The 57503-nt window shown below is 63.3% G+C and carries 62 protein-coding genes and 1 tRNA gene (1 of these 63 running past the window's edge); 31 read left to right on the top strand and 32 right to left on the bottom strand.

The features are described from left to right. Positions 1–313: the final stretch of a transcription-repair coupling factor gene (gene mfd, locus LCM4576_RS23635; RefSeq protein WP_071034902.1), read on the top strand. It extends 3185 nt beyond the left edge of the window; 313 of the gene's 3498 nt are visible here — the last part of the coding sequence; its start codon lies beyond the left edge, outside the window; its stop codon occupies positions 311–313. 212 nt (positions 314–525) lie between these two features. Next, positions 526–1899 (top strand): class II 3-deoxy-7-phosphoheptulonate synthase, encoded by a 1374-nt coding sequence (locus LCM4576_RS23630; protein WP_071034901.1) that lies wholly within the window; start codon positions 526–528, stop codon positions 1897–1899. Between the two features lie 90 nt (positions 1900–1989). Here the strand turns inward: LCM4576_RS23630 and LCM4576_RS23625 are convergent, their stop codons facing one another. After that, positions 1990–3504 carry a glycosyltransferase family 39 protein gene (locus LCM4576_RS23625; RefSeq protein WP_244510898.1) on the bottom strand — a complete coding sequence of 505 codons (1515 nt, stop codon included), beginning with the start codon at positions 3502–3504 and terminating at the stop codon, positions 1990–1992. A 316-nt stretch (positions 3505–3820) separates the two neighbouring features. On the opposite strand from LCM4576_RS23625, the gene LCM4576_RS23620 reads away from it, so the two are divergent. After that, on the top strand, positions 3821–4525 hold the full coding sequence (locus tag LCM4576_RS23620) for a hypothetical protein (RefSeq protein ID WP_041007173.1): 705 nt from the start codon (positions 3821–3823) through the stop codon (positions 4523–4525). Positions 4526–4676: 151 nt separating this feature from the next. On the opposite strand, the gene LCM4576_RS23615 is transcribed toward LCM4576_RS23620, so the two are convergent. The 3 genes from LCM4576_RS23615 to LCM4576_RS23605 all read right to left on the bottom strand — a co-directional run bounded on the left by LCM4576_RS23615 (position 4677) and on the right by LCM4576_RS23605 (position 6915). After that, positions 4677–5444 carry an RES family NAD+ phosphorylase gene (locus tag LCM4576_RS23615; RefSeq protein WP_071034899.1) on the bottom strand — a complete coding sequence of 256 codons (768 nt, stop codon included), beginning with the start codon at positions 5442–5444 and terminating at the stop codon, positions 4677–4679. Beyond that, positions 5404–5781, bottom strand: a complete 378-nt coding sequence (locus LCM4576_RS23610) for an antitoxin Xre/MbcA/ParS toxin-binding domain-containing protein (protein ID WP_040981443.1) — start codon at positions 5779–5781, stop codon at positions 5404–5406. Before LCM4576_RS23610 ends, LCM4576_RS23615 begins: the two co-directional genes overlap by 41 nt. 63 nt (positions 5782–5844) lie before the next feature. Then, a complete protein-coding gene (locus LCM4576_RS23605; RefSeq protein WP_071034898.1) occupies positions 5845–6915 on the bottom strand; it encodes a GGDEF domain-containing protein in 1071 nt (356 codons plus the stop codon). 319 nt (positions 6916–7234) lie between these two features. Between LCM4576_RS23605 and LCM4576_RS23600 the strand changes: the two genes are divergently transcribed. After that, positions 7235–7654 carry a GFA family protein gene (locus LCM4576_RS23600; protein ID WP_071034897.1) on the top strand — a complete coding sequence of 140 codons (420 nt, stop codon included), beginning with the start codon at positions 7235–7237 and terminating at the stop codon, positions 7652–7654. A gap of 78 nt (positions 7655–7732) precedes the next feature. After that, positions 7733–8092 (top strand): diacylglycerol kinase, encoded by a 360-nt coding sequence (locus LCM4576_RS23595; protein WP_040981437.1) that lies wholly within the window; start codon positions 7733–7735, stop codon positions 8090–8092. Between the two features lie 9 nt (positions 8093–8101). Here the strand turns inward: LCM4576_RS23595 and LCM4576_RS23590 are convergent, their stop codons facing one another. Both LCM4576_RS23590 and LCM4576_RS23585 read right to left on the bottom strand, forming a co-directional pair. Then, entirely contained in the window at positions 8102–8701 is a 600-nt protein-coding gene (locus LCM4576_RS23590) for a DedA family protein (RefSeq protein WP_071034896.1), read from the bottom strand. Further along, the gene (locus tag LCM4576_RS23585; protein ID WP_071034895.1) at positions 8698–9261 is read right to left on the bottom strand and encodes a DUF1003 domain-containing protein; all 564 of its coding nucleotides are present in this window, start codon (positions 9259–9261) and stop codon (positions 8698–8700) included. The genes LCM4576_RS23590 and LCM4576_RS23585 overlap by 4 nt, the downstream gene beginning before the upstream one ends. A 92-nt stretch (positions 9262–9353) precedes the next feature. On the opposite strand from LCM4576_RS23585, the gene LCM4576_RS23580 reads away from it, so the two are divergent. From LCM4576_RS23580 to LCM4576_RS23560, 5 genes are all read left to right on the top strand, one after another. Then, positions 9354–10067 (top strand): DNA-3-methyladenine glycosylase I, encoded by a 714-nt coding sequence (locus LCM4576_RS23580; RefSeq protein WP_071034894.1) that lies wholly within the window; start codon positions 9354–9356, stop codon positions 10065–10067. 113 nt (positions 10068–10180) lie between these two features. After that, entirely contained in the window at positions 10181–11860 is a 1680-nt protein-coding gene (locus LCM4576_RS23575; protein WP_071034893.1) for an NAD+ synthase, read from the top strand. A 7-nt stretch (positions 11861–11867) separates the two neighbouring features. After that, the gene (locus LCM4576_RS23570; RefSeq protein ID WP_071034892.1) at positions 11868–12269 is read left to right on the top strand and encodes a GNAT family N-acetyltransferase; all 402 of its coding nucleotides are present in this window, start codon (positions 11868–11870) and stop codon (positions 12267–12269) included. Positions 12270–12642: 373 nt separating this feature from the next. Further along, positions 12643–14448, top strand: coding sequence for an ABC transporter ATP-binding protein (locus LCM4576_RS23565; RefSeq protein WP_071034922.1), 1806 nt, complete (start codon positions 12643–12645; stop codon positions 14446–14448). A gap of 419 nt (positions 14449–14867) precedes the next feature. Next, on the top strand, positions 14868–16034 hold the full coding sequence (locus LCM4576_RS23560; RefSeq protein WP_071034891.1) for a hypothetical protein: 1167 nt from the start codon (positions 14868–14870) through the stop codon (positions 16032–16034). An 89-nt stretch (positions 16035–16123) separates the two neighbouring features. Here the strand turns inward: LCM4576_RS23560 and LCM4576_RS23555 are convergent, their stop codons facing one another. The 4 genes from LCM4576_RS23555 to LCM4576_RS23540 all read right to left on the bottom strand — a co-directional run bounded on the left by LCM4576_RS23555 (position 16124) and on the right by LCM4576_RS23540 (position 19165). Continuing rightward, the gene (locus tag LCM4576_RS23555) at positions 16124–16612 is read right to left on the bottom strand and encodes an NUDIX hydrolase (RefSeq protein WP_071034890.1); all 489 of its coding nucleotides are present in this window, start codon (positions 16610–16612) and stop codon (positions 16124–16126) included. Positions 16613–16869: 257 nt separating this feature from the next. Further along, on the bottom strand, positions 16870–17370 hold the full coding sequence (gpt, locus tag LCM4576_RS23550; protein ID WP_071034921.1) for a xanthine phosphoribosyltransferase: 501 nt from the start codon (positions 17368–17370) through the stop codon (positions 16870–16872). A gap of 136 nt (positions 17371–17506) precedes the next feature. Further along, positions 17507–18340: a universal stress protein gene (locus LCM4576_RS23545; protein ID WP_040981419.1), complete on the bottom strand. Its 834-nt coding sequence runs from the start codon at positions 18338–18340 to the stop codon at positions 17507–17509. 84 nt (positions 18341–18424) lie between these two features. Beyond that, a complete protein-coding gene (locus LCM4576_RS23540; RefSeq protein WP_071034920.1) occupies positions 18425–19165 on the bottom strand; it encodes a competence/damage-inducible protein A in 741 nt (246 codons plus the stop codon). A gap of 139 nt (positions 19166–19304) precedes the next feature. On the opposite strand from LCM4576_RS23540, the gene LCM4576_RS23535 reads away from it, so the two are divergent. Continuing rightward, positions 19305–20279: an alpha/beta fold hydrolase gene (locus LCM4576_RS23535; RefSeq protein WP_071034889.1), complete on the top strand. Its 975-nt coding sequence runs from the start codon at positions 19305–19307 to the stop codon at positions 20277–20279. 180 nt (positions 20280–20459) lie between these two features. Continuing rightward, a complete protein-coding gene (locus tag LCM4576_RS23530) occupies positions 20460–20732 on the top strand; it encodes a hypothetical protein (protein WP_071034888.1) in 273 nt (90 codons plus the stop codon). A 148-nt stretch (positions 20733–20880) separates the two neighbouring features. On the opposite strand, the gene LCM4576_RS23525 is transcribed toward LCM4576_RS23530, so the two are convergent. The 3 genes from LCM4576_RS23525 to LCM4576_RS23515 all read right to left on the bottom strand — a co-directional run bounded on the left by LCM4576_RS23525 (position 20881) and on the right by LCM4576_RS23515 (position 22767). Further along, entirely contained in the window at positions 20881–21120 is a 240-nt protein-coding gene (locus tag LCM4576_RS23525; protein WP_040981411.1) for a DUF2188 domain-containing protein, read from the bottom strand. Positions 21121–21243: 123 nt separating this feature from the next. Next, on the bottom strand, positions 21244–21522 hold the full coding sequence (locus tag LCM4576_RS23520; protein ID WP_040981408.1) for a DUF982 domain-containing protein: 279 nt from the start codon (positions 21520–21522) through the stop codon (positions 21244–21246). 141 nt (positions 21523–21663) lie between these two features. Then, the gene (locus LCM4576_RS23515) at positions 21664–22767 is read right to left on the bottom strand and encodes an NADH:flavin oxidoreductase/NADH oxidase (RefSeq protein ID WP_071034887.1); all 1104 of its coding nucleotides are present in this window, start codon (positions 22765–22767) and stop codon (positions 21664–21666) included. Positions 22768–22920: 153 nt separating this feature from the next. Between LCM4576_RS23515 and LCM4576_RS23510 the strand changes: the two genes are divergently transcribed. Then, the gene (locus LCM4576_RS23510; RefSeq protein ID WP_071034919.1) at positions 22921–23499 is read left to right on the top strand and encodes an NUDIX domain-containing protein; all 579 of its coding nucleotides are present in this window, start codon (positions 22921–22923) and stop codon (positions 23497–23499) included. A 94-nt stretch (positions 23500–23593) separates the two neighbouring features. On the opposite strand, the gene LCM4576_RS23505 is transcribed toward LCM4576_RS23510, so the two are convergent. After that, positions 23594–23679 (bottom strand) — tRNA-Leu (locus LCM4576_RS23505). A 179-nt stretch (positions 23680–23858) separates the two neighbouring features. Between LCM4576_RS23505 and LCM4576_RS23500 the strand changes: the two genes are divergently transcribed. Continuing rightward, on the top strand, positions 23859–24086 hold the full coding sequence (locus LCM4576_RS23500; protein WP_071034886.1) for a hypothetical protein: 228 nt from the start codon (positions 23859–23861) through the stop codon (positions 24084–24086). Positions 24087–24334: 248 nt separating this feature from the next. On the opposite strand, the gene LCM4576_RS23495 is transcribed toward LCM4576_RS23500, so the two are convergent. Then, positions 24335–24988, bottom strand: coding sequence for an outer membrane protein (locus LCM4576_RS23495; RefSeq protein ID WP_071034885.1), 654 nt, complete (start codon positions 24986–24988; stop codon positions 24335–24337). A 159-nt stretch (positions 24989–25147) separates the two neighbouring features. Here LCM4576_RS23495 and ade point away from each other — a divergent pair, with 159 nt between their 5' ends. Beyond that, complete coding sequence (ade, locus tag LCM4576_RS23490) at positions 25148–26965, top strand: adenine deaminase (protein ID WP_071034884.1); 1818 nt, start codon at positions 25148–25150, stop codon at positions 26963–26965. A gap of 6 nt (positions 26966–26971) precedes the next feature. Here the strand turns inward: ade and LCM4576_RS23485 are convergent, their stop codons facing one another. Both LCM4576_RS23485 and LCM4576_RS23480 read right to left on the bottom strand, forming a co-directional pair. Further along, positions 26972–28135, bottom strand: coding sequence for an alpha/beta hydrolase (locus tag LCM4576_RS23485; protein ID WP_071034883.1), 1164 nt, complete (start codon positions 28133–28135; stop codon positions 26972–26974). Positions 28136–28240: 105 nt separating this feature from the next. Next, complete coding sequence (locus tag LCM4576_RS23480) at positions 28241–29317, bottom strand: alpha/beta hydrolase (protein ID WP_071034882.1); 1077 nt, start codon at positions 29315–29317, stop codon at positions 28241–28243. A gap of 233 nt (positions 29318–29550) precedes the next feature. On the opposite strand from LCM4576_RS23480, the gene ilvA reads away from it, so the two are divergent. After that, complete coding sequence (ilvA, locus tag LCM4576_RS23475; protein WP_071034881.1) at positions 29551–30807, top strand: threonine ammonia-lyase IlvA; 1257 nt, start codon at positions 29551–29553, stop codon at positions 30805–30807. Further along, positions 30804–31367: a DUF1697 domain-containing protein gene (locus LCM4576_RS23470; RefSeq protein WP_071034880.1), complete on the top strand. Its 564-nt coding sequence runs from the start codon at positions 30804–30806 to the stop codon at positions 31365–31367. The genes ilvA and LCM4576_RS23470 overlap by 4 nt, the downstream gene beginning before the upstream one ends. A gap of 10 nt (positions 31368–31377) precedes the next feature. Here the strand turns inward: LCM4576_RS23470 and LCM4576_RS23465 are convergent, their stop codons facing one another. Both LCM4576_RS23465 and gloA read right to left on the bottom strand, forming a co-directional pair. After that, positions 31378–31665, bottom strand: coding sequence for a DUF2218 domain-containing protein (locus LCM4576_RS23465; protein WP_071034918.1), 288 nt, complete (start codon positions 31663–31665; stop codon positions 31378–31380). A 121-nt stretch (positions 31666–31786) separates the two neighbouring features. Beyond that, positions 31787–32227, bottom strand: coding sequence for a lactoylglutathione lyase (gene gloA, locus LCM4576_RS23460; RefSeq protein ID WP_040982345.1), 441 nt, complete (start codon positions 32225–32227; stop codon positions 31787–31789). 261 nt (positions 32228–32488) lie between these two features. Between gloA and LCM4576_RS23455 the strand changes: the two genes are divergently transcribed. From LCM4576_RS23455 to LCM4576_RS23440, 4 genes are all read left to right on the top strand, one after another. Further along, complete coding sequence (locus tag LCM4576_RS23455; RefSeq protein WP_071034879.1) at positions 32489–33082, top strand: cold-shock protein; 594 nt, start codon at positions 32489–32491, stop codon at positions 33080–33082. Positions 33083–33195: 113 nt separating this feature from the next. Continuing rightward, a complete protein-coding gene (locus LCM4576_RS23450; protein ID WP_071034878.1) occupies positions 33196–33690 on the top strand; it encodes a DUF192 domain-containing protein in 495 nt (164 codons plus the stop codon). A gap of 10 nt (positions 33691–33700) precedes the next feature. After that, positions 33701–34468: an alpha/beta fold hydrolase gene (locus LCM4576_RS23445; protein WP_071034877.1), complete on the top strand. Its 768-nt coding sequence runs from the start codon at positions 33701–33703 to the stop codon at positions 34466–34468. Positions 34469–34491: 23 nt separating this feature from the next. Beyond that, entirely contained in the window at positions 34492–34992 is a 501-nt protein-coding gene (locus tag LCM4576_RS23440) for a GNAT family N-acetyltransferase (protein WP_071034876.1), read from the top strand. Positions 34993–35023: 31 nt separating this feature from the next. On the opposite strand, the gene speB is transcribed toward LCM4576_RS23440, so the two are convergent. Genes speB through LCM4576_RS23405 form a run of 7 tightly spaced genes read right to left on the bottom strand, consistent with a single transcriptional unit; the run spans position 35024 to position 40846 of the window. Beyond that, complete coding sequence (speB, locus tag LCM4576_RS23435) at positions 35024–35989, bottom strand: agmatinase (RefSeq protein ID WP_071034917.1); 966 nt, start codon at positions 35987–35989, stop codon at positions 35024–35026. 13 nt (positions 35990–36002) lie between these two features. Further along, positions 36003–36770, bottom strand: a complete 768-nt coding sequence (locus tag LCM4576_RS23430) for a creatininase (RefSeq protein ID WP_244510897.1) — start codon at positions 36768–36770, stop codon at positions 36003–36005. Between the two features lie 16 nt (positions 36771–36786). Continuing rightward, on the bottom strand, positions 36787–37494 hold the full coding sequence (locus LCM4576_RS23425; RefSeq protein WP_071034874.1) for an SDR family NAD(P)-dependent oxidoreductase: 708 nt from the start codon (positions 37492–37494) through the stop codon (positions 36787–36789). Further along, entirely contained in the window at positions 37488–38213 is a 726-nt protein-coding gene (locus LCM4576_RS23420; protein WP_244510896.1) for an SDR family NAD(P)-dependent oxidoreductase, read from the bottom strand. Before LCM4576_RS23420 ends, LCM4576_RS23425 begins: the two co-directional genes overlap by 7 nt. A 26-nt stretch (positions 38214–38239) precedes the next feature. Next, a complete protein-coding gene (locus tag LCM4576_RS23415) occupies positions 38240–39010 on the bottom strand; it encodes an ABC transporter ATP-binding protein (protein ID WP_071034872.1) in 771 nt (256 codons plus the stop codon). 10 nt (positions 39011–39020) lie between these two features. Continuing rightward, positions 39021–39803 carry an ABC transporter permease gene (locus tag LCM4576_RS23410; protein ID WP_244510895.1) on the bottom strand — a complete coding sequence of 261 codons (783 nt, stop codon included), beginning with the start codon at positions 39801–39803 and terminating at the stop codon, positions 39021–39023. Between the two features lie 50 nt (positions 39804–39853). After that, a complete protein-coding gene (locus LCM4576_RS23405) occupies positions 39854–40846 on the bottom strand; it encodes an ABC transporter substrate-binding protein (protein ID WP_071034870.1) in 993 nt (330 codons plus the stop codon). 117 nt (positions 40847–40963) lie between these two features. On the opposite strand from LCM4576_RS23405, the gene LCM4576_RS23400 reads away from it, so the two are divergent. Further along, positions 40964–41902: a LysR family transcriptional regulator gene (locus LCM4576_RS23400; protein ID WP_071034869.1), complete on the top strand. Its 939-nt coding sequence runs from the start codon at positions 40964–40966 to the stop codon at positions 41900–41902. Between the two features lie 4 nt (positions 41903–41906). Here the strand turns inward: LCM4576_RS23400 and LCM4576_RS23395 are convergent, their stop codons facing one another. Continuing rightward, the gene (locus LCM4576_RS23395) at positions 41907–42512 is read right to left on the bottom strand and encodes a hypothetical protein (protein ID WP_071034868.1); all 606 of its coding nucleotides are present in this window, start codon (positions 42510–42512) and stop codon (positions 41907–41909) included. Between the two features lie 121 nt (positions 42513–42633). Here LCM4576_RS23395 and cysE point away from each other — a divergent pair, with 121 nt between their 5' ends. Then, positions 42634–43482, top strand: coding sequence for a serine O-acetyltransferase (gene cysE, locus LCM4576_RS23390; RefSeq protein WP_041007130.1), 849 nt, complete (start codon positions 42634–42636; stop codon positions 43480–43482). A 150-nt stretch (positions 43483–43632) separates the two neighbouring features. Beyond that, positions 43633–43836: a DUF3126 family protein gene (locus tag LCM4576_RS23385; RefSeq protein WP_027166457.1), complete on the top strand. Its 204-nt coding sequence runs from the start codon at positions 43633–43635 to the stop codon at positions 43834–43836. A 125-nt stretch (positions 43837–43961) separates the two neighbouring features. On the opposite strand, the gene LCM4576_RS23380 is transcribed toward LCM4576_RS23385, so the two are convergent. After that, positions 43962–44549, bottom strand: coding sequence for a hypothetical protein (locus LCM4576_RS23380; protein WP_071034867.1), 588 nt, complete (start codon positions 44547–44549; stop codon positions 43962–43964). Positions 44550–44896: 347 nt separating this feature from the next. Between LCM4576_RS23380 and LCM4576_RS23375 the strand changes: the two genes are divergently transcribed. The 4 genes from LCM4576_RS23375 to hupB all read left to right on the top strand — a co-directional run bounded on the left by LCM4576_RS23375 (position 44897) and on the right by hupB (position 50253). Next, positions 44897–45532: an ATP-dependent Clp protease proteolytic subunit gene (locus LCM4576_RS23375; protein WP_071034866.1), complete on the top strand. Its 636-nt coding sequence runs from the start codon at positions 44897–44899 to the stop codon at positions 45530–45532. Between the two features lie 290 nt (positions 45533–45822). Beyond that, complete coding sequence (gene clpX, locus LCM4576_RS23370) at positions 45823–47097, top strand: ATP-dependent Clp protease ATP-binding subunit ClpX (RefSeq protein WP_071034865.1); 1275 nt, start codon at positions 45823–45825, stop codon at positions 47095–47097. Between the two features lie 275 nt (positions 47098–47372). Then, positions 47373–49784, top strand: coding sequence for an endopeptidase La (gene lon / locus LCM4576_RS23365; protein WP_071034864.1), 2412 nt, complete (start codon positions 47373–47375; stop codon positions 49782–49784). A gap of 196 nt (positions 49785–49980) precedes the next feature. Then, the gene (hupB, locus tag LCM4576_RS23360) at positions 49981–50253 is read left to right on the top strand and encodes a DNA-binding protein HupB (RefSeq protein WP_040969493.1); all 273 of its coding nucleotides are present in this window, start codon (positions 49981–49983) and stop codon (positions 50251–50253) included. An 85-nt stretch (positions 50254–50338) separates the two neighbouring features. Here the strand turns inward: hupB and LCM4576_RS23355 are convergent, their stop codons facing one another. Further along, positions 50339–51361, bottom strand: coding sequence for an aldo/keto reductase (locus LCM4576_RS23355; protein WP_071034863.1), 1023 nt, complete (start codon positions 51359–51361; stop codon positions 50339–50341). Positions 51362–51548: 187 nt separating this feature from the next. Here LCM4576_RS23355 and LCM4576_RS23350 point away from each other — a divergent pair, with 187 nt between their 5' ends. Together LCM4576_RS23350 and LCM4576_RS23345 are read left to right on the top strand one after the other, a co-directional pair. After that, positions 51549–52115, top strand: coding sequence for an SIS domain-containing protein (locus LCM4576_RS23350; protein ID WP_071034862.1), 567 nt, complete (start codon positions 51549–51551; stop codon positions 52113–52115). 3 nt (positions 52116–52118) lie between these two features. Next, positions 52119–52862, top strand: a complete 744-nt coding sequence (locus LCM4576_RS23345) for a creatininase family protein (protein WP_071034861.1) — start codon at positions 52119–52121, stop codon at positions 52860–52862. Positions 52863–52973: 111 nt separating this feature from the next. Here the strand turns inward: LCM4576_RS23345 and LCM4576_RS23340 are convergent, their stop codons facing one another. The 3 genes from LCM4576_RS23340 to LCM4576_RS23330 form a co-directional block, all read right to left on the bottom strand. Beyond that, positions 52974–53891 (bottom strand): carbohydrate ABC transporter permease, encoded by a 918-nt coding sequence (locus tag LCM4576_RS23340; protein WP_071034860.1) that lies wholly within the window; start codon positions 53889–53891, stop codon positions 52974–52976. An 8-nt stretch (positions 53892–53899) separates the two neighbouring features. Next, entirely contained in the window at positions 53900–55015 is a 1116-nt protein-coding gene (locus tag LCM4576_RS23335; protein ID WP_071034859.1) for a carbohydrate ABC transporter permease, read from the bottom strand. Positions 55016–55106: 91 nt separating this feature from the next. Beyond that, entirely contained in the window at positions 55107–56783 is a 1677-nt protein-coding gene (locus tag LCM4576_RS23330; protein ID WP_071034858.1) for an ABC transporter substrate-binding protein, read from the bottom strand. A gap of 282 nt (positions 56784–57065) precedes the next feature. On the opposite strand from LCM4576_RS23330, the gene LCM4576_RS23325 reads away from it, so the two are divergent. Next, positions 57066–57503: ABC transporter ATP-binding protein (locus tag LCM4576_RS23325; protein WP_116397994.1), on the top strand; the 438-nt coding region annotated here is incomplete at its 3' end.

The following is a 57503-nucleotide window of genomic DNA, read 5'->3' as shown; positions in this document are numbered from 1 at the left end:
CGACCGGTTCGRGCCGCTGCCGGAAGAGGTGACGCATCTGTTGAAGATCGTCTTCATCAAGGCGCTCTGCCGCAAGGCCAATGTCGAGAAGCTCGATGCCGGTCCCAAGGGCGTCGTCATCCATTTCCGCAAGCGCGAGTTCCCCAATCCGGTCGGGCTGGTGAAATTCATCGGCGAGCAGGGCTCGCTGGCCAAGATCAGGGCCGACCACAGCGTCGTCTTCATCCGCGACTGGCCGAATGCGGAGAAGCGGCTTGCCGGCTCGGCTGTCGTCATGACCCAATTGGCAAGATTGGTCGACAAAGCCGCCTAACGACGCCCACCTCGGCAAGCCGGATAGCCCAACGCATTCGCCACCACTGAAAAACCCGGCTAGAATAGGCAGTCGGCTTCGTGTAAGGAGCCGCGACCTCGTATCGAGGCTGGAATGGCGGGCAAGGACGCTCRCCGGTTTGTTTGATGCAATTCCGGACGGAAATTTCGCATTTTCCCGGAGTTGCTCCGAAAGGGCGTTTGGGTGCAGYGATGACGAAATGGTCGCCGAATTCGTGGAGGGCAAAGCCGATCAAGCAGGTCCCGGCCTATCCGGACCTTGGGGCTTTGCAAGCCACGGAGGCGCGGCTTGCAACCTATCCGCCGCTGGTTTTTGCCGGCGAGGCGCGCAAGCTGAAGAAGCAACTGGCAGCGGTCGCCGCCGGCGAAGCCTTCCTGCTGCAGGGCGGCGACTGCGCCGAAAGCTTTGCGGAGCACGGCGCCGACAACATCCGCGACTTTTTCCGCGTCTTTCTGCAGATGTCGGTGGTGCTCACCTTCGCCGGCGCGCAGCCGGTGGTGAAGGTCGGCCGCGTCGCGGGCCAGTTCGCCAAGCCGCGCTCGTCCGACAACGAGACCAAGGCCGGCTTGACGCTGCCGAGCTATCGTGGCGACATCATCAACGGCATCGAGTTCGACGCCAAGTCGCGCGTCCCCGATCCCGCGCGCCAGGAAATGGCGTATCGCCAGTCGGCCGCGACGCTCAACCTTCTGCGCGCCTTCGCGCAGGGCGGCTATGCCAGCCTGGAGAATGTACATCGCTGGATGCTGGGTTTCGTCGCCGACAGCCCGCAGGGCGAGAAATACGGTGCGCTCGCCAACCGCATCACCGAGACGATGGATTTCATGCGCGCGGTGGGCATCACGTCGGAGACCAATTTCGCGCTGCGCGAGACCGATTTCTACACCAGCCACGAGGCGCTGCTGCTCGGCTACGAAGAGGCGCTGACGCGCGTCGATTCGACCTCCGGCGACTGGTACGCGACCTCGGGCCACATGATCTGGATCGGCGACCGCACCCGCCAGCCCRACCATGCGCATATCGAATATTGCCGCGGCATCAAGAATCCGCTCGGCCTGAAATGCGGCCCGTCGCTGACGCCGGATGGCTTGCTGGAACTCATCGACCTGCTCAATCCCGAGAACGAGCCGGGCCGGCTGACGCTGATCGCCCGCTTCGGCTCCGACAAGGTCGCCGAGCATCTTCCGAAGCTGGTCCGCGCGGTGAAGAAGGAAGGCCGCAACGTGGTGTGGTCATCCGACCCGATGCACGGCAACACGATCGAGGCGGCCGGCTACAAGACGCGGCCGTTCGACCGCATCCTGAAGGAAGTGCAGACCTTCTTCGAGGTGCACCGGGCCGAGGGCACGCATCCGGGCGGCATCCATGTCGAGATGACCGGCAAGAACGTCACCGAATGCACGGGCGGCGCCCGCGCTATCACGGCGGAAGACCTGCAGGACCGCTATCACACCCATTGCGATCCGCGCCTCAACGCCGACCAGGCGATCGAGCTCGCCTTCCTGGTGTCGGACCTCTTGAAGAAGAGCCATCCGGTCCAGCACAAGCAGGCCGCCAACGCCTGAGCGAGGCTCGGACGCCGATCATTGGAGGCGCTGGCGGCGACGCCGGCGCCTTTTGACGTCGGGCTGATAAACTTCAATTCGGATCGCGGRTCATTCCGGATCGGGCGGTCCGGGCGGGTCGCCCGGGAAGTTGGCTCTGCCGGGCGGAATGACGGCAAAGCTGATCTCCAAGGGCGGTGCTTTGAGCGACCAGTCGAATGGCACCGTCTTGACCGGCAGGCCGGCAATCCAGGCCTGCTGTTGCGGGGAGAGATTCCAGCCGTGCGGCCATACAAGCAGCATGCCCTGGTCCCGCAGGCGCTGGTCCGTGATCCAGGGGGCAAGGCGCCGGTCGAGGGTCGTGAAGATGGAAGGTTGGTCCGTGGCTTCCAGTCCGGCAAGCTGGGCCACGCCGTCATCGCCGCCGACAATGCCCAATGGTCCGGGCACCGTCTCATGCCAGATCGCCTCGGCCGTCTGCGAGATCGATCGCGCCGGCCAGCACATCGGCTGCAGGCGGCCAAGGACGTTGCAACCTGTCCAGCGGGTAACCGCGTAGGCRCTCGATACGCCAACCACGCAGAGCAGCGCCAGCACCGCCAACCGGCGCAATTCAGCAGGTCCCAGCCGCTGGCCCAGAAGTGCGATTGCCAGGGCCCCGACGAGATTGTACATCGTCGCGCCCCAGGACTCGCCGGTGCCGGTAAACAGCGAGGCGACCATGATCAGGAGCGCCGGCCCCAGACCCATCCATGCCAGGTAGACAACCGCACGCCGCTCGGGGGCGGCCGGTAAKGGGGCTTGCGCGGAGTCGGCCTGCCGTCGCAGCAGGCCGGAAAGAGCGAGCACGACGGGAAGCRCGGCGAGCCCGGCAAGCTGAACGCCGATATAGTAAAGCCGGGCGCGGTTGGCGAGCACCCAGGCGTTGCGATGCGCGGCATAGGTCAACGGCAAGAAGTCGAGGCGGGCAAGCTGAATCGCCAGGGGTGTTACGACGCCAAGAAAAACCGCGAGGCCGAGCCATGGCCATGGCGTGGCAAGCCGGCTTCGGGCACGGGCGTCGTATAGTATCCAGATGCCGCCAAAGGCGAGCAGCAAAGCCGTCGAGAATTTGGCGTAGAGCCCCAGGCCGGAAACRAGGCCGAGAGCGAGCCACCAGCCCGGCCGTCCATCGCACGCCGAACGCCACAGCAGCCACGATATGCCGGCCCAGAAAGGCATCTGCGCGTAGTCATGGTTGAATTGCGGGGTCGGCCAGCCGAAGAAGTAGATCGAGGGCATCAACAGCACGGCGGCGAGCGCGCGGGTCGAGCCCATGATGTCGCGCGCAAGCAGATAGACCAGGACGAACGTCGTCGAGATCATCAATTGCGACAGCATGTATTGCGGCCAGCGGAACGAGCCGGTCAGGAGATGGCTGATCTCGAGCAGCCAGCACGGCAGCTGCGGGTGCTTGTAGGTCAACAGCACCCACTCGCGGCCCCACATGAACCCCTCGACGACGTCGCGGGGCGGCCCGACATTGACGATCGCCGGCATGACGGTCCAGCAAGCGATCTGCGCCAGGCATAAAAGCGCCAGCAATCGCCATGGGTGCCGGACCAATCCGTTCCAGATCGAAGGCAAATTGCCCTCCGCGGCGATTGCCGACGGCCAAAGATGAACGGATTCAGTGGTTCTCGACATGCGGGCCTAAAATCACACCGGTGGACTGCTGAACAGTCCGATAGCAAAAGCTTACGAAAATGTATTCTTCCGCAACATTGTAAAACCAAGATTGCGATGGAACCCATCGCCGGCGCTTCGGGCATGGCCCCCCCGGCTGATCGTTGCTTGAGCCGGCCCCCTATTCGGAGCGCCGCGGTTCCAGCGGCAGGGCATGATGCGTCCGAAAACCGCTCCACACTTTTCGGCATCATGCTCCAGTCATCCAGGTGCCTCCATGCGTCACCAGCACGCCGTCATCCATCACCGTGGGCTCGACTTCTGGTCGGCGCGCGCGGCGGTTCTCGTCATCATCTGCCTGCAGCTTTTGGTCATCAACAACCTGTCCTTCGGCCCACGCTGGCTGGCTCCGACGGTCGAGGCCGCGCTCCTCGTGCCGTTGTCGATAGCAACGGCCTGGACACAGATGCAGACGCGCAACGCCGTCGACCATGAGCATTGGTACGCTATCGGCCGATTGCGCCTCTACATCCGCCGCACGGCATTGGTGATGACGGGCGTCATCAGCATCATGAATTGCGGGTCGCTGGTCTTCCTGGTGCGGGCGCTGCTGGAAGGACATGCCGGCGCCGGCACGACACTGCTCGTCGACGCGCTCAACATCTGGGTCACCAATGTGATCGTCTTCGCGCTGTGGTTCTGGAGCACCGACCGCGGCGGTCCGCCGACCTGCGGCCTGGTCAAGCGCGCGCATGCCGATTTCCTGTTCCCGCAAATGACGTTGCCCGATCGCGAGATACAGGGCTGGCTGCCGGGCTTCGTCGACTATGTCTTCCTGGCCTTCACCAACGCCACGGCGTTCTCGCCGACCGACACCTTGCCGCTCACGCAGCGCGCCAAGCTCCTGATGATGGCCGAGGCGATGATCTCGCTGTTGACGATCGCACTGGTGGCCGCGCGTGCGGTCAACATCCTGGCCTAGCTGTGCCGATATTCAGGTGAGGCCGGCCTGCAAACGGCGCCCTCCTGCGCTTCCGGTGCTCACGTACTTTAGTACGCTCCGCTCCGGTTCTCGGAGGCCACCGTTTTCGACTCGGCCTGACCTGAATCTCGACACAGCCTTACCGCTGATGTCAGTGGCCGCGCTCCCAGCGCATTCCGGCCAGTCGTGGATCGGAAAAGGCGGCGCGTGAGAATTCCAGCCTCTTCTCCGGGAATTCACTGATCGCCTGCAGGCCGAAGGAGYCGATCCGGATGCGCCAGGTCTGCGGCTCCAGCGGCCTTGCCTTGGCAAAGCCCTTGCAGGTCAGCAGCGCGATGTTGGCGCCCTTCGGATCGCGCACCGAGCGATATCGGATCGCCTRCAGTTCGGCTTCGCGCGCGACATCGGCGATCGCCTGGCAGGCGGTGTAATCGGTGGGCTGGGTCCAGGCCTTCTCGTCGCGATCGAGCGGCGGCCGTGTCAGGTCGATCGCGCGGTCGCATTTTATCGCAGCAGCGAAGGCAGTGTATTCCGCGGCGTCGTTCGGCCATAGCGTCGCCGGCGACTCCGCGAAGAACAGCAAGCGGTAGAAGGCCATTTCCGCCACCGCCGTCAGCACCGTCTCGGCGGCATAGTAAACGCCTTTGGTCTTGCCGGCGCGGCGGAAGCGCGAGCCGTATGGATAGACGGAGCCATAGCGAAAAGGCGTCGACAACACGTAATGGAGGTGGCGGCATTCCAGTGGGATATGCGGTTTGGTGTCCTCGATGAGGTCTTCCAGCAGCGACTGCTCGTCGAGCGTGTCGACGAGCTTGAGGGTCGAGACGCGATGCTGCGCCTCGACCATGCGCCAGTACTTGCCTTCGAGCCTGACGGCCTCAGACGAGAGCGCGCCGGGAGTCCAGGTAGGCAATGACATCGACAAGTCCGGCAATCGTCAGGATCTTTTCGAGCGGCGTGCCGTCGAGCGTGGTGTTKGGGTTCTTCAGCCATGCCCGGGCAACGGTCTCGTCGCCGCCGACGATCGCGTCGAGCGAGCGGAACAGGCGGACGAACAGCACCGCCAGCTCGAACGGCTTGGTACCGCGTTCAAGCAGGAATTCCTGCTTGCGCATGCGCGAGACCGTCGCTTCCGACACGCCGATGACCAGAGCGAGCGTCCTGGCGGTGATGTCGAGCAGATCTGCCGCGCGCAGCGTGGCCTTGGTGATGACAGCGTTTTCGGCCGCCGCCGCGGCCGCGACTGGACGTTGCATGAGCGCACCCTTTCATTTCTATGGAAAATATAATCCACAAAAATTCATCTGGAAAGGGCGACGTCAATCTTTCTTGTAAAGCAGCCAGCCTTTACCGGCCCGGCCGGCCGTGGCCGAGTGCTTCGTCACACGGTTGCGGCCGCCGACCTTGGAACGATAAAGCGCGCGGTCCGCCTTGGCGTAGAGATCTTCGGGGTTTTCGGCCTCCGAGGCCATGCAGATGCCCAGCGACACGGTAACGGTGCCGTAATTGATGCCGGTCTGGCTGCTGGTGAACGGGGTATGCTCGATCAGCACGCGGATGCGCTCAGCGATCTCGTATGTGGCGCCCTCGCTGGCTCCCTCGACGATAAACGCAAACTCCTCGCCCCCGGTGCGCGCGACGAACATGTCGGAACGGACGCTGGACTGGAAGATCTCGGCGATGATCTGCAGGATCCTGTCGCCGACCGGATGGCCGTAGCGATCGTTTATGTCCTTGAAATGATCGATATCGGCAAGGATCAAGGCGTTGAACAGGATGCCGCGGTTGCTGTTGTAGATCCGGGTGATCTCCTTGTCGAAGGCGCGTCGGTTCCACAGCTGCGTGAGCGGATCGGTGTCGGCAAGCCGCTTGTATTCCTCGAGCTTCGACTTGACGCTTTCAAGCTCGGCCGTCTTTTCGCTGAGCGTGCTGGCGATCTGGCGGCMATGGTCGATCGTCGAGCTGGTGGCTGCAGACATCGCRCCGGCGATCTTCTGGAGGATTTCCTGGGAAAGCAGGCTGCGGTTGCTCAGGCCGATCGAGGTCTCATCGAGGATGCGGCCATATTTTTCGATATGCGAACGTTCGCTGCGCAACAGCGCGGCGATTTCCTCGAGCTCGTTCGCAACCATCTCGCGGGCGTGCTCGACGATGGYCGGACCGTGATGCTGGGGGAAGAAGGTGCGCCCGATGCCGTCGAGGTCCTCCTGGGTCGGGCGGTTGCTCAACGAGACGACGGCAAGGCTGAGCTCATGATTGCTGCCGCTCAGCGCCTCGTAGAAGATCTCATAGTTGCGCGGCAATCCGAGCACGCCGAGCTGACGCATCGTCGCCACGACGGTGCTGGCGATGTCGGTATTCCTGTCGGTCGGAACGGCTGCCGGCTGCATGTTCTGTTCACTACCCTTCAGTGCGACCGGAGACCTGCCACCGCCGGGTGTCGCGCATGCGGGGATTTGAATCGGAACCATAAATGCGACGGCGCGTCCCCAACACGACTTTCGCTTGCAGGAATCATAGATGCAGTTGCGCTAAAGTTTCCTTAATGGCCTGCATTTCCTCGATGTCCCTGCTACCGCAGGGTGCAAAGCCGTGTGAGGCGCAGCTTTTGAAACGCGCCGCTTCGGTGTCGCATTTGCCTGCGCCCAGCCATTTCAAACCTGAAATTCTGTCCGGCAATGGATCAGCGGAAGGTCGAAGGAGGCCCGGATGGACGACAATCACAGCGGATCGTGCCTGTGCGGGGCAGTGCGTTTCAGGACGAGCGGCCCGTTGCGCGGCGTCGTCTACTGCCACTGCTCGCAATGCCGCCGRCAAACCGGCCATCTCGTCGCGGCAACTGCCTCCAAGGATGCCGATATCGTCATAGAGGGCGCCGATTCGCTCAACTGGTAYGGCGCGTCCGACGTGGCGAAACGCGGCTTCTGCCGCACCTGCGGTTCGCTGCTATTCTGGAAGCACAATGAACTGGACACGATCTCGATCATGGCCGGATCCTTCGAGAGGCCAAGTGGCCTTTCCGCGGAAAGCCACATCTTCGTCGGCGACAAGGGCGATTATTATTCGATCGACGACGGGTTGCCGCAGTTCGAGAAGTCGACGCCGTCGATAAAGGTGGCGGACGAATGATTTTTGACGCGGCTGCCTTATTCCCTTGATCCGGCCGTTGCGATATCCCCCTGACGGTTACTCGAAACGGGGCTGGGCATGCAGCGGCTGATCGACGCTTTCATCAATTCGGTACGAGCCTTTCGCAAGCTTGCCGCGCACGAGAAGGCATTCCAGCAGGAGCTGATGCTGCTTGCGCTCGCCCTGCCTGCCGGCTGGTTCATCTCGGTCTCCTGGCGCGGCTATGCCCTGCTGATCGGCGCCGTGCTGCTGCTGATCATGGTCGAAGTGCTCAACACCGGCATCGAGGCAGCCTGCGACGCGATCTCGCGCGAATTCCACATCGAGATCCAGCTCGCCAAGGATTGCGGCTCACTGGCCGTGCTGATTTCGATCGTGATCGCCGGCGGCGTCTGGGGCATCGCCTTGATCGAGCGCCTGATCGGCGCGCCGATCTGAATTTGCGGATCAGGACCCTGCCTGATCTTCCTTGGCGCGTTCGCGTCCGGCAAAATGATGGCCGACCAGCCAGGCAACAACAGCGACGACGAGGCCAACACCAAGGGCAATGAGCAGGCGTTCATGCCGCGCGAACGCCTCACCCACCATCTGTTCCGCGCCCAGGCCGAAGATATAGCCGATGCCGCTGAACAGGGCCGCCCAGGCCGCAGAGGAGATGGCATTCAAGATGACGAAACGCGGCACGGGCACAGTCGACAGGCCGGCGGCGATGCCGCCGACCAGGCGCATGCCGTAGATGTAGCGGTTGGTCAGTACGAATATGTTGGGATGGGTGTTAAGCAGGCGATAGGCGCGGCTGAAGCCCGGACGCCTGCGCAATCTTCTCACATAGCGATGTTCGGCGAAGCTACGTCCCAGGGTGAAGAAGAAGGTGTCGCCGGCGAAAGCGCCGAGAAAGGYGGCGAGGAAAGTCTGCCACAACACGAAAACATGCTGGTGGGCGAAGAAGCCGCCAAGGATCGCGGCACTTTCGCCTTCGGCGACGCAACCCAGGAAGACCGCGATCAGCCCGTATTGCTCGATGAGATGATGGATGGTCTCGCTCATTCCGTTGCTGGCCGCGCCGACAGTTTCTCGTCGATGCGCCTGATCTGCTCGGCCATGCGCAGGATTTCGTCGCGCATGCCGATGATCTCGCTGTGGCGCAGCTCGTCGAGCTTTTCATGCAAGGCCATGATCTCGATCTCGGCCTTCAGATTGACCTCGTAGTCATGCGCAGCGTCGATGCGGTCGCGCTCGGTCTGGCGGTTCTGCGACATCATGATCACCGGCGCCTGGATCRCCGCCAGCATCGACAGCACTAGGTTGAGGAAGATGAAAGGGTAGGGGTCGAAGGCGTCGCGCGTGAGCAGCCAGGCGTTGCCGACAGTCCAAACGGCGAGAAAGGCCAGGAAGCCGAGGATGAAGGACCAGGAGCCGCCGATCCTGGCGATCGTGWCGGCGACGCGGTCGCCATAGGTCGCGTGGAAGGCGACGGCCTTGTTGGTGTCGCGCGTGATTGTGGTGCGCTCAAGCGTCGATTGYAGCACGCGGCTCTCGAGCGGACCGAAACCTTCCGGTTTTCGCTTGAGCAAACGGTTCGCCATGTCCTCGACGATCTTGTTCATCTGTCTTCTCCTTCGCCCGGGCGTCGATAGACGTAGAGGCTGCCGGGCCGGACGTGAAGTGCTAGATTGCGGCGAACAGGGCGAGGACAAAGATGCTCGATTTCCGGAAAATCCATACACGGGCGGCAAAGCGCAAGGGCGGCGAGGCGGTGCTGGAGCCGCTGCTTGGCCCTAGGCCCGACAATGCGGCGGTGGYGAAAGTACCCGACGATCGCATTCTTTCCACCATGGCAGAGCGCATTTTCGCCGCAGGCTTCGTGTGGCGGGTCATCGAGCAGAAATGGCCGGGTTTCGAGGAAGCGTTCCTCGGCTTCGAGCCGAAGCGGCTTCTGTTCCAGCCCGACGATTTCTGGCACGAGCTGGCGTCCGACAGCCGCATCGTGCGCAACCCGCAGAAGATCAAGTCGGTGCGCGACAACGCCGCCTTCGTCGACCGCGTCTCGAAGGAGCATGGCAGTTTCGGCAAATTCATCGCCGGATGGCCTGCGGATGATCAGGTCGGCCTGACCGCCTATCTCGCCAAGCATGGCAGCCGTCTCGGCGGCAACACCGGCCAGTATTTCCTGCGCTGGCTGGAATGGGACACGTTCGTCGTCTCGTCGGACATGGCRGCGGCGCTGCGCGACGCCGGCCTCGATATCGCCGAGAACCCGACCTCGAAGCGGGACCTCGACAAGATCCAGGCGCAGATCAACCAATGGTCGGCCGAGACCGGACTGCCGCGCCGCCACATCTCGCGCATCCTGGCGATGTCGATCGGCGAGAACCGCTCGGCGGAGGCGTTGCGCGAGTATATGGGCGACTAGGTGGCCAGGACTGATCAGCGTTGCCGATCTATCAGGATACGACCTGTGGTCGATCCTGAGTGGCACAACCAAACGCCATTGCGGGGCGATTTGAGCCACGCTACATCCGTTCCATGACCCAGACCGCTCCCGATATCCTGCGCATCGCCGTCGCCCAGCTCAACCCGACTGTCGGCGACGTCGCCGGCAATCTGGCAAAAGCGCGCGAGGCAAGGGCGGACGCGGCGCGACAGGGCGCCGACCTGGTGCTCTATACCGAGCTCTTCCTCGCCGGCTATCCGCCGGAAGACCTGGTGCTCAAGCCTTCCTTCCTGAGGGCATGCGAGAAAGCGGCGCAGGATTTCGCCAAGGATACGGCCGATGGCGGCCCCGGCGTCATCATCGGCACGCCGCTGAAGCGCAAGTCGGGCACACACAATTCCATCGTCTTCGCCGACGGTGGCAAGATCATTGCCGAGCGCTACAAGCTTGACCTGCCGAATTATGGCGAGTTCGACGAGAAGCGCGTGTTCCAGGCCGGGCCGGAACTGCAGGGTCCGGTTAATTTCCGCGGCGTGCGCATCGGCGTTCCGATCTGCGAGGACATCTGGGGCGACATCGCCGTCTGCGAGACGCTGGCCGAAAGCGGCGCCGAAATCCTTCTGGTGCCGAACGGCTCGCCCTATTACCGCGCCAAGATCGACGTCCGCCACCAGGTGGTGATCCGCCAGGTCATCGAAACCGGACTGCCGATGATCTACGCCAACCAGCTCGGCGGGCAGGACGAGCTGATCTTCGACGGCGCGTCCTTCGCCATCGGGGCCGACAAGACTCTTGCCTTCCAGATGAGCCAGTTCGAGGAGGCGGTCGACGTCACCACCTGGAAGAGAAAGGGAGACAGCTGGGTCTGCTCGGAAGGCCCGATGTCGAAGATCCCGGAGCGCGAAGAGGCGGACTATCGGGCCTGCATGCTGGGCCTGCGYGACTACGTCAACAAGAACGGCTTCAAGAACGTGGTGCTCGGCCTTTCCGGCGGCATCGACTCCGCCATCTGCGCGGCTTTGGCCGTCGATGCGCTGGGCGAGGAGCGGCTGCGCACCGTCATGATGCCCTATCGCTATACGTCGAAGGATTCGCTGAAGGACGCGGAAGACTGCGCGCGCGCTCTTGGCTGCCGCTACGACATCGTGCCGATCTCCGAGCCGGTCGAAGGCTTCAAGCATGCGCTGACGCAGCTCTTCGAAGGCACCCAGGAAGGCATCACCGAGGAAAACCTGCAGAGCCGCGCGCGCGGCACCATCCTGATGGCGATCTCCAACAAGTTCGGCTCGATGGTCGTCACCACCGGCAACAAGAGCGAGATGTCTGTCGGCTACGCCACGCTTTACGGCGACATGAACGGCGGCTTCAATCCGATCAAGGACCTCTACAAGATGCAGGTCTACGCGCTGTCGCGCTGGCGCAATTCGCATGTGCCGCCGGGCGCGCTCGGCCCTTCGGGCGAGGTCATCCCAAAGAACATCATCGACAAGGCGCCGTCGGCGGAACTACGCGAAAATCAGACCGACCAGGATTCGCTGCCGCCCTATCCGGTGCTGGACGACATCCTGGAATGTCTGGTGGAGAACGAGATGAGCGTCGACGACATCGTCGCGCGCGGCCACGACCGGGCGACGGTGACGCGCGTCGAGCACCTGCTCTACATCGCCGAATACAAGCGCCGCCAAGCGGCGCCCGGCGTGAAGATCACGAGGAAGAATTTCGGCCGCGACCGCCGCTACCCGATCACCAACCGGTTCCGGGACCGCGGTTAGCCTTCGCATGCTTGAAATCAGTTTCGACCTGTCGCGGATCGATTTCCGGGCGACCTCCGACCAGCTCATGCGAAGCTATTGGGGTGCGTCCCGCACCGACGAGGCCAACCGCCGCGCTTTCGAGAACTCGCTTTGCGCCGGGGCTTATCTCGATGGTGAGCAGGTCGGTTTCGCCCGCGTGATCACCGATTATACCGTCTTTGCCTATCTACTCGACGTCATCGTCTGGCCGGAGCGTCGCGGGCATGGGATCGGCAAACAGCTTGTGCAAGCACTCCTCGATCATCCCGATATGAAGACCGTTTCTCATTGGAGCCTCACAACCAACGACGCTCACAGCCTCTATCAGAAGTTCGGATTCCGGACGGAGGGTCGTTACATGCGGCTGGATCGCTCACCCGCTGCCTGAGGTCCCGCTACAACCCGCCGTTGTTGCAAATTCGTCTCAGTGCTTGGACCAGATGCCGTTTTGGCGATAGGCCGGCTTGGCGACCGGCTGATGTCTCCCTATAAGGGCGTCTCCGCGATTCCCTTCCGGGAGGACCGTATGGCAGGATTTGACATCGTTATGCGAGGCCGCGAAGCCTAGGTCTGCTCGGGCTTTCCGAAGCTTTTTCGGAGAGCCGGACGCAGGACGGGCATTTGCCGCTGCCGGTCGCCGCCTCAGGGCAGGCGGTCCACCATACTGAACCTCCCGCTCTTTTGCGGCGCCGCAGGGCGCTGATGCGGGTTTTCCAATTCGAWTTTTCCGGGACCGGGCTCGTTTGCGCCCGGATGACATCATGGCTCGTTTCAAGATTGATCTGCGCGCGAGCGCCTTTCGCAGCGTGCTCGGCTTCACGTTCAGCCACTGGCGGCGCCAGCCGTGGCGGCTTTCGCTCATCATGGGCGCCTTCCTGCTCTCGACGCTGGCCGATGTGCTGACGCCCTTCTATTCCGGCCGCCTGGTCGATGCCGTCGCCGGCGGCGCCGGAACCGACGCAGTCGCGTGGAATGCGGCGATGGTGGCGTTCTCGATCCTGATGGCGCTGGCGCTGGCAGGCGTCGTGCTGCGCAATGTCGCCTTCCTGTGGATCGTCGAGCTGACGCTGAAGATGATGTCGGACATCGCCGCTGATGCCTTCCATCGGGTRCAGCGTTTCTCGACCGACTGGCACGCCAACAGCTTTGCCGGGTCGACGGTGCGTAAGATAACGCGCGGCATGTGGGCGCTGGATCTGCTCAACGATACCATCCTGATCGCGCTGATGCCGTCGGTCGTCATGCTGGTCGGATCGACGCTGCTACTCGGCTGGTTCTGGCCGCTGATGGGAGCCGTCGTGGCGGCCGGCTCGGCGCTGTTCATCGCCGTCACGGCGATGCTGTCGCTCGGCTATGTCGCGCCCGCCGCGCGGCTCGCCAACAGCTGGGACACGCGGCTGGGCGGCGCRCTGGCCGACGCGGTGAGCTGCAATGCCGTCGTCAAGKGTTTTGGCGCGGAGACCCGCGAGGAAACGCGGCTGGCGCGCGTCGTCGCCAAGTGGCGTCTGCGCACCGGCCGCACCTGGATGCGCGGCACCGCCAACGGCACCACGCAAGGGGTGCTGCTGCTGGTGATGYGGGCGGCGGTTATCGGGCTTGCCCTCATGCTGTGGGCCTGGGGGCAGGCAAGCGCCGGCGATGTCGCCTTCGTGCTGACCTCGTTCTTCGTGCTGCAGGGCTATCTGCGCGACATCGGCACGCATATCCGCAACCTGCAGCGCTCGATCAACGACATGGAGGAACTGGTCGACTTCCAGTCCGAGCCGCTCGGCATCGAGGACCGGCCCGGCGCCCAGCCGATCCGGATCACCGATGGACGCATCGCCTTCGACAAGGTGACGTTCCACTACGGCAATCATCGGCTGCCGCTCTACCGCGATTTCTCGGTCGATATCGCAGCGGGCGAGCGCATCGGGCTGGTCGGRCATTCGGGTTCGGGCAAGACGACCTTCGTCAAGCTGATCCAGCGACTCTATGACGTGAATGCCGGGCGGATCCTGATCGACGGGCAGGACATCGCGCAGGTCGAGCAGGCCTCGCTGCGCGGCCAGATCGCCATCGTCCAGCAGGAGCCGATCCTGTTCCACCGCTCRCTTGCCGAGAACATCGCCTATGCCAGGCCCGGCGCCAGCCAAGCCGAGATCGAGCACGCAGCCAAGCTCGCCAGCGCGCATGATTTCATCACCAGCCTGCCCAAGGGCTATGGAACCCTGGTCGGCGAGCGTGGCGTGAAGCTGTCGGGCGGCGAGCGCCAGCGCGTGGCGATCGCCCGCGCCTTCCTGGCCGATGCGCGCATCCTGATCCTGGACGAGGCGACGTCGAGCCTCGACTCGGAATCGGAAGTGCTGATCCAGAAGGCGATGGAGCGGCTGATGGTCGGGCGCACGACCCTGGTGATCGCGCACCGGCTCTCGACGGTGCGGGCGCTCGACCGGCTGCTGGTCTTCGATCGCGGGCGTATCGCCGAGGAAGGTTCGCATGACGACCTGATCCGGCTGAACGGYGGCATCTACCGGCGGCTCTTCGAGCGTCAGGCGCTCGAATTGACCAAGGGCCTCGTCGCCTGAGGAAAGGACTGCGCCCGGCTTTAGCCGGGCGCAGTCAGACGCCATGCGGCCCGGGATCAATCTCGCTGGAGCGTTTCACCGTTTCACGGAAACGGCCGCGGGGCGTTATGTCCGACCCTTGCTACCCCGCCAGGATCGTCCGGGCAGTCCGCCTGCATTTGCAACCGCCCTCCCGTCATGCGGTTAGGGCGGCTCAATACACTGTTCAAACTACTTTATATATACCTAACATTTATGAGTTTCTATTTTAGTTTTTATGTATGTTTATAGCTTTAAGCAATTATCCTGATGTATTTACAGAAAAGAAAACTGGGAGTGGCAGAGTAAGGCCTCTTTGAGATTTTTTTGCAGGAAGCGACCGGATGGAGATTCCTTTGGGAACAACGGCAGCCTTCAGCGCTTTCGCATAGGCATTCACGATGAATCCTGTTTCCGCAAAAGCGGGCCCGGGCAAGGTGGTCGGGCCGTCGGCGCTGGAATCCCATGGCTTGGTCCGGCATTTGGCCGCCGGGGATCTCGAGCATGTCGCCGCGCTCTTCCTGACGAAGTTTCGCCATCGTCGCCGCCAGCGCGACCGCGCCATCGCGCGGACGGCGGACTATATGAGGGAGCTTTACCTCGGCGGCGATGAGAGCAAGGCTCTTGTCCAGATCGACCCGCAGGGCCGATTGGGTGGCTTCATGGGCGTCCTGAGGGCCCGCTATGAGCTCAACGGAACGGCATTGAACGCCGCCATCATCGGTCCATTCATGACCGACTCCAGCATCGACCACGGTTGGGCCGGGCCACAATTGCTGCGTGCCCTGCATCAAGGCGAATTCGACCTGTACCTGACCGATTCCGCCAACCGGACATCCTTGGCCTTCGCGCGTCCGATGAAGTATCAGCTCCTGCCGGTGCATTGTCTGGAATGGACCTGTGTTTTCCGGCCGGGCGCTATGGCCGTCGCCATGCTGCGCCRCAAATGGCCGGGGATGCCTCGTCTTGCGCTCGATCMCTTCGCGGGAGCGTTGGATGCGCTCGCACGAAAAAGGTTCGAGCCGGCGGCCCAGCATTCGTCAAGCCAACGGATCCATCGGGAGCCGATCGATGYGGCCCGGTTCGCGGAGCGGCTGCCTGTCCTCATGGCCGATTATTCCCTGCGTCCGAGCTGGAGGGATGGCGAGTTGCCGCGGTTGCTCGCGCTGGCGGCTGAGAAGCAAGCCGACGGGCCACTTCATTTCGGCGGAATTCACGATGAAACAGGCAAGATGCTGGGATGCTACGCCTTCTATGGCCAGGCCGGCGGCATCGCGAACCTCCTGCAAATCCAGGCGTCCGGGTCCCACTGGGGGGCAACGCTGGATGCTCTCATTGCGGCTGCGCGGGATTTGGGCTGCGTGGGCATTGCCGGCCAGACCCAGAGCAGGTTCATGCCTCAACTCTTCGGCTACAAGAACGTCTTCTTCCACTATGCCGGGGGCACGATGGTGCGCTCGCGCATTGCCGAGGTCACGGAAGYGGTCCGCTCCGGCGACATCTTCATCGGCGGTTTGATGGGCGATCGTTGGACCCGGCTCAGTTCCGATGATTTCGGCCGCGTCTGACGATCTTGCGATACGACGCAATTCCGGACGGAAGGCTATGGCGAAGTCGCCGAGCCCAACCGCGCACTTTTCCCTGGGATTGCTTTGAATCAGGCGAACTTGTGCGGCGCTGCGCAGAAGCCGGCTATGATCTGGCAAAGGTCGGGTTCGTTGACCATATTGACGGCTTCGTCCGGGCCGACCCATTTGCGCGTGCGCGCGCGCTTCTCTTTCCAGCGATCCGCCACGCGCTCGACATGCAGCGGAAAGACCAGCACCTCGCAAGGCACTTCCTCGCCTGAGGCGAGGACCTTGGCATAGAAATAGCGACCGGCTTCGAGATGCGAGACGGTGCCGCGCAGCCCGGCTTCCTCGCCCGCTTCGCGCGCGGCGGCCTCGCAAAGCGGTTCCCTGGCCTCCGGCCAACCCTTTGGCAGCACCCAGCGCCCGGTGTCGCGACTGGTGATCAGCATGATCTCGACGCCGTTCTCGCCCTCACGCCAGGGCAAGGCGGCAACCTGCAGGCGACAAGGCGCGACGCCAAAGAGCCGCCGGACTCTTTCGGCCATCTGGTTGTGCGTCGCCGGCCTCGTCAACATGATGAGAAGCTGCCCCAGCCTCCAGAATCGTTTGCCACCTTACGAATCTTATGGCGAATTGTGGGCTTTAAAAGTAAAAAACTTCACTCTATCGGGAAATACCACCAGAAAAGGTCATCTGCCCAAGTAGTTGCGTTCATTGGCGCGGTTACAGGACCGGCTTTTGAGGCAGTTCCTCTGGTGACATGAGGGCCCGCTCGGCCGGCGTGATCGTCCGTGATCGGTTCCGGYCAGATTTTTCAGGCAATAGCGGCCGTTCAGCCCGCGTGATCATCCGCGATCGGCTTCTGGTACGTGAAGCCCATATCCCAGGGAAAGTAGATCCAGGTGTCCTGGCTGACCTCGGTGACGAATGTATCGACCAGCGGCCGGCCCTTCGGCTTGGCATAGACGGTCGCAAAATGCGCCTTCGGCATCATGGCGCGCACAATGCCCGCGGTCTTGCCGGTATCGGTCAGGTCGTCGATGATGAGCACGCCGGCGCCGTCATCGGCAAGCAGCGAAGGCGATATCTCCTTCAGGACCTGCAACTGACCCTGGCTGGTGTAGTCATGATAGGAGGCGACGCRGACCGTCTCAATAATGCGGATGCCGAGCTCGCGCGCGATGATGGYGGCGGGCACCAGTCCGCCACGCGTGATGCACACGATCGCTTTCCATTGTCCCTTGCTGGCGCCGGAAAGCCGCCAGGAAAGCGCACGGGCGTCGCGGTGGAACTGGTCCCACGAGACGGGAAAAGCTTTTTCGGGAAGGGACATGGTTCGCACTCCGCAAGGCGCGCCGTCGGCGCGCAGAAACACTGGAATGCAGGCGGAATTAGCCGGAAAGCGCCGGGCTTGGCAAGGGGAGGGCTGGCCAGGGCTGTGGACTCTAGGCGCGTCGCGCTAAAATGAATCAGCGCGACAGGAAGGCCGCCACATTCGTCGTGCGCAGCACCGTGCGGGTGACGCCGCCGAACAAGAGCTGGCGCAGCCAGGAGTGGCTGTAGGCGCCGAGCACCAGAAGATCGGCGCCGGACTCGGTTATCCGCGACTGGATGATATCGTCGACCGAGGAGCCGTCCGATTTCTGCACGCAGACGCCGACATTGGCGCCGTGACGCGACAGCGCCGCTGCGATCTCGGCGCCGGCGGCTTCCGGAGATTCATCGAGTGTCTCCGGCGGGTCGATGACGAGAATGTCGGTCTTGTCGGCCTCGGCGATGAAGGGCAGGGCATCGAAAGCCGCGCGAGCCGCTTCCTTGCTGCCGTTCCAGGCAAGCAGCACACGCCGGAAGGTGGTGACCAGCGGCCCGGCGTGGGGCACGACCAGCACCGGCCGGCCGGCATCGTAGACCAGCGTGTCGACGTCGGCGCTCGGGTCGCCGCCGGTATCGCGCTGCGCGGCGATGATCAGATCGGCGGCGCGCACGCTCGAGATGCCGGTCAGCGCGCTGTCGCCGGAGAAGCTTTCCAGGCTCCGCCACTCGAAGGACAGGCCGGATTCCTCGATCCGCTTCAGGAAATAGGCCTGCAACTTGTCGGCCCGTTCTTTGTTCATCTCGGCCGAGACCTGGAGGAATTCGGTATCCGGGAAGCCGGTGGCCGATGTGTAGGGCACGGGAAGCGCCTCGGCATGGATGCCGACGAGATGGCTCTCGAACCTCTCGGCAAGCGGAAGGGCGCAATCGAGAACGCGCTCGGCGTCCTGTTCGTTCTGCAAAATGGCAACGATTGTCTTGAAGCGCATGACCGGTCCCTCAATTGTTTGCGCTACGCGCGTGCGCAGCGAAGGAACGCCTCAGCGCGTTGACTGGTTCCAGCCGAACGGCGGTCAGTCGGCCTTGACGAAGCCCGCCACCATCGCCTCGACGTCCTTGCGCGCGGCCTCGAGCGCTTCCTCGCTGCGGGCTCGGACGAYGAGCTCGGTCCAGAATTTGCCGTCGCCATATTTGGGATAGGAGCCGATGATCGTGTCGGGATGCGCCTTCTGGATCTCAGCCAGCGGCCCGCCGATCAAGCCCTCGCCGAAGGGACAATGCACCGTGGCCGACAGCATCTTCGTGCCGGCCTTGAGCGTCGGCACGACATTGTCGAGCATGGCCTGGAAGATCGACGGCACGCCGGCCATGACATGGACATTGCCGATGCGAAAGCCCGGCGCGACGGAGACGGGATTGTCGATATGGTCGGCGCCGCGCGGCATGYGCGCCATGCGCTTGCGCGCTTCGGTGAATTCGATGCCGCGCCCGGCATAGCTTGCCTCGAGCAGCGCGTAGGCCTTGGCGTCGTATTCGCAGGGCACGCCGAAGGCCTTGGCGATCGAGTCGGCGGTGATGTCGTCATGCGTGGGGCCGATGCCGCCGGTGGTGAAGACGTAGGTATAACGGGCGCGCACGGCATTCACCGCCGCAACGATCTCGTCCTCCTCGTCGGGGACGATGCGCACTTCCTTCAGATCGATGCCGATCGCCGTCATGATGTCGGCGAGATGGCCGATGTTCTTGTCCTTGGTGCGGCCGGAGAGGATCTCGTCGCCGATGACGAGCATGGCGGCGGTGACGATTTCAGGCATGGCGGGCTCCGGCGCAAAAGGTCGCCTGAGATAACGCGGCCGGCGGTCGGCCGCAATCGAAACCGGGAATGTGTCGGATGYGCGCTTGTGGCGGCGGCCGTTGCGGATATGGTGCGGTCGGTCGGGCCGGGGTGAAAACATGCCGATATCGATTGTCTTGTGGCTGCTCGCCGGCCTGCTTGCCGCAGCGGCCCTTGCCGTGCTCGCCCTGTTGCTTGCGACCTGGAGGATCGCGGCAAAGGCCGAAGGACTGGTGCCGCCTTGCGGGAAATTCATCGAGATCGACGGCAACCGCATCCACTATTTGGAAGAGGGCGAAGGCAGACCTATCGTCTTCGTGCACGGGCTCGGCGCTCAGCTCCACCATTTCCGCCACACGATGTTCGGGCGTTTCGGTCCTGGTTTCCGGCTGATCGCGCTCGACCGGCCGGGTTCCGGCTATTCGGTTCGGGCAAGGGGCGCGACCGGCCGATTGCCCGAACAGGCCGACATCGTGCGGCGCTTCATCGAGGAATTGCGCCTGGAGCGGCCGCTCGTCGTCGGCCATTCGCTCGGCGGGGCCATCGCGCTTGCTCTGGCAACCGGGCACCCGACGGCAATTTCTGGCATTGCGCTGCTCTCGCCRCTGACGCATCACGAAGCGAGGATACGCCAGCGGTTTGAGCTGCTCTATGTTCCATCGCCGCTGCTGCGCCGCGTCCTGGCCTATACGGTGGCGATACCGCTCAGCCTTCGTTACGCGCGGCCGACGCTGAGGTTCATTTTCGCGCCGCAAGCGGTCCCCGCGGACTACATGGTCGCCGGCGGGGGATGGCTCGGCTTGCGTCCGTCCCACTATTTCGCCACATCCACCGATGTCGTGGCCGTGGAACGGGACCTTGGCGAAATCGAACGGCGTTACCGCGACATAGCGATGCCGTCAGGCATCCTGTTCGGCACCAGCGATCAGGTGATCGGCGAGRCCGTTCATGGCGAACCGATGCTRGACAAGATTAAGGGCCTCGACTTCGAACGGGTCGAAGGTCTCGRCCACATGCCGCAATTTGTGGAACCTGAACGGGTCGTGGCCTTTATCCAACGTGTCGCCATGCGTGCCTTCGCTGTCGCGCAATGATTTCGGCTGGCGCCCCGCGCCGCCCACGGCCGTTCACGAGACGTCACATAAAAGTGTCGGACATTCTGTCCCACCCGGGATTTCCAATGGAACTTTAGCCCCCGCCGCACGGTTTCGTCAGTATCGCTGTGGGGCTTCGGCCCCACGTATTTTTTGCGATCAAGAGAATGGAGAAATCCGATGCTTACAAGACTTATCGCAGCCTCGGCGCTGGTGCTGGCCATGGGGAGMGCGGCGATGGCGCAGTCATCCGATGACTGGTGGTGGTGGCACCGCGACAATCGTCCCACGGCGAGCGAGCAGGTAGACCCTTATACCACAGGCAGCATCAATGGTGGCTCTGGGCTGACCACCTACGGCAATACCGGCACCCTTGGCCCGTGCGCGGACACCACGCCTGGTCCGGATGCCAACTCGCAGCAGAACGTCAACGACCATTACTGCGGCAAATAGGACCGCATAGTCGCCGGCGGCCGGTATGAAGCCTTGGGCTTTGCCGGTCCCGGAGACGCCGCCTCCTAGGCCAGAGCGTTTCACCGTTTCCGTGAACGGTGGAACCCGATTCCGGGCGGAAGCCCGACCGCTCACACTTCCTGGAATGCTAGTCGGATACTTCGGTCTGCGGGCGATCGCGGCCGTCGGCCAGTTCGTCGTGCCACTTGCCTTCGGAATCCTCATACTGGATGCCGTCCGTGGTACCGGCGACCTGCTGCTCGGCCGAGGCGATTTCGGCGGCGCGCAGCGCTTCCTGGTGCGTGCGGAAAGTTTCTGAGAATGTCGAGCCGACCTTGTAGGCCCAGCCGCCATCATGCTCGACGATCTTGTAAGTCAGCTTCGCCATGGAATCCTCCGGTTAAGAAACCCGCTAGTGCGTTTCACCGTTTCACGGAAACGGTGAAACGCCCCGTCTCCTTGTTATACGCAATTCCGGACGGAAAACCGCTCACACTTTTCATGGAATTGCTCAGTGCAGCTTTGCGTCGGGCAGCCTGTCTTCAGGAACCAGCACGTCCGATTCCCTGGCCGCCTCGACGAGGGCGCGACGTGCGTCCGCTGTCGAACGATAACCTTCCAACGCTTTGAGGCAAGTGTCGAGAGCATCACGATGGCGCTCGCCGCGATTGAGCGGCCAAACGGTCATCAGGCACTCGGCGGCCTCGCGGGTGCTTCGGATTTGGCGATATTTGCCGACATGGCCGAGCTCGACCACCACCGGCTTTTCAAAGGGCTTGTTGTCTATCATGGCCGCCAACGTAAAACGGCCAAATTGGTTGCAGTTGTGGCGAGGATCCTGCGCCCAAACGTCTCAGGACCCTCGTCCCCCCGGCTTTGTTTTGACGCAATTCCGGACGGAAAACCGTGTCACACTTTTCCTGGAATTGCTCTAGCCGGCGGCCTTCATCCAATGCTGCATCGTCGTCACCGAACGTGCCAGTTGCGGCGCGGGATGGATTTCCTCGCCGAAGGCAGCCGCCGCGCGCCAGCCCCAGCGCGGGTCGGCCAGGAATGCGCGCGCCAGCGCCACCATGTCGGCACGACCGTCGGCGACGATCGCCTCGGCCTGGCTCGGATCGTCGATCAGCCCCACGGCGCGCGTCGGRATGCCGGCGCCCTTGCGCACGGCTTCCGCCAGATGCACCTGGTAGCCGGGCCCGGGCGGCACCTGCTGCAGGGGCGAATTGCCGCCACTGGAGCAACAAATATAGGCGATGCCCTCGGCCTTCAGCGCCTTGGCCACCTCGATCGCGTCCTCGACGTCGAAACCGCCGTCGACCCACTCCTTCACCGAAAGGCGCGCGCCCAGCATCATGGATGGAGCGGCCTTCCTCACCGCCCTGGCGATTTCGACCGCGAAGCGCATGCGGTTTTCCAGCGACCCGCCCCAGCGGTCAGTCCGCCGGTTGGAGAGCGGCGACAGGAACTGGAAGATCAGATAGCCATGCGCGGCATGCAGCTCGGCAAAGTCGAAGCCGGCACGTTCGGCGCGCACGGCCGACTGTGCAAAACGCCCGATGAGACCCAGGATCTCATCCTCCTCCAACGCGTGCGGCACATTCCAGCCGGTGTCATAGGCAATGGCCGAGGCGGAAACCGTCTGCCACGGGTCTTCTCCAGGCTGCAGTGGACCGCCGCCTTCCCAGGGTTTGCGGTTGGAGGCCTTGCGGCCGGYATGGGCCAACTGGACGCCGAACTTCGTGTTAGGCGCGGCGACACGCCTGGCGGCGTCGAGCGTGCGYTTGGCGGCCGCCTCGTTGTCGTCTGAATAGAGGCCGAGGCAGCCATGCGAGATGCGTCCGCGCCGCTCGACATCGGTCATTTCGACGGTAACCATGCCGGCGCCCGACATTGCCAGGTTCATCCAGTGATGGAGATGCCAGTCGCTGGCCGAGCCGTCCTCGGCCGAATACTGGCACATGGGGGCAACCGCGATACGATTGGGGAAGGTGAGGCCGCCGAGGGTGATCGGCTGGAAAAGCGATGACGTCATGAAACGGGCTCCTGGCGAGATACCGCTATCTAGGCAGTCGCGGCGCGTCGCGCCAGACACGAGCCGGTGAAACTGCCGCTGGACCAGTCGGTTTCCAGGATTGCGCGGGTTATCGTTCGCCGCTACCCCTTTGCGGCCAACATGGAGATCGTCATGGAAGATCGCATTCGCATCCGTTCGGAGGAAATCCTTTCGGACGACTGGGCGGTGCTGAAGAAGACGGTGCTCGACTATCGTCGCCGCGACGGGCGATGGGAGACGCAGATCCGACAGACCTACGATCGCGGCGACGGCGCGGTGATCCTGCCCTTCGATCCGCAGCGCTCGACCGTGCTGCTCGTACGGCAGTTCCGTTTCCCGGCTTACGCCGTGGGCCATCGCCAGCCGCTGATCGAGGCCTGCGCCGGCTTGCTCGACGAAAACGATCCCGAAACCGCCATCCGCAAGGAGGCGGAAGAGGAACTGGGCTATCATCTGAAGGATGTCGAGCGGCTGTTCGCGCCGTTCATGAGCCCGGGCAGCGTGACGGAGCGGCTCTGGTTCTTCACCGCGCGTTATTCGCCGGCCGATCGCATTTCCGACGGCGGCGGCGCGCCGGAAGAGGGCGAGGACATCGAGGTTCTGGAAATGCCGTTGGACGAGGCGCTGGCCGGTATCGCCGACGGCCGCATCGTCGATGCCAAGACCATCATCCTGATCCAGCACCTGAAGCTCAACCTGATCAAGGCTTGAGCCTGTCTTCGGCTACGTGCTTCGGTGTTGGTGGCCTGCTACCCGAAGCTCCTCCTTCGCCTAGGCTTCGAAGGAGTCGTCAAAGAGCGAATGGTGGTGCGGACGACGGGAATCGAACCCGTACGATCATAGATCGAGGGATTTTAAGTCCCTTGCGTCTACCAATTCCGCCACGTCCGCAGGCGTGCCCTTTTCAGATGCCTGATATGAGCCGTCAAGCGATGTTTAGGGTCGTCCGCAGTTTGCGCGGGCGGCTGTTGCATAGATTTAACATTAGTGATGTTTAAAATGCCAAGTTCTCCAAACCGATCTCATTAGCCTTTGTCTGCGAGCATCGGGCCGGCATTGATGGTGGGACCATGCGTGGGGCAGGCTGGATCAGGGGACTCAGGGAGGCGGAGGCGCGGCAGCTGCGCTGCGAGATCGATCGGCTCGAACGAGGGCTGATCGAGGCCGCCAACTCGAAGGCCAAATGGAACCTGCATGAGGTCGCGCACACGCTGCGCTGRCAAAAAGCGCGGCTGCGGCGTCTGGAGGAGTGCCTCGCCGCCATGCCTGAAGGAAAGAGGGCTTCGGACCGATCCTGACCGGCCGGTCGCAATCCTCGGCATATCCGCCATTGTCCGGGCCCAGCGCGAGCGGGCGATTGGAAAATGGCGCGATCGCGGAATTACGATCTGCTAAAGGAATGCTAGGTTTTGCGGTGCGGTCGATCCGCCGAGGCCGGCGTCCATAGGCCCCTACCCATTYCCCCGCCCCCTGCGGGCGCCGGCCACCTGAATTTTCGGAAGACGATGCGGGAGATGTTTTCCGCATCGCTGCGGCGCCGCAAGCCTCAGAATTTGTAGCTGAAATTCACGCCTAGCGTCTGCAGCTTCACGTCCTGGTCGCGCTCGGTGAAGGTGTCCGAAGCGTCGAAATGCTCCTTGCCGAAATCGTAGTAGCGGTATTGCGCGCCGACGACGACATTGTTGGTCAAGGCATAGTCGACGCCGGCGCCGAGCGTCCAGCCGGTGCTGGTGCGGGTTCGGGCAAAGGTGGTGCCCGCCGCCTGCGAGGTCTCGATGCCGGCGAAAGCGACGCCGCCGATGCCATAGATCAGCACGCGATCCATGGCATAGCCTGCCTTGGCATTGATCGACCCGAACCACTTGACGTCGGTGCCGAACGTGTTTCCCGGCGCGGCGTCGGCGGTGCCGTCGATCGAGGCGTAGTTGAGATCGGCCTCGGCGCCGAGCACGGCCTGGTCGAACTGCCAGAGCCCGGCGACATGGCCGCCGACGAAACCGCCGTCGATGTCGGGCTTCACCGACCCGCCATCGACGGTGATGTCGGACCGGCTCCAGCCATAGCCGGCCTGCATGCCGGCATAATAGCCGGTCCAGTCGAAGCCGGGCGCGGTCATCGGCAGATCAGCGCCCAAGTCCGCCGCCCAGGCAGACCCGGACAGGGCAAGAAAGCCGGCACTGGCAAGCGTCAGTCGACGCATCGAGCGCTCCGAAATGGCGGTTCCGAAAAACTCCTGAGCGTAAACTAGCCTCATTCATCGCCAAACGGAATTGTATCTCTGCAACAGTGGTTTACGACCTGACGCTCTGGCTCCGGGCGCCGACATTTGCGAAACTGGCCCATGCAGAGGACTCAGCCAATGACGAACGCCAAGCCGACAAGCGCCGCAAAGCCGAAGCCGTGGACGGAGGCGGCGACACATCTGGTCGATGTCGCGATGGGCCGAAAGCCCGCGGATCTGGTCATCCGCAATGGGCGCTGGGTGAATGTCCATTCGGGCGAGATCATCCCACGCACCGATATCGCGATCGCCGCCGGCCGCTTCGCCTATTGCGGGCCGAATGCCGGCCACGCCATCGGGCAGGGAACCAAAGTGGTCGACGCCGGCGGACGCTATCTGGTGCCCGGCCTTTGCGACGCGCACATGCATGTCGAGAGCGGCATGGTGACGGTGACGGAATTCTGCCGAGCCGTGATCCCGCACGGCACGACGTCGATGTTCATCGATCCGCACGAGATCGCCAATGTGCTTGGATTRCCGGGCGTTCGCCTGATGCATGACGAGGCCGTCGCGATGCCGATCAACGTGCATGTGCAGATGCCGTCCTGCGTGCCTTCGGCGCCGGGGCTGGAGCACGCCGGCGCCGAATTGACGGTCGCCGACGTGGCCGAGGCGATGACCTGGGAAAACATCATCGGGCTGGGCGAGGTGATGAATTTCCCTGGCGTCGCCGCCAACGATCCGGTGATGTCGGGCGAAATCGCCGAGACGGTCAGGGCCGGCAAGACGGTGGGTGGGCATTATGCGTCGCCCGATCTTGGTCTGCCGTTCCACGGCTATGTCGCGGGCGGGGCGGAGGACGACCATGAAGGCACGCGCGCGGAGGACGCGATCGCACGGGTGCGCCAAGGCATGAAGGCGATGCTGCGGCTCGGGTCGGCCTGGTACGACGTGGCGGCGCAGATCAAGGCAGTGACTGAAGGCGGCATCGACCCGCGCAACTTCATCCTGTGCACCGATGACAGCCATTCCGGCACGCTCGTGCATGAAGGCCATATGGACCGCGTGGTGCGGCATGCCATCAGCCAGGGGCTGAAGCCGGTGACGGCGATCCAGATGGCGACGCTCAACACCGCCCAGCATTTCAGACTGGAGCGCGAGATCGGTTCCATCGCGCCGGGACGCCTGGCCGATCTCCTGATCGTTTCCGACCTTGCCCAGATGACGATAGACGAAGTCTATGGCCGCGGCGTCCGGCTGGCGAAGGCCGGCAAGCTCGAGATCGACATTCCTGCCTATGACTATCCGCAATCCGCGAAGAACACCGTCAGGCTCGGCAAGGCGCTCGCGGCGAAAGACTTCGACATTTTTGCGCCGCAGGGCGCCAACGAGGTGCGGGCGCGGGTTATCGGCGTGATCGAGAACCAGGCGCCGAYGCGGGCTCTCGAGGCCGATCTCGCCGTCGAGGACGGGTTGGTCGCCATGGATCGCCGCAACGACATCTGCCAGATCGCGCTGGTCGAGCGCCATCGCGGCACGGGCGGCGTCACTAACGCCTTCGTTTCCGGATTTGGTTACGTGGAGGACTGCGCGATGGCGTCAAGCGTGGCGCATGACGCGCACCACATCATCGTCGTTGGCACCAACAAGAAAGACATGGCTCTAGCCGTCAACCGGCTGAGCGAGGTGGGCGGCGGCGTCGTGCTTTATTCCAAGGGCAAGGAACTGGCGTTGGTCGAGATGCCGATCGCCGGCCTGATGTCCGACGAACGCGCCGAGATCGTCGCCGCGAAGGCCGAGCAATTGACCGAGGCCATGCGCAAGGTCGGCTGCTCGCTCAACAACGCCTATATGCAGCATTCGCTGCTGGCGCTGGTGGTCATTCCGGAGCTCAGGATTTCGGATGTCGGCCTGGTCGACGTGACGACGTTCCAGAAGGTCGACCTTTTTATCTAGGGCAGATCATCCGCCGGTCGCGATGGTCAGCACCTTGAACGGCGTGGTGATGACGACCTCCGCAACTGAACCGACCGCCTTTCCCAGGCCCTGGCCGATATTGTTGAGCTGCGTCGGGTCGGGCTCATCCGAGGCAAGGCCTGCTGGGGTGCGCAGCCGGTTGCCCAGCAATTGCACCAGGAAAGGGTTGTCGGCGAATTTGGCATGGTTCAGGCCGCCGTCGCCGCCCTTGGCCTGGGTCAGGTCGACGACCGTCACRCCGTAATTGGCCAGATCGGCGGCGTTGYCGTAATCGCCGACGCGCGGCTTGTCGCCGGAAATGAAGCTCGACAGCTTCAGCGCGCGGTCGTCGCCCGAAAGCAGGATGGCGAAGGGCTTGTCGGGCTTGCCGTAGCGGATCATCTGCTTCTTGAAGACATCGACGTCGATGTCGGGCGAGGCGAGGATGACATAGCCGAGCTTGCCGCCGAGATCGCGGTCGCCGGTGATGGCGAGCTGACGCAAAGCTTCCATCGTGAGCCAGGTGCCCATGGAATGGGCGATGATGTCGATGCTCTTGACGCGCGTCTTGGCGAGCATCCTGAGCGTCGCCTCGAGGTCGTCTCGTGCGGCGGTCGAGCTGTCCTTGTCGTAGATGTAGCCGGTCGCCTTGGCGCTCGATGCCCATGAGAACAGCACCGGCGTTCCGGGATATTTGGTGTCGTGCGCGATCTGCGTGATGCGGTAGACGCCGTCGTCAAAACCATTGTTGAAGCCGTGCACGAACACCAAAGCGCGGTCGCCGCGCATGGAAACGTCGGCGCCAACCGCCTTGGCGAATTGCCGCGCGTCGCCATAGTGGACGACATCGGTGGCGGTGAACTGCTTGGCCGGGTTGGAGTCGGCCGAGCCCTTGGCGCGCTCGATCGCGCCGACCTGATGGATCTTCGGCACGGTGACGTCCACGCGGGCATAGCTGGTGGTCAGCGAACGGTCGCCGTCGAACACCTGGCGGGGATCCTTGGTCGCCTGCTGGCGGGTGGTGGCGACGAAGATCTCATGCCTGGCGGCAATGTCGGAGGCCGGCGCCGCAACCGCCTTGCGGTTGAGCAGATCGTGCGTGGGACCGGCACAGCCGGCGAGGGCGAGCGCGAAGGCAAGGCCGACAACGATCTTCACATGCACAGTCACCCGGGGTCCCCCAAGGGCGGCAAACTCTCTATTACTCCGATAAAGCCAGAGGGCTGCCGGGTCCAGTTCAAAGTCCATGCGACGCGGAAACCCGCACCGATAGGGTTACTGCGCGGCCAGTTGGCGGATGCGGTCCGTCACATCGCGATCGCTGGCAAAGCCGTCGTCCTCGCGCAGCCRCTGTCCGATCATCTGCACCATCATCGGGTTGTCGGCGAATTTGGTATGATTGAAGCTGTCGGCGCCCTTGATCTTGGAGAGGTCGACCACCGTGACGCCGTAGGAGGYGAGGTCGGCGGCATCCCTATAGTCGCCGACGCGCGGCCGCGATCCGGCGATCAGGCCGGAGAGCCGCAGCGCCCGGTCGTCGTCCRACAGAAGCAGGATGAAGGGCTTGTCCGGCTTGCCGTAGCGGCGCATCTGGCTCTTGAAGACGTCGACATCGATGTCTGGCGAGGCGAGCACCACGTCGCCGAGCTTGCCGCTGAGATCGCGGTCGCCGGTGATGGCGAGCTGGCGCAGCGTCTCCATCGTCACCCAGGTGCCCATCGAATGGGCAACGATGTCGATACGCCGGGCGCCGGTCTGCGCCAGCATCCTCAGCGTCACTTCCAACTGGTCGCGGGCCGCTGCGGCGCTTTCCTTGTCGTAGACATAGTCGGTGGTCTTGGCGCCGGACGCCCAGGAGAACAGAACCGGCGTGCCCGGATAACCGGAATCGTGGACGATCTGGGTCAGCCGGTAGACCGCATCGTCGAAGCCGGTGTTGTAGCCATGGACGAAGACCATCACGCGGCCGCCGCGGGCGTCGATGTCGGCGTTGAGGGCGTTGACGAATTTCGGCTGCGTGTCATAGCCGACGACTTCGGAGGCCATGAAATACTTCGTCGGGTCGTTCGACTTGCCGCGCGAGCGGCGCTCGATCTGGCCCGTCTGGTGAACCGGCGGAACCGTGACGTTGACGCGGGCGTAGTTGAGCGTCGCGGAGCGTTCGCCGTCGAAGACCTTGTTCGGGTCGTCGGACCGCTTGCGCGTGGTGGCGATGAAGATCGAATGGTTGCCGGCGATCTCGGTCGCCTGCGTCGGCACGACGACGCTGCCCAGTATTTCCTGCGCCGGGTGGCCCGCGCAGCCTGCCGTCAGCAGGGCAAGGGCAATGATCAGAATTGTCTTCAACCGCACGTCGACACTTTCACTGCAATTCCACCGCGGCCACAATTGGCCGTCCACCTCCGCGAAAATCTCCCGGACAGCCGAAGTGCGGCTAAAGTAAGTCGTGTCCAGCGGAAATTGGCTCAGCGCCGGGCGAGGACCATCGGAGTGTTGCGCGAAAGCCAAAACGGCGGCAGGAAGGTTTACCGGCCCGGTCGATGGCTGTCCTGGCGTGTGCCGCCGAGATCAAATGAGGGACTTCTGTGAACAGCTTCTCTTCTCGCGTCGCCGCTGCCGCTGAAGCGATCCGCGGAATCTTTCCGGAAACGCCGCTGCAGGAGAACGATTATCTGTCGAAGAAGACCGGTGCCCGCGTGCTTTTGAAGCGCGAGGACCTGACACCGGTGCGTTCCTACAAGATCAGGGGCGCCTTCAATTTCTTCCGCAAGGCGCTCGCCGCAGGCAACAATGCCGAGCTGTTCGTCTGCGCCTCTGCCGGCAACCATGCACAGGGCTTCGCCTTCGTCTGCCGGCATTTCGGCAAAAGGGGCGTCGTGTTCATGCCGGTGACGACGCCGCAGCAGAAGATCGACAAGACGCGGCTGTTCGGTGGCGATTTCGTCGAGATCAGGCTGGTCGGCGACTTCTTCGACGATTGCTACCGCGCCGCCTTCGAATTCACCGAGAGCGCCGGCGCGCATATGGTGCCGCCTTTCGACCACAGGGACATCATCGAGGGCCAGGCGACGGTTGCCTGTGAGATCGCGGCGCAGATGCCGGGCGGGCGCGTGCCCGACATCGTCATGCTGCCGGTTGGCGGCGGCGGCCTTGCCGCCGGGGTGACGCATTATTTCGCCGACCAGCATCGCGAGCCGCGTTTCGTGTTCTGCGAGCCGGCGGGCGCGCCGAGCCTCGCCGAGAGCCTTGCCAACGGCAAGCGGGTCAAGCTCGCCAAGGTCGATAATTTCGTCGATGGAGCCGCGGTGGCCGAGATCGGCCGCGAGCCGCTGCGCCATCTCAAGGAGTTCACCGCGGACGCCGTGCGCCTGGTGCCGGAGAACCGGCTCTGCGCCACCATGATCGAGATGCTCAATGTCGAGGGCGTCGTGCTGGAGCCGGCCGGAGCGCTGGCGATCGACGCGCTCAAGGATTTTTCGCGCAAGGAGATCAGGGGCAAGACGATCGTCGCCGTTGTCTCCGGCGGCAATTTCGACTTCGAGCGGCTGCCGGACGTGAAGGAGCGGGCGCTGCGCTTCGAGGGGCTGAAGAAATACTTCATCATCCGCTTTCCGCAGCGGCCGGGCGCGCTGCGCGATTTCCTTGAAATGCTCGGTCCCGACGACGACATCGCCCGCTTCGAGTACCTGAAGAAGTCAGCGCGCAATTTCGGTTCGGTGCTGATCGGCATCGAGACCAAGGACCGGCGCAATTTCGACCTGCTGAAGGCCAATTTCGACGCCGAGGGCGTGCAATATCAGGACATCACCGACAACGAGACGCTGGCGGGATTCATCATATGAGCGCAAAACAAAGCACGGTTTTCGTGGCGCTGTTTTCCGGCATCAATGTCGGCGGCAACCGCATCGTCAAAATGGYGGAACTCAAGGCCTTCTTCGAAGGTCTCGGCTTCAGCGGTGTCGCGACCTATGTGCAGAGCGGCAATGTCGTGTTCCGGGCGAAGAACGGGGACGCGGCGGCGCTGACCAAGGAACTCGAGACAGCCTTCGAGAAGAAGTGGGGGTTCAATTCGCGCATCCTGGTGCGCGACGCCGGCTGGCTCGAGCGGCTGGCGAAGGACAATCCCTATCCCGAGGTCGCCGGCGAGCCGACCAAGCTGCACGCTTATGCGCTGGAGCGCGAGCCGACGGCAGAGGAAATCAAGCGGCTCGCCGACAAATGCACCGGACCCGAGCGCTTCGAGATCAAGGGCGACGTGCTTTACCTGCATGCGCCGGACGGGCTCGGCAAATCTGTGTTCGCCAACCTCATTCCACGTACCTTGAAGGTGCCGGGCACGGCGCGCAACTGGCGCAGCGTGCTGGCGCTGCTGGAAATGGCCGGCAAGGCCGGCGGCGCCTGAAGCCGTAGAGCTAAGCAGCCTTTTGCCAGTCGAAGCTCAATTCCTCGCGGAAGGCGAAGCGCTTGATGTGGTCGGCGACCACGCTCTCCAGCCGCTCCAGCGAAGCCGTATCGTCGGCGGCCAAGGCGATATGCAGCGCATGATCGTCGGCGTCCATCACGGTGCGGCCGATCGAAAGCTGGATGGCGCCATGCCACAGGTCGAACTCGACCGGGAATTTGTGCGACCAGTGTTTGCAGAGCTGCTGCAGATAGCGGCTGGCATGTTCGGTGGCGACATCGGCGCGGCTGGTCGGCATGAGATTCTCCTGGCGGATGAAGAAACRCCAGCCCCGATAAGGCTGGCGCCAATGGCAGATAGATAGGCACAGCCTGGCCAAACGCTAGCGGCCGCCGGTCAAATCGGCGTCGATCGCCGGTTTACCAGACGCCGGTGTTCGCCATCGAGGCCCACGGCTCGGCCTTCGCCTTGGCGGGGCCCTTCTGCAGCAGCTCGATCGAGATGCCGTCCGGCGAGCGGATGAAGGCCATGTTGCCGTCGCGCGGCGGACGATTGATGGTCACGCCATTGTCCATCAGCTTCTGGCAGGTGGCATAGATGTCGTCGACCTCATAGGCGAGGTGGCCGAAATTGCGGCCGCCCTTATAATCCTCCGGGTCCCAATTGTAGGTCAGCTCGACCAGCGGCGCCTTCTCATTGATGCCGCTCTGCTCGTCTTCGGGCGCGGCGAGGAAGATCAGCGTGTAGCGGCCCTGCTCGTTTTCGTAACGGCGCACCTCCTTCAGGCCGAGCTTGTTGCAGTAGAAATCGAGAGACTGGTCGATATCGGCGACGCGGACCATTGTGTGCAGATAGCGCATGGCGGCTTCCTCGGGATTGTTGGGGTTGCCAGGCACCATAGGAGCCGTTCGGCGAAAGGGCAATCGTCCGACAATAGCGGCGGAGCGATCGATTTTCGGCCTCGCGATTCGTGTTCGGCAAGCGCCGGCAAACAACATTTCAGCCTTTCCGGTGCTGAACGGTGAAAAAAGGCACGTCAGCCCTTRCACACCCCGGAAGCCGCAGTGTTAATCTCTTGGCAAGAATCAGTTGCGGTTTGGTTGGAAAAAGGGGGCATTCTTATGGGGGAAAAGGCCTCTTTTACGAGGCGGGACGGAAGCCTTGACGACGCCTTGAGACGGGACAATGGCGGCGACCCCGCCGAGCTTGTCGAAATCGCCGGCGCTATCAAATGGTTCGACGTGGCCAAGGGCTACGGCTTCATTCTTCCGGACGACGGTGTCTCGGGTGATATCCTCCTCCATGTGACTTGTCTTCGAAAGGACGGCTTCCAGACGGCGCTCGAGGGCGCGCGGGTCGTCTGCCTTGTGAAACAAGGCGAGCGCGGGCTGCAGGCTTTCCGGGTCCTTTCCATGGATGCCTCGACGGCCGTGCACCCGGCGGAGCAGGAACAGCGCACCCACGTTACCGTCAGCCCGGAGAGCGGTCTCGAGCGGGCCCTGGTCAAGTGGTTCAACCGCACCAAGGGTTTCGGCTTCCTGACGCGGGGCGAGGGAACGGAAGACATCTTCGTCCACATGGAGACGCTGCGGCGCTACGGTATAACCGAGCTCCGGCCGGGCCAGGTCGTGCTCGTCCGCTTCGGACGCGGCGACAAAGGCCTTATGGYCGCCGAAATCCACCCCGATATGGGTACCTTGTCGGTCTCGCACTAAGGGCCTCTCGACGCCGTCGACAGTCCCCGCGCCGCGGATCGAGCATATTGTCCGAAAGCCGGTTCCACTTCTCCGGATCATGGTCTAGGACGAGGGTCTGGACGAGGTACCCCATGGCTCATCGCAATTGGCTGACCGCGGGCGCGCTCTGCGCCGCGATCGTTTTCGCCGCCTGTTTCATCGCCGCGAGACCGAGTTCGGCGGATGCGATGCTGCTGCCMATCGACCGGGCGCCGCTGGTGGTGGCGACCGGCTCGGGCGAGCGTTCCTTCTCCATCGAGATCGCCGACACCTCCGCCGAGCGGGAGGCGGGACTGATGTTTCGCCGGACGATGGCCGACGATCACGGCATGTTGTTCGTCTTCGAAAGAACCGGCGAGGTGGATTTCTGGATGAAGAACACGCCGATGGCGCTCGACCTCATCTTTGTCGGCCCGGACGGCAGGATCAAGGCCATCAAGCGCGGCGAGCCCGAATCCGAAGCGATCATCTCGCCCGGACAGYCGGTACGCTTCGTGCTTGAACTGAAGGCAGGCACGGCCGCCAGGGACGGCATCAAGGAAGGCGATCTCTTGYGCCATCCGGCCATCAGCGCCGGTTCCAACTGAAAGCGGTTTGATGCAATTCCTTTCGCATGACGGTTTCGAGCTCGCCTATCTCGATCGCCAGCCGGCCTCGGGGCAGGGCGACCCGGTGCTGATGATCCATGGCTTTGCCTCCAGCCACTATGTCAACTGGGTCTCGCCGGGCTGGTTCAAGACGCTGAACGACGCCGGCTACCGGGCGATCRCTTTCGACCACCGCGGCCACGGCTCGTCGTCCAAGAGCTATGACGAGGCCGATTACACGCCGCAAAAGATGGCATCCGACGCGGCCGCGCTGCTCGATCATCTCGGCATCGAGCGCGCGCATGTCATGGGCTATTCGATGGGCGCGCGTGTTTCGGCTTTCCTGGCGTTGTCCGATCCTCAGAAGGTCGCGACGCTGGTGTTCGGCGGCCTCGGCATCGGCATGGTCGACGGCGTCGGCGACTGGGACCCGATCGCGGCCGCCCTGCTGGCGGAAGACCCTTCCCAGACCACGCATCCGCGCGGCCGTTCCTTCCGCGCCTTCGCCGACCAGACGCGCAGCGACCGCCGCGCGCTCGCGGCTTGCATCGCAAAGTCGCGCGAGCTGCTCAGCGAGGACGACATGGCTCGCATCGCTCAGCCGACGCTGATCGCCGTCGGCACGAAGGACGATATCGGCGGCTCGCCGGACGAGCTTGCCGCTTTGATGCCCAACGCCAGGGCCTTCCACATCGAGGGCCGCGACCACATGCTCGCCGTCGGCGACAAGAGCTTCAAGCAGCGCGTGCTCGAGTTCTACGCCGAAAACCCGCTCTGAGCGGGGCGCTCTTTGGCCTGACAATGGTCGATCTTCTCGTCACCTATATGGAGATGCTGACGCCCCCGCAGGGCGCGCCGCTTGCGTCACCGTCGCCGGACGCGATCGTGACGCGCGAAAGGCTCGATCCTGCCAGTTATCTCGACCTCTACCRCTCGGTCGGCGGACCGGTGCAATGGGACCAGCGCCTGCGCAWGCCGGAAGCGGACCTCGAAACGCTGCTTGCCGGCGCTTCTACGCATATCCATGTGCTGCGCGTCGATGGCGAGGCCGCAGGCTTCTGYGAGTTCAACAATGTCGGCCAAGCGGCTATCGAGCTCGTCCACTTCGGGCTGGTCCCGGCCTTTCAAGGCAAGCGCTTGGGTCCGTTCCTGCTCGATCAGGCGTTGCGCGCGGCATGGTCGCATCGGCCGCAAAGACTGTGGCTTCACACCRACACCTATGATCATCCGGCGGCCCGGTCGGTTTACGAGCGCGCGGGTTTCAGAGGTTACGCGGAGAGGATCGAGACCTTTCCAGACTAGTCGGAAGGCGCCGCGCGCTTTCCGTAGCCATCTAGGCGCGGGCTCTCCTATCGGCCAGGGATCTCGCCATGACGCACAACAGCTCGAACATCATCGTCGCGCCGGCCAGCGCCGTCATGCCGGCAAGATCAAACGGAGGCGAGACCTCGACGACATCGGCGCCTGCGAAATTCAATCCGTCCAGCGATCGAACCATCTCCTGCGCCTCGCGCGTCGTGAAGCCGCCGAGCTCCGGCGTGCCGGTGCCGGGGGCCATGGACGGATCGATGCAATCGATGTCGAACGTCACGTAGGTCGGGCTGTCGCCGACAAGATCGCGCGCTTCCTGCATGACGGAAGCGACGCCGCGCCGGACGAACTCTTCCATATAGATGACGCGCACGCCTTGGGYGGTCGCCCAGTCGTGCTCGCCTGGCTCATAGATCGACCCTCTGATCCCGATCTGGACCACACGCTTGGGGTCGAGAAGGCCTTCCTCGATCGCGCGCCGGAAAGGCGTTCCGTGCGTATAGGGATTGTCGCCGAAGTAGCGGTCGTTGGTGTCGGAATGGGCGTCGAAGTGGATCATGCCGACCGGCGCCTTGCGGGCCACCGCGCGCAGCACCGGCAGCGTCGTCAGATGATCGCCGCCGGCGGCCAGGGGGAGCGCTCCCTCGGCGACGATGGCCGCAATGCCGTCCTCGATGCGCTTCAACCCGTCGAGCAGATTGATGGGATTGACCGACAGGTCGCCGACATCGGCAATGTTGGCGATGCTGAACGGCTCCGTTCCCGAGACGTGGTGGACGCGGCGCATCAGGCTCGACTGGTTCCTGATTTCGCGCGGACCATGGCGGGCGCCGGCCCGGTTCGTCGTGCCGCCGTCCCAGGGAATCCCGACAAGCGCGATGTCGAGCCCCTTCGCCGTCGGCACGGCCGGCAACCGCATGAAGGTGGAAAGTCCGGCAAAGCGCGGCACCTGCGCGGCGTCGACGGGTTGGTGGAAGCTGTTCTGCATGGTGTTGGTCATCTCAGGCGAATTCACGTTTGACGATTTCGGCGATGCGCGTTTTGCAGTCGCTCAGCAGCCAGCGGCCCTTCTCGGCAGAGGAGCCTTCGGTGAGCGACAGCACGCCCGAGGGCGGCACTTCTTCGGCAGGGCGAGGATAACGGTCATAGGGCTTGAAGCGGRCCGGGCCGTCATGCAAGGCCCGGTCGAGATCGACGAGTTCCGGGCGCAGCGCCAGCATCATCGAGGTTTCGATCACGCTTGCATGTTCCAGTTCGATGCCGGGATAACCGTCGGGAAACACCCGGGCGAGGGTTTCAGGGCGAAGCATTTCCCAATGATCGATACGCAGGATGGTCATGTCCGCGGCGCGGTCGCGACCGATCGCGTCGAGCGCCAGTTCGATGCCCTCGATGGACGGGCCGATGTTTTCGTAATGGCCGTTGAGCACCACGATGCGCCGCACCTTCTGACGATGCAGGTCGCAGATCACGTCCTTGACCAGAAGCGAAAAGGTGTGCGCGGTGATGTTGACCGTGCCGGGAAAGGCCGGGCCGCCGCCGGTTCTCGGCTGCGAACGATTGCCGTAGGCGATCGTCGGTGCGACGAGGCCRCCCACTTCCGACGCCACACTCGCGGCAATGGCGGTCGGGATCACGACATCGACGTTCATCGCCATATGGTGGCCATGCTGCTCGGTCGAGCCAAGCGGCAGGAAAATCGGCGCGCCGGCCGATATCCTCCTTTGGGCTTCGGGCCAAGGCAATTCGGCCAGGAAAACGCTGTCCATCACGATCTTTCCCATCTCAAAGCATGGCCGCGCCGCCATTGGCGCCGAGGCATTGTCCGGTGAAGAACGTCGCGCCGGGACCAGCGAGGAAGACGACGGCTGACGCGATTTCCTCAGGCCTGCCGATCCGGCGCAGCGGATGCATCGTCTCCTGAGCCTGCTGGTTCTCGCTGAGGGCGTCGAAGCCCAGCAGCGGGGTGTCGGTCGGTCCCGGCGCGACGGCGTTGACCAGGATCCGCGGCGCGAGTTCCCGCGCCCAGGAACGGGTGAGRCCGAGCAAAGCGGCCTTGGTGGCGCAATAGACCGAAGCCTCGGCGCGGCCGAGATAGGCGAGTTCCGAGGCGATGTTGATGATGCGGCCACCATCGGCGAGGTGAGGCAGCATTTCCCGCGTCATCAGGATGGCGCCGCGGACGTTGACCGCGAACATGCGGTCAACGTGTTCAGCCGAAATCCGGCCGAGCGGTGCTTCCTGAAGGATGCCGGCATTGTTGACCAGTATATCGCAGCCGCCGAGCCGGCGCGCGCCTTCGGCGGCGGCAGCGACGATATCGCCTTCCCTCGCGAGGTCACAGGCAAGGATGGGCAGGTCCCGCTCGGATCCGATCAGATCCAGCCCGATGACCGTGGCGCCGGCTTCCCGCAGCRCCAGCGCCGTCGCCCGCCCGATTCCGCTGGCRGCGCCGGTGACGAGCGCGCGCCTTCCATGCAGTGCAGCTACCAAGGCACTTCTCCCCTGTCGACGCCGAGCGATTGTCCGGTGATGTTGGCGGCAAGCTCCGAGGCCAGGAAGAGGTAGGTGCCGGCGACGTCATCCGGCACCATGAGACCGGGCAGCGCCTGTCCATCGACAATCGCGTCGAGCAGCTCGGCCTCGCCGCGGCCGTCATGCTCGGCCATGCGGCCGAGGGAGCGCATGGAAGACTCGGTCCGCACCCAGCCAGGGCAAACGGCGTTGACGCGAATGCCTTTCGGGCCGAGTTCCCTGGCCCAGGTTTTCGTCAGGCCGATGATGGCGTGCTTGGAGGCCACATAGGCGCCGAACCTCGCTTCGGCGACGCGCCCCCAGATCGAGGCCGTGTTGACGATCGAACCGCCGGCCGGCATGCGCGGCAAGGCTCGCGCCGTGACCAGGGCGGTTCCGATCACATTGATCTCGACGATGCGGCGGAACGCAGCCTCGTTGTCGTCRCCGGCGTCATCGACCGGCGTCATCAGCTCGAGGCCGGCATTGTTGACGAGCACGTCGATGCGGGCGAGGGGGGCGAGCGCCGCCGCAACCGCCTCGCGATCGGCAATGTCGGCCTCGGCGCCGGTGGCATTCAGTTCACGCGCCCGCTGATGGATGGCCGCATCGTTGGCGATCAGGTGCAGCGTGGCGCCGGCCTGAGCGAAGCGGCGCGCTATGCCGAGCCCGATGCCTCGGCTCGCCCCCGTGATCACCACGACCCTGCCGGAGAAGGTGAGGCTCAWACCGCTGTCCCGGTTTCGTTGMGGATCAGATGAAGCACCTTGTTGCGCAGCTCGAAGAACTTCTGCGTTTCGCGGATTTCCAGCGGCCGCTGCGGGCCGAGCTCGGCCGCCACGTCGATATCGGCGACGACCGAGGCGGGCCGGCGCGAGAACAGGATGATCCGATCGGCGAGGAACACCGCTTCCTCGACGTCGTGGGTTACGAAGATGACGGTCTTTTCCTCGCGGATCTGGATCAGCCGCAATTCGACCTGCAGACGCTCGCGCGTCAGCGCGTCGAGGGCGCCGAAGGGCTCGTCCATGAGGAGCACGTCGGAGCCGGCGGCAAGCGTGCGCGCGATGGCGACCCGCTGGCGCATGCCGCCTGAGATCCGGTTCGGATAGGAAGCGGCAAAATCAGCAAGGCCGAACAGGTCCAGATAGTGGCGTGTACGCTCCGACTTTTGCGCCGACGTGATGTCGTTGCGGTAGCGCATGCCGAAGGCGATGTTGCGTTCAACCGTCAGCCAGGGGAAGGACGAGTAGGACTGGAACACCATGCCGCGTCGCCGGTCGGGCCRCACGACCTTCTCGCCGCCAAGCAGGATGGAGCCGGAGGTCGGTTCGTCGAGCCCGCCGACCATCCTCATCAGCGTGGTCTTGCCGCAGCCCGACGGGCCGAGAAAGACGACCAGCGAGTTGCGCTCCAGGCCTAGGTTGGTTTTCCGCACCACTTCGACAGGGCCGAAGGACTTCGCCGTATCGGCGAACTGGACATAGGCGCTCATCGTCGTGCCCTCACAGATACCGGAACAGCCGGCGGTGAAGCAGGCGAAGCAACTGGTCGGTGACGAGGCCGATCAGCCCGATGACCACGACTCCGGCCATGACCTCGGGCGTCTTGACGAAGCGGCGCGCCGTCCAGATCACGTAGCCGATGCCGGAATYGGCGGCGACGATCTCGGCGATGATCAGGTAGGTCCAGCACCAGCCGAGCGTGATGCGCAGGTTGTCGATGAGGGTCGGTCCCATCCAGCGCAGGGCGACGTCCGTCATCACCTGCCGCGAATTGGCGCCGACCGTGCGGGCCACCTCTACGAATTCCTGCGGCACCCGCCGCATGTCGTCGGCCACCAGCAGCACGAGCTGGAAGAATGTGCCCAGCCACAACAGGAAGACCTTGGTTTCCTCGCCGACGCCGAACCAGATTATCGACAACGGCACCAGCGCCGGAACCGGGAGGTAGCGGATGAAGTCGATCATCGGCTCCAGCACGGCGCCGATGATGCGATAGGAGCTCATCATGATGCCGATTGGAATCGCCATCGCCGCCGCCAGCAGGAACGCGATCCAGACGCGAGCGGTCGACACGGCAACGTGCCAGACGAGGTTCTGTTCGGTCAGCATCGTCCACAGGGCGGCGACCACGCGGGTGGGCGAGGRCAGGAATTGCGGCGCGATGATGCCGGAGCGCGCGGCCGCCTCCCAGGCCGCCACCACCAGGAAAGCCGCGGCGAYGCCGACCGAAAGTTCCACCATCGGCGCAACACGGCCGCGGAAGACGAACAGATTGCTGAACAAAATCGCTATCCCTGGGGTGATGGGGGAGGCTGCGGCGCGTATCGGAAGACCTACTTCGCAGGCACTTTGTTGATCACCGAATTGTCGATCTGATCGGCGGCGATCAGCTTGTTGTCGGCGGCGCCGTTTTCCAGGTTGAGCTGCATGACGGTGTCGAAGATGCCGTGCAGGGTGCCTTTCTCGCCCGGCTTGYCCATATAGGCGAGCGACTCGGAAAGCGTAGTGTAGGAGAGCGAGCCGTTGACGATCCCMTTCACCTCATCCGGCGTCAGCCCGAAATGCTTGGACGCCATCTCGGCGAACTTGTCCGGCTCGGCCTTGATGAAATCGACGGCTTCATAGATGCAGCCGAGGAAACGGGCATATTTGTCCGGGTTGGCCTTGAGATCATCGTTGCGCACGATGATCGCGTCGATGATGATGCCGCGATGATCCTTGGATGAGATCAGCATGCGCGCGCCCGGTCGGGTCGAGGCCTTGAGCGCCTGCGACATGAACGGCTCATAGGTGGCGATCGCGGCGATCGAGGGATCGACGAACACCGCGCCGGTGTCGGCGGAGGCGATATCCTTGATCTGAAGGTCTTTCAGCGACAGGCCCGCCTGCTTCAGCTCCATCTGCAGCAGCAGGCGGGCGGGGATATTGGGCTCCGCGGCCACCACCTTGCCCTTGAGGTCGGCCACCGACTTGACGTTGTCGTCGGTGATCACGCCGTCGCCGCCAACCGATTCATCGATCGTGCCGATGATGATGCCGGGGGTCGAGGCATCGCGCGGGCGGCCCTGATATTCGCCGACCGAACGCATCTGCAGTTCGATGTCGCCGCGCGCCATCGCCGCCATGACGTTCGTCAGGTCGTCCTCGAACTTGATGCTGACATCGAGATCCTTCTTGGCGAAACAGCCAAGATCGGAAGCAATGTGGACAGGTGCAAATCCCAACCATGTGGGCGCCAGGATGCGAATCTGGTCGGCGCTGAAGGCGGATTGCGCGCTGGCGAGCACGAGCGCGGCGGACAAGGCGAAGGCCCTGAATGACTTCATGATTGTTCCCCAATGTTTTGTGTTTGTTTTGCGCAGGCTCGCGGCTTTCAACATTGATGTAAATGAGTTTATTTAGAAGCATACATCGAAGAACATCGATGTGACCGGGGGAAAAGTATGCGCCGGCTGGACAATATCGATATCCGCCTGCTTCGCGTCTTCGTGGCGCTGGCCGACTGCGGCGGCTTCGCGGCCGCCCAGATCACGCTCAATCTGTCACAGCCGACGCTGAGCACGCACTTGGCCGAACTGGAAAAGCGCATCGGCGCGCAGCTCTGCCATCGCGGGCGCAAGCAATTCCGGCTGACCGAGGTCGGCCGGGCCACCTACGATGCCGCGCAGAAGCTGTTTCGCGACCTTGACGATTTCGGGCATCGCATCAGCGCGGCCAGYGGCAGCCTGTCGGGGCGATTGCGGCTCGGCACGTCGGACGGCGTGTTCACCAGCGCGGAGCTCGRCATCCAACATGCCCTGAGCCGCTTCATGGGGCCGGATTCCGATGTTTTCATCGACCTGACGGTGGGCACGCCGTCCGAGCTCGAACAACAGGTCGCCGACGGTGGCCGGGACGTCGTCATCGGACCGCTGTCGCAAAAGGCGCCGGGCGTCGTCTACCGCGATTATTGCGGAGAGCCGCATCTCCTCTACTGCGGGCGGCGCCACCCCCTATTTGCCGTGCCGGATTCGACGATCGACAAGGCGGCTATCGACACCGCCCGTTTTTCGGTCCGCAGCTACCGGCATTTCGACGACCTCTATCTCGTCGGCCATCCGCGCGCGAGCGCGTCCGTCGTCCATATGGAGGCACAACTGATGCTGATCCTTTCGGGCAACTTCATCGGCTTCCTGCCTTGCCATTTCGCGGATCCATGGGTGGCAAAGGGCGAAATGCGGGCGATCCGGCCGAGAGCCTACGCATTCAGCTCCGTCCACCGCGTCGCCTACMGCAAGGCCGATGCCCAGAGTTTGCTGGTCCAAGCCTTTCTCGAGGCGCTCTTCGACCCGGCGCAGGCGACGAAATCCGGGACGACGCGCGATCCGGCAGTCCGTCCTTGATCGATCAGGCCGGATTTTGCAGAGCCTGCAGCGATCGGCTCAGGTTCTTTATGGCCTGTGCCTCGAACCTGTCGCGGAACGCTTGCGTGTAGAAAATATGCGACCGGGCGAGGAAATTCTGCAGGACGGCCGAGCGGCCGGCGCGCCACATCGGCTCCTCGACCCAGCCATATTCCAGCCGGACCGCCTTCTCGTAAGCATCGAAGACCGCCGGTTCGGCGCCGAGGATCGCCAGATCCATGTCGAGCAGAAGGGCCGCATCGCTGAGCGCGCCGTCGTCGCGGAAAGGCGGCAACTGGTGCGTGGCGGTGGCATTTATCATTGCCGCGATGCGGGCGAGGCGATGGGGAACGACGCGCCCGGCGAGCCTTCTCTCGGCCAGCTCGGCGCTTTTTGCCTCATTGTCCTTGGCGCGGCTGTCATAGATGGCGTCGTGGAACCAGATCGCCGCCTCGACGGCCTGCGGATCATCGAGAAGGTGCCGGTATTCGCTTGCCAGCGCCAGCATCGCTTCGATATGGGCCAAGCCGTGATACTGGCGATCCGCTGCCTGGTAGAGCGCTGCAAGCTCGCTTTTCAGCGCGTCGTCGATCAAGGGTTCGTTTTCCATCGTCGCTTGAATTTGGGTGAACCAGGTCCATTTGACAAAGCACTAAGGAAAATTGAGTTCAACCGTGCTACGATCTGGCCTATATGTGCCGCCGGAGAATGAGCAAGGCCGGAGAGCGTCGATGAACAGCGTTACGATTGCCCGCCCCAGCATGGTGCAGCCGGTCGACCCGATCTGGCGGTCGATCCGCGACGAGGCGATGGAGGCGGTGAACCGCGATCCGCTGCTCGCGGCCTTCCTCTATTCGACCATCCTCAACCAGGAGAGCCTGGAAGAGGCTGTGATCCACCGGCTGGCCGAGCGCCTGGCGCATCAGGATATCGGTTCCGATCTCATCCGCCAGACCTTCAAGGCGATGCTGGACGACGATCCGGAGTGGAGCTCGACGGTTCGCGTCGACATCCAGGCCTATTACGACCGCGACCCGGCCTGCGACCGCTTCATCATGCCGGTTCTCTATTTCAAGGGTTTTCACGCCATCCAGACGCACCGGCTGGCGCATTGGCTGTGGAACCAGGGCCGCAGGGACTTCGCGCTCTACCTGCAGAGCCGCTCGTCCTCGGTGTTCCAGACCGACATCAATCCGGCCGCCCGCATCGGCAAGGGCATCTTCCTCGACCATGCCACGGGCCTGGTCGTCGGCCAGACGGCCGTTATCGAGGATGATGTCTCGATCCTCCATGGCGTGACTTTGGGCGGCACCGGCAAGGCCAATGGCGACCGCCACCCGAAGATCCGCCGCGGCGTGCTGATCGGCGCCGGCGCCAAGATCCTCGGCAATATCGAGATCGGCCATTGCTCCAAGATCGCGGCCGGCTCGGTGGTGCTGTCGCCTGTGCCGCACAACAAGACGGTCGCCGGGGTGCCCGCGCGCGTCGTCGGCGAGACAGGCTGCGACCAGCCTTCGCGGCAGATGGACCAGCTTCTGCCGTCGCAGAGCATGGACCACGTGGTCAGCTTCGACATCTGACCTCCGCCATCCGCGGAAACCGCCGAAATCCGGCCGCCAGGTTCGGCGGCTTTTGTCCTATGCAATTGTCCCGGCTTGCCTTTACATGGCCATCGTTGGCGTGTCAGAAGCGCGTTCCATCGAACGAGGCCGACATTTCGGAGAAGACTTTTGAAGCCTGACGAGATCAGAAAGCTGGACGCCTATTTCAAGCGCGTCTTCCAGAACCCCAAGCTGCAGGTGAAGGCGCGTCCGCGCAAGGAAGACTCGGCCGAAGTCTATGTCGGCGACGAGTTCCTCGGCATCGTCTTCAAGGACGAGGACGATGGCGACTATAATTTCTCGATGGCCATTCTCGACATCGATCTGGCTTAATTCATACCGGTTTCCGGCCGGGCGGTGCCGCCGCCCGCCGAGTTGGCCTGCAGGCGCAGACCGCGGGGCTCTGTTCCGACGCAATTCCCGACGGAAAACCGCGAAGCACTTTTCCTGGAATTGCATTAATCCGGGCAATGCCGCGGGATATGCACCCGCCGCCAGCTTGTCGAACCTTCCCTCACTACAACCCGGCGCGCCACTGTCCCGTATGAGGGCGGGATTTGCCGGATGCGTACCTGCTGCGGCCGCACCAGCACTTCGTGGRCAACCGCTTCATATTCCGCCGRCAGGACCACGCGCCGGACGCGCTCCGGCTGGACTACTACCCTTTCCGCCACGCGCGCATAGCGGSCCTTGCGCCATACTTTGCACAGCACCTTGCGGCCATGGATGACGCGCCATTCCCAGGCATAGCCGCCATCGTCGACCTTGACCGTGTGGTAGACCGTGCGTGTCACCGCAGGCACAGTCTCGTAGGTGACGCGCGGCGGTGCGATCTGCTCCACGCCCTGATATGTGCCGTAGATCGGCGCGTCGTAATCGACCACCTGCCCGCCGGGGTTCAGCATCACATCCTCGTAGACGGTGTCGTAAAGCGCCGGCCTATGGATCGGCTCATAGCATTCGAGCGCGCGGCTGCCGGCGGCGGTTCCTGAGACGCTGGCAAGCATCGCGACGGCCGCCAGCGATGCGGAGCTTTTGCGGATCATGACATTCCCCCGTTGAAAAAGGACGCCTTCACAACGCAGGACTGTAGCGGAAGGTCCGGGAGCCGACAGCGATTTCGAGGCTTTTCGTTAAGCGGCGCGGTTAAGGAATTGCTACCTTGCCAGTGGCTTCGGTTCGGCCAACCGGACCGAGCCCGCCTCACAGGGCCAATCCGCCTGGGCTTCGCCGGCGCCGCAGCGCTTTACTCGACTTAACCAGATGGCTAGGAGAGGCGGCCTTGCGCTAGGGTGAGCCGGCATCCTATTTAGGTCGTAACCGATCCAGAACGATTCCGCGCGATTGCCGATAATGCCAAGGTGCCGGAATCCATCTCCAACAAGGGTAGTCCATGAAGAACCCCGTTGAAACCTACATGAACCTCGTTCCGATGGTGGTCGAGCAGACCAATCGCGGCGAGCGCGCCTACGACATCTTCTCGCGCCTCTTGAAGGAWCGCATCATCTTCATTACCGGTCCGGTCGAGGATGGGATGGCGACGCTGGTTTGTGCACAGCTTTTGTTCCTCGAAGCCGAGAACCCCAAGAAGGAAATCAACCTCTACATCAATTCGCCGGGCGGCGTCGTCACGTCGGGCATGGCGATCTACGACACGATGCAGTTCATCAAGCCGGCGGTGTCGACGCTCTGCATCGGCCAGGCCGCGTCGATGGGTTCGCTGCTTCTGACCGCGGGCCACAAGGACATGCGTTTCGCCACGCCGAACGCCCGGATCATGGTCCACCAGCCGTCGGGCGGCTTCCAGGGTCAGGCCTCGGACATCGAACGTCATGCGCAGGACATCATCAAGCTGAAGCGCCGCTTGAACGAGGTCTATGTCAAGCACACCGGCAAGAGCTATGAAGAGATCGAGAGGACGCTCGACCGCGACCACTTCATGACCGCGGACGAGGCCAGGGACTTCGGCCTGATCGACAAGGTCATATCGAGCCGCGAGGCCGCCGAGGCAACCACGGCTTCAGCCTGACATCGGCGGCAAATGACAGCATAACGCGGTTTTGGCGCGTCTTGCGGCATTTCGGCCACAATTGGCTGTTCCCTCAGGCGTTGGGATTGCCTACGTTAAGGCTATGTTGATTTTCGACGGCTTAGCTTTGCGTGGGGTTGCTGCGAATCATTGCCGCGTTTTCTGAATTGTGTTTCGTAAGGAATGCGCTGTGTGAGCCGGGACACTGGCGGTGGCGGATTCCYGCGATAGATTGGTGAGACGTCACTCGAAGCCAGGCGATCGGCGGGCGTTGGTGAAAGGACAGAAAAATGAGCAAGGTCAGCAACGGCGGCGGTGATTCAAAGAACACGCTTTACTGCTCGTTTTGCGGCAAGAGCCAGCACGAAGTCCGCAAGYTGATCGCCGGACCGACGGTCTTCATCTGCGACGAATGCGTCGAACTGTGCATGGACATCATCCGCGAGGAGAACAAGACCTCGATGGTGAAGTCGCGCGAGGGCGTGCCGACCCCGCAGGAGATCCTCAAGGTCCTCGACGATTACGTCATCGGCCAGCCCTACGCCAAGCGCGTGCTGTCGGTGGCCGTCCACAACCACTACAAGCGCCTGGCGCATGCCGGCAAGAACAACGACGTCGAGTTGGCGAAGTCGAACATCCTGCTGATCGGCCCGACCGGCTGCGGCAAGACGCTGCTGGCCCAGACGCTCGCCCGCATCATCGACGTGCCGTTCACCATGGCCGACGCCACGACGCTGACCGAGGCCGGCTATGTCGGCGAGGACGTCGAGAACATCATCCTGAAGCTGTTGCAGTCGGCCGACTACAATGTYGAGCGCGCCCAGCGCGGCATCGTCTATATCGACGAAATCGACAAGATCTCGCGCAAGTCGGACAATCCCTCGATCACCCGCGACGTGTCGGGCGAGGGCRTGCAGCAGGCGCTGCTCAAGATCATGGAAGGCACGGTCGCCTCGGTGCCGCCGCAGGGCGGCCGCAAGCATCCGCAGCAGGAGTTCCTGCAGGTCGACACCGCCAACATCCTGTTCATCTGCGGCGGCGCCTTCGCGGGCCTGGACAAGATCATCTCGGACCGCGGCCGCAAGACCTCGATCGGCTTCGGCGCGACCGTGGCCTCGCCTGAGGATCGGCGCACCGGCGATCTCTTCCGCCAGGTCGAGCCCGAGGATCTGTTGAAATTCGGCCTTATCCCGGAATTCGTCGGTCGTCTGCCGGTTCTGGCGACGCTGGAAGATCTCGACGAGCCGGCGCTGATCCAGATCCTGACCGAGCCGAAGAACGCGCTGGTCAAGCAGTATCAGCGGCTGTTCGAGATGGAAAATGTCGATCTGACGTTCCACGAGAACGCGCTGTCGGCGATCGCCAAGCGCGCCATCGAACGCAAGACCGGCGCGCGCGGCCTGCGCTCGATCATGGAAGCGATCCTGCTCGACACCATGTTCGAGTTGCCGGCGCTGGAAGGCGTGCGCGAGGTGGTGATTTCGGAAGAGGTGGTGTCCGGCAACGCCCGGCCGCTCTACATCTACTCCGAGCAGAAGGAAAAGAAGGGCAATGTCAGCGCCTGAAATGGCACTGGACCTGTCAATTTTCACGGAACGGCGCCCGCGTGGCGCCGTTTTGTTGTCAAAGGCGGGGAGGCGGGCGATGGAACGGCTCGAGCGACCATGCTAACCCTTGATCTTTGCCCCGGCTGCATCCACCTAACAGCAGAAGGCCGAGGCGCCGAATTCTGTGCTGTAAAACTCCCGTCACAAACGGTGGTAGGCGGAACGACACTCGGTCGTTAATATGAGATTCGCGGTTGGCTAAAATAAGCGGCCGCGACATGAAAGGTTGGACAATGGCCAAGATATCCAAGGCTTCCGGCGACGGCGTTTTCGCAGTCCTCCCACTGCGCGATATCGTCGTGTTCCCGCATATGATCGTTCCGCTCTTCGTGGGCCGTGAAAAGTCGATCAAGGCGCTGGAAGAGGTGATGGGTCAGGAAAAGCAGATCCTGCTCGCCACCCAGATGAATGCAGCCGACGACGATCCTGAGCCCGATGCGATTTTCGACATCGGTACGCTCGCCAATGTGCTGCAGCTTTTGAAGCTGCCCGACGGCACCGTGAAGGTTCTGGTCGAGGGCGCCTCGCGCGCCAAGATCGTCTCGTTCACCGATCGCCCCGACTTCCATGAGGCCCGCGCCACCGCGCTTGCGGAGCCGGAAGAGGAAGAGGTCGAGATCGAGGCGCTTGCCCGCTCGGTCGTCACCGACTTCGAGAATTACGTCAAGCTGAACAAGAAGATCTCGCCCGAAGTGGTGGGCGCGGCCAGCCAGATCGACGACTATTCCAAACTCGCCGATACGGTTGCCTCGCATCTCGCCATCAAGATCCCCGAAAAGCAGGAGATGCTCGCCACGCTTTCCGTCAAGGAACGGCTCGAGAAGGCGATGGGCTTCATGGAGGCCGAAATCTCCGTGCTCCAGGTGGAAAAGCGCATCCGCTCGCGCGTCAAGCGCCAGATGGAGAAGACGCAGCGCGAGTACTACCTCAACGAGCAGATGAAGGCGATCCAGAAGGAGCTCGGCGAGGGCGAGGACGGCCGCGACGAGGCCGCCGAGATCGAGGCGCGCATCAAGAAGACCAAGCTCTCCAAGGAGGCCCGCGAGAAGGCGGAAGCCGAATTGAAGAAGCTGCGCTCTATGTCGCCGATGTCGGCTGAATCGACGGTGGTGCGCAATTATCTCGACTGGCTGCTGTCGATCCCGTGGGGCAAGAACTCCAAGGTCAAGCAGGACCTGAACTATGCGCAGGACGTGCTCGACGCCGACCATTTCGGCCTCGACAAGGTCAAGGAGCGCATCGTCGAGTATCTCGCCGTGCAGAGCCGCCAGAAGAAGATCAAGGGGCCGATCCTGTGCCTCGTCGGCCCGCCCGGCGTCGGCAAGACCTCGCTCGGCAAGTCGATCGCCAAGGCGACCGGCCGCGAGTTCATCCGCATGGCGCTCGGCGGCGTGCGTGACGAGGCCGAGATCCGTGGCCATCGGCGGACCTATATCGGCTCGATGCCCGGCAAGGTCATCCAGTCGATGAAGAAGGCCAAGAAGTCCAATCCGCTCTTCCTGCTCGACGAGATCGACAAGATGGGCCAGGACTTCCGCGGCGATCCGTCATCGGCCCTGCTCGAGGTGCTCGATCCGGAGCAGAACTCGACGTTCATGGACCATTACCTCGAGGTCGAATACGACCTGTCGAGCGTGATGTTCGTGACGACGGCGAACACGCTGAACATCCCTGCGCCCCTGATGGACCGCATGGAGATCATCCGTATCGCCGGTTACACCGAGGACGAGAAGATCGAGATCGCCAAGCGTCACCTGATGCCCAAGGTGATCCGCGACCATGCCCTGCAGCCGAACGAGTTCTCGGTCGGCGAGGACGCGATCCGCGGCATCATCCAGACCTACACGCGGGAAGCCGGCGTGCGCAGYCTGGAACGCGAGCTGATGAAGCTCGGGCGCAAGGCGGTGACCGAGATCCTGCGGACGAAGAAGAAGACGGTGAAGATAACGGCGGACAACCTTGCCGATTATCTCGGCGTGYCGCGCTTCCGCTTCGGCCAGGTCGAGGCCGACGATCAGGTCGGCGTGGTCACGGGGCTTGCCTGGACGGAAGTCGGCGGCGAGCTGCTGACGATCGAAGGCGTCATGATGCCCGGCAAGGGCCGCATGACGGTGACCGGCAATCTGCGGGACGTGATGAAGGAATCGATCTCGGCGGCGGCTTCTTACGTCCGCTCCCGGGCGCTCGATTTCGGCATCGAGCCGCCGCTGTTCGACAAGCGCGACATCCATGTCCACTTGCCGGAAGGCGCGACTCCCAAGGATGGCCCGTCCGCCGGTGCCGCCATGGCCACGGCTATCGTGTCGGTGCTGACGGGTATCCCGGTCCGGGCCGATGTGGCGATGACGGGCGAGATCACGCTGCGTGGCCGTATCCTGCCGATCGGCGGCCTGAAGGAGAAGCTGCTCGCGGCGCTGCGCGGCGGCATCAAGAAGGTCCTGATCCCGGAAGAGAACGTCAAGGATCTGGCGGACATTCCGGACAACGTGAAGAACGGCATGGAGATCGTCCCCGTCTCGCGGGTCGGCGAGGTGCTCGCGCACGCGCTGACGCGGATGCCGGAGCCGATCGAGTGGGTCGAACCGGTCAATGCGCCGGCTCCGGTCGACACCGGCGACGATGCCGGAAAGTCGCTCGCGCACTAACAAAAGTTAAAGTTGCAGTGCACAATGAGAGAGCCGGGCTTCGAGCCCGGCTTTTTCATGTGAAAAAGCCACGAAAAAATTCAAAAAAGCCCGGAATTCCGCGGTTTTTGGCTTGGGTTCCGGATCGCTTCTTTCTAAAGTCCGTTTCCTGCCGGATGAGTCGTAAGTTCCGGTTTTCTCATGGAAGGGAATTTTGATGAACAAGAACGAACTGGTGTCCGCTGTCGCCGATGCCGCAAGCATTTCGAAGGCTGATGCGCAGTCTGCCGTCGATGCGGTGTTCTCCGTGATCACAGGCGAACTGAAGAAGGGCGGCGATGTCCGGCTTGTCGGCTTCGGAAATTTCACCGTGTCAAAACGCGCTGCTTCGACCGGCCGCAATCCGCAGACCGGCGCGGAAGTGAAGATTCCGGCGCGCACCGTGCCGAAGTTCTCGGCCGGCAAGGGCCTCAAGGACGCGGTCAACTAAGACCTTTTTCTTTAAGTGCAGAAAAGCCGGGCTTGCCCGGCTTTTCTTTTTGCGGCGATCGAACCCGCACTTTTCCTGGAATTGCTCAGGCTGTCGGCGCGTCCGCGCGCATCAGGCCTTCCTGTTTCAGATCCGCCCAGAGCGCCGCCGGTATCTTGGTGTCGAGCAGCGCGCGGTTGCTTTCGACTTCGGCCGGCCGCTGGCCGCCGGGGATCACCGACATCACCGAAGGGTGCTGCAGCGGGAATTGCAGCGCCGCCTCGATCAGCCGCACATTGTGGCGCTTGCAGACGGCTTCGATACGCGCCACGCGGTCGAGGATCTCCTTCGGCGCTTCGCTGTAGTTGTAGAAGGCGCGGGGCTTCGGCCCGGTGGCCAGCACGCCGGAATTGTAGGGGCCGCCCAGCACGATGCCGATGCCGCGCTTCTGGCAGAGCGGCAGGAAGGATTGAAGCGCTTCCTRCTCAAGCAGCGTGTAGCGGCCGGCCAGYAGGAACAGGTCGAAGTCGCCGCGCTCGGCGAGCGTCTGGGCAACCTGCCACTCGTTGATGCCACCGCCGAAGGCCTTGATCACGCCCTGGTCGCGCAGCGACAGCAGGCCGTAATAGCYGGACGACATGAACTCCTCGATGCGGGCGTCGGAGGCTTCCTTGCTGCCATGGGTGAAGATGTCGACGTCGTGGACGAAGAGGATGTCGATGCGGTCGACGCCCAGGCGCTCCAGCGAGGCCTCGAAGGAGCGCATGACGCCGTCGTAGGAGTAGTCGTAGACTTCCCGGCGCGACGGCGTCTCGAAGAACTTGCCGATGCCGGTGCGCTGGTCGGGCGGGGCGACGCGCATGATGCGGCCGACTTTACTCGACAGCACATAGTCGTCGCGCTTTCTGGCGCGCAGGAAGGGGTTGAGGCGGGTTTCCGACAGGCCAAGGCCGTAAAGCGGCGCCGTATCATAGTAACGGCAGCCGGTCGCCCATGCCGCTTCCAAGGTGGCGTTGGCGTCCTCGTCGGAGACGGCGCGGTAGAGATTGCCGAGCGGCGCGGTGCCGAAGCCGAGCTCGGTGAAGGTGATGCCGCCATTGCCGATGCGGTCGAAATGCCGTGTCTTCATGTCTGACGATGTCCCGGAGTGATTTGTCTGACATGACACTATCACGCCCGTGGCCCARCAAAAGTGCCGAGGCTCGTTGGACAGCGATTTTCGCAATGATAGCATGAACAAAAACAAGCCGTTCGCGGCCGGCGAGGCGCCAAATCCGTAGAGACAAGCGATATCGCGCAGACAGGGGTGAACCGTCATGACCAAAGCCGGATCCGGCATGTTCGCGACCGCGCTGGACGAGCTCGGCGCGGTTCTGGCGCGCACGGATGAAGCGCGGATCGATGCCGCCTGTGCAATGCTGGCCGGCGCCGGCAGGATCGCCGTCTATGGCTGCGGCCGCGAGGCGCTGCAGCTGAAGGGCTTCGCCATGCGGCTTTATCATCTCGGCCTGCCGGTGTCGGTCGTCGGCGACATGACCACGCCGCCGCTGGGGCAGGGAGACGTCTTCCTCGCGAGTTCAGGGCCGGGCGAGACCACCACGRTGCTGACCTTGATGCGGGTTGCCCGCGCGGCTGGCGCTAAGGTGCTGCTCTTGACGGCGGAGCCGGCAGCCAGCGCYGTCAAGCTCGCCGACTTCACCCTGCTCATCCCGGCGCAGACGATGGCCAGCGACCAGGGCGCGGCAAGGACCTCGGTGCTGCCGATGGGCTCGCTGTTCGAGGGCGCGCTGTTCCTCTTGTTCGAGATCATGGTGCTGAAGCTCAAGGCGCTTACAAAAGCCACGCCGGAGGCGATGCGCGCCAGGCACACCAATATGGAGTAGGGGATGCGCTACGAGCTGATGCTGCCGCACCAGATCCGCAAGGCGATCGAGGAGAACTGGCCGGTCGTGCTGCCGCTCGGCGTGCTCGAATACCATGGCGAGCACATGGCGGTCGGCATGGACACGCTGGCGGTCATCAAGACGGTGGAGCTGATCGAGAAGGAGAGGGATATCGTCATCCTGCCGCCCTTCTATTACGGCGCGGCAAGCTATGCGGTGGCTCCGCCGGAAGGCAGCGGCTCGGTGCAGGTCGGCGGTCCGGTGCTTTCGCCCTTCGCGGAGGAATTGTTCTACGGCCTGCTGCGCATCGGCTTCCGCAATATCCACGCCATCATCCACCACCAGACCGAGAATTTCGTGGCCGGCATGCCGACCGATCTCGCCTTCAAGACCGCCGGCCGGCAGGCGATCTTCCGCTTTCTGGAGAAGGAGCGCGGCGAGGGCTGGTGGGGATCGAACAGCATGGCCGATTACTATGCCGGCCATGCGCAGGGCGAGAATGTCTTCAACTGGGTGCAGGTGCACCCGCTGATGCCGGCCGCGATGAACGGCAAATATCCGTTCGACCATGCCGGCAAAGGCGAAACCTCGCTGATGCTGGCGCTGTGCCCCGAGGCCGTGGACGAGAAGCATTTCGCCGACAACACCGGCTGGTACACGAAAGACGCGGCGGAGGCCTCGGCGGGCCTCGGCAAGATCGGCGTCGCGATGATCCTCGATCATTTAAGGGCGATATTGCAGGCCTAGCACCCTCTTCCAGGGAACGCCGACGCCTCACTCCGCTGGAACACCCCTCATCCGTCTCGGCGCTAACGCGCCGATCCACCTTCTCCCACAAGGGGAGAAGGAGAGGTCCAGCTACTTCACCGAGCCGGCCGTCATGCCCATGATCAGGTAGCGCTCGAGCGCGATGCCGATGATCGCCAGCGGCGCGATCGCGGCGGTGGCGAGGGCTGCCATCGACCACCAGTTGATGCCTTGCGAGCCGGTCTGGCTCGCCACCATGACGGGGATGGTTTTCGCATCGGTCGAGGTCAGGAGCGCAGCGAAGAAATACTCGTTCCAGCACAGCACCATCGCCAGGATGAAGGCGGCGACCATGCCTGGCAGCGCGATCGGCATGACGATGCGGAAAAAGGCGCCCCAGATCGACAGCCCGTCGACCAAAGCCGCCTCCTCCAATTCGACGGGAATGGAGTTGAACTGGTCGCGCATGATCCAGATCACGATCGGCAGCACCATCAGCGTATAGAGGAGCACGAGCCCGATACGCGTGTCGAGGAGGGCCACTTCCCGGTAGAGCACCAGGAAAGGCAGCGCCAGCACGACCGGCGGCAGGATCAGTTGCGACAGGAAGAAGAAGGAGATGTCCTCGTTCTTGAACCAGGCGAATTTGTAGCGGTAGCGAACGAGGCCATAGGCGGCGAGGCTGCCGATGATRATGGCGAGGCTCGATGCGCCGACCGAGGTGATGACGGAGYTCATGAAGCGTTTGAGGAATTCGTCGCGCACGGTCGATGTCTGGAAGATCGAATCCGGCGACAGGCCGAGCGAACGCCAGCCCTTCCAGTCGGGCGTAAAGTCGACGAAGGGAATGAGATGGCCTTGCGTGACGTCGACCGCCGATTTGAACGAGGTGGTGATCGTCCAGTAGATCGGGAACAGGCACACGAATGCCCAGAAGACAAGCGCRCCGTAGATGAAGACGCGGCTGGTGATGAAGGCGGCCGGCGAGCGGATATYGGAAACGGTGTAGTCGGTGGTCTGGACGCTCATGAWGCCGCTCAGTTGACGTTGCGCACGAAGCGACTGGCGACTTTCAACARCCAGGTCACGAACACGACGATGATGATCAGATAGGCCATGGCCAACATGGTGCCATAGCCGACATTCGAGCGGTCGCGATACTCGCGATAGATGAAGCTCGACACGGAATCGGTGGCGCCGCCGGGGCCGCCGGAGGTCAGGGTGATAATGATATCGGCGAGCTTCAGCTTGAAGATGATGCGCAGGATCACGGCCGTTACGGATACCGGCAGCATCAGCGGGAAGGTGACCTGCCAGAAGGTCTGCCACGCGGTCGCGCCGTCGACGCGGGCGGCTTCAAGCACCTCGCGCGACATCGCCTGCAGGCCGGCCAGCAGCATGATCATCATGAACGGGATGAAGGTCCAGGCGTCGAGCATCATGATCGAGATGCGGGCGGTGATCGGGTCGGAGAAGAAGGCGGGATTGTCCCAGCCGAGATGACGCGCCAGCGTCGCCRCGGGTCCGAACCGGTATTCCATCAGCGATTTGCCGACCATCCAGGACACGGCGACCGGCGACAGCATCAGCGGCAAAAGAAAGACGACGCGGAAGAATTTGCGAGCCTTGATCTGCGCATTGAGCAGCAGCGCCAGGCCGAAGGCGATGACATATTCGACCAGCACCGCAAGCACATAGAGCACCATGTTGAACAGCGCATTGCGGTAATAGGGGTCGGCCAGCATCTGCCAGAAATTGTCGAGGCCGTTGAAGCGGCGGCCGGTGAAGGAACTGAGGTTCCAGTCGGTCAGGGCGATGTAGAAGCCGAACAGCGTCGGGAAGATCACCATGGCGATGGTGAAGAGCAGGGCCGGCAAAAGGAACAGCGCGCGCTGCCCGTCCTCGCCACGCGTCAACACCTGCCAGGCGCCGAGCGCGATGCCCCACAAGATGTAGGCATAGACCACGGGGCGCCAGGTGTCGAAACCGACCGTGGACATCTCGGTCTTGTAGAGGACCTGCACGATGATGATCCCCAGCAGGCCAAGGGTCGCGATGGCCAGCAGGCCCCAGCCGAGGCGCTTGCGGCTTGCCGGGATCAGGTCGGCCGGATTTGCCGGCCACGCATTCGCCGTCGAAGTCTGCTCAGCCACTCTCGCCTCTTAAAGCATCAAACCGGCCGGGCCGGTAAAGATGCGGCCCGATGACGATGTGCCACCGGGCCGCGACGTCTGATGAGACAGCCTACATGCCGAGCGAGGCTTTGTAGAGCTTGATCTGGTTTTCGCGGCCGATCTGGTCGGTCAGCTTTTCCCAGGCCGCCGCGATGGCGTCGGCGCCTTCCTGCGCCTTCATCTTGCCGGCGAAGGTGTTGGCCAGGATGTCCTCGGCGGCCGAGTAGTACTGGAAGATGCCGGGGATGCGCGGCTCGATCGCCGCGTTCGGATGGTTGTAGCTGTCGCCTTCCGACTTGAGATAGGAGGTGATGAAGGCCTCGTCATAGCCTGCCGCCACCCATTCGGGAATGTTGAAATGGGAGTTGCGGTACGGCTGGAAGCCCGACGGATACATCGCGGTCCAGATCGACAGGTCCTTGCCGCCGAGATGGGCGGYGGCCGACCATGCGGCCTTCTTCTTCTTCTCGTCGGAATCGACGCGGGCCATGACATAGACGCCCCAGCCGAGATAGGCGCAGTTCGGCGCATAGTTCGGGCCGCTGGCGAGCTTGTCCCACTTGCCGGTCTTGGAATTGTACACGTCGTCGGAACCCGGCAGGATGGAGAAGCCGGTGACATCGCCGATGACCGAGGAGTCATTGGTCTTCACGTTCGAGCCGACGTCGCCCCACCAGGGGATCATCGAGCCGGTGCCGGCCAGGAACTGCTGGAAGGCGGTCGTGTTCGGATCGGCGTTGATCTGGTCCGCGGGTTCGGACGGCAAGGCGTCGATCACGTCCTGGATGGCGCGCACCCAGRCCGGATTGTTGATGCGGGGCTTCATCGTGTCGGCATCGAACAGCCAGGCCTTGTCATCGGGATGCTTGGCATAGGCTGTGGCGCGGCTGCCGAGGAAATAGAAGCCGAAACCGCCCCAGGGCTTGGGCGCGTCGAGATAGCCGTAGACGTCCTGGCCCTTGAATTTCTTGCCCTTGAGGAACTTGGTCACGGCCTGCACCTGCTGCCAGGTCTTGGGCACGCCCCATTCCGTCAGGCCGGCCTTGTCGCCGCCATCGGCTTTCCACGCCGCCGCCAGCTCGGAGTCGGAGAACACGTCGGTGCGGTAGTTGAAATTGTGCGTGTCGCCGTCGATGGTCACGCGATACTGCTTGCCGTCCCAGGTGCCGACCGGCGGTTTCAGGTAGTTGACGAGGTCGTCGAAGTCGATCTGCTTCTTGACCCAGTCGGGCATCTCGGAGGTCAGGCCCTTGCCGCAGACGTCGCCTTCGAAAGGCGCGCCCATCTCGATGATGTCGAAGTCGACGGTCTTGGTTGCGATGGACTGCTGCAGGCGGGCGTTGTAGTCGGCCTGGGCGAGGTCGATCCAGCTGATCTTGGCGCCCGTATAGGCCTCCCACGGCTTCAGGAAGCCGCGGAACAGCACGTTGTGCAGGTTCTGGTTGTTGAGGCCCATGAAGGTGAGCTCGACGCCGGCGAACTCGCCTTCCTTGACATTGGCCTTGGTCGCTTCGAGGCAGAGCTCACCGACCTTCTGGAAGTCGGCATCGGTCGGCTGGCCCTTGCCGACGCCTGGGATCTGCAGGATTTTCGCACGCAGGCTGTCATCGGCCGCGGCCGGCCTCGTCAGCGCACCGAGTCCGGCGCCGGAGGCGGCGGCGATTGCCGCCATGGAGGCAGCACCCTTCAGCACATCGCGGCGGCTCGCGCCGGCGCGCATCAGTTTTTCATACAGGTCGACTCTCATCTACAGGTTCCTCCCAGAACAACAGCGATTGAATTGAAGTGGCCAATCTCTCGGACGTCGAAACGTCTCTCGGTTCTCCTCGATCATACGGGGACGTGGGACCCCACCCTGCGTCGCCGGAGCTCCGATCTCAGGGTAACAGGCCTGCTCTCGGATTGGCACTCGCCACTATTCGCGTAATCGATTACCTTGTCAACAAGATTGGCTTTTTATCTATAAGATACCGACTTGCCGTTGCCGCCGGCAATGGCTAGCTTCACCGCAAAAGATAAAGGGGAGACGATGGCTCAAGTCGCGATCAGCAGTGTGGCCAAGGCGTTCGGAACCGTCAAGGTCCTGCATGAGGTCAGCGTCGATATTGTCGACGGGCAGTTCGTCGTGCTGGTCGGCCCTTCAGGATGCGGCAAGTCCACGCTGTTGAGGATGGTGGCCGGGCTGGAGACGGTTTCCGGCGGCACGATCTCGATCGGCGACCGCGTCGTCAACAACCTGCCGCCGGCGAAGCGCGACATCGCCATGGTGTTCCAGAATTACGCGCTCTATCCGCACAAGACGGTGGAGCAGAACATGGCCTTCGCGCTGAAACTGCGCGGCACGGATCCGGCCGTCGTCGCCGAGCGGGTCAAGCGCGCCGCCGACATCCTCGACCTCGCGCCCTATCTCAAGCGCTACCCGCGCCAGCTTTCCGGCGGCCAGCGCCAGCGCGTCGCCATGGGCCGC

It is taken from the genome of Mesorhizobium sp. LCM 4576, assembly GCF_001854815.1.
In the GTDB taxonomy this organism is placed as follows: domain Bacteria; phylum Pseudomonadota; class Alphaproteobacteria; order Rhizobiales; family Rhizobiaceae; genus Mesorhizobium; species Mesorhizobium plurifarium.
Note: the sequence above shows the minus strand (reverse complement) of the source record. Positions and strands in the feature narration are given on the sequence as shown.

Bases quoted from the DNA above. Each gene is read 5' to 3' on its own strand.
- LCM4576_RS23595 (WP_040981437.1), top strand. From the start codon at position 7,733: ATGCAGCGGCTGATCGACGCTTTCATCAATTCGGTACGAGCCTTTCGC.
- LCM4576_RS23555 (WP_071034890.1), bottom strand. From the start codon at position 16,612: ATGTTGACGAGGCCGGCGACGCACAACCAGATGGCCGAAAGAGTCCGG.
- LCM4576_RS23395 (WP_071034868.1), bottom strand. From the start codon at position 42,512: ATGGAAAACGAACCCTTGATCGACGACGCGCTGAAAAGCGAGCTTGCA.
- LCM4576_RS23510 (WP_071034919.1), top strand. From the start codon at position 22,921: ATGGAAGATCGCATTCGCATCCGTTCGGAGGAAATCCTTTCGGACGAC.
- LCM4576_RS23520 (WP_040981408.1), bottom strand. From the start codon at position 21,522: ATGATAGACAACAAGCCCTTTGAAAAGCCGGTGGTGGTCGAGCTCGGC.
- LCM4576_RS23525 (WP_040981411.1), bottom strand. From the start codon at position 21,120: ATGGCGAAGCTGACTTACAAGATCGTCGAGCATGATGGCGGCTGGGCC.
- gloA (WP_040982345.1), bottom strand. From the start codon at position 32,227: ATGCGCTATCTGCACACAATGGTCCGCGTCGCCGATATCGACCAGTCT.
- LCM4576_RS23620 (WP_041007173.1), top strand. From the start codon at position 3,821: ATGCGTCACCAGCACGCCGTCATCCATCACCGTGGGCTCGACTTCTGG.
- LCM4576_RS23495 (WP_071034885.1), bottom strand. From the start codon at position 24,988: ATGCGTCGACTGACGCTTGCCAGTGCCGGCTTTCTTGCCCTGTCCGGG.
- LCM4576_RS23545 (WP_040981419.1), bottom strand. From the start codon at position 18,340: ATGCGCTTCAAGACAATCGTTGCCATTTTGCAGAACGAACAGGACGCC.
- LCM4576_RS23345 (WP_071034861.1), top strand. From the start codon at position 52,119: ATGCGCTACGAGCTGATGCTGCCGCACCAGATCCGCAAGGCGATCGAG.
- LCM4576_RS23465 (WP_071034918.1), bottom strand. From the start codon at position 31,665: ATGCCGACCAGCCGCGCCGATGTCGCCACCGAACATGCCAGCCGCTAT.
- LCM4576_RS23570 (WP_071034892.1), top strand. From the start codon at position 11,868: ATGCTTGAAATCAGTTTCGACCTGTCGCGGATCGATTTCCGGGCGACC.
- hupB (WP_040969493.1), top strand. From the start codon at position 49,981: ATGAACAAGAACGAACTGGTGTCCGCTGTCGCCGATGCCGCAAGCATT.
- cysE (WP_041007130.1), top strand. From the start codon at position 42,634: ATGAACAGCGTTACGATTGCCCGCCCCAGCATGGTGCAGCCGGTCGAC.